We start from the raw sequence: 57,671 nt of genomic DNA on the forward strand, positions 1-57,671 counted from the left end.
CCTGCTGATCACCCAGGGCAGCCTGCGCTACCGCACCCAGTTCGCCGACGTCAAAGGCGTCGAAGTGGAATCGCCGCTGACTATCCGCTTTGATTTCAAGAACAACGAAAATCGTACCCTGCCCCTGGATATCGCGACCTTGCCGGTGTTTCCCGAACACTGGTGGAAGAGCCGCGATTTCGCCAGTGGCGGCGGCTATGAAGCGCCGCTGGGCAGCGGCCCCTATAAAGTCGGCAAGATCGACTCCGGACGCAGCATCACCTTCGAGCGCAATCCCGATTGGTGGGGCAAGGACCTGCCGGTCAGTCGTGGCCTGTACAACTTCGATCACTTCAGCATCGAATACTTCGGCGATACCGACGTAGCGCGCCAGGTGTTGCGCGGTGGCGCCTATGACTACAACCGGGAATTTTCCGCCACCGCTTACTCCATCGGCTACGACAGCCCGGCCCTGAGCGACGGTCGCCTGCAAAAGGCCCATCTCGCCACAGAGGCGCCGCAGCCGGCCCAGGGTTTTGTGTTCAATCTGCAAAAGCCCATGTTCCAGGACCGTCGCGTGCGCCAGGCGCTGGCGATGCTGTGGGACTTCGAGTGGACCAACCGGCAGATGATGCGCGACATGTACATCCGCCAGCAGAGCTTTTTCTCCAATACCGATCTTGCGGCCCGGCAACTGCCGGATGCGGGTGAGCTGGCGATTCTCGAACCGCTGCGTGGGCGGATTCCCGACGAAGTATTCACCAAGGTGTTCGAAGCGCCGAAGACCGATGGCAGCGGCGTGATCCGCGACAAGCAACTGCAAGCCCTGGACTTGCTCGAACAGGCCGGCTGGAAACCCGATGGCGATCAACTGGTCAATGCCGACGGCGAGCCGTTGAGCTTCACGTTCCTGATCAGTCAGAACGGCATGGACCGTCTGCTGCTGCCCTATAAACGCACGTTGAAACAGATCGGCATCGACCTGAACATCCGCCGCATCGACTCGTCCCAGTATGTCAATCGCCTGATGAGCCGCGACTACGACATGATCGTCACCGGCTATCCGGTCACCACCTCTCCGGGAAACGAACTGCTCAATTATTTTGGTTCGGCGGCGGCCACCGACCCGGGATCAAACAACTACATGGTGTTGAAGAACCCGGCAGTGGACACCCTGATCACCGGGCTGATCCGTGCCAACACCCAGGCTGACATGCTGCATTACGCTCACGCCCTGGACCGGGTGCTGCAATGGAATTACTACTGGATTCCCAACTATTACCCGCCGGGCACCTCGACGGTCTGGTGGAACCGCTTTGGCATCCCGAACGTGCAGGCGAGCAACGACGAAGCCATCGAAAGCTGGTGGGAGATGAGCACCACGCCATTGACCAACCAACAGATGACGGCCGAGCGTATCCGCCGTGGCAAACCCGGAGGACCGCACTGATGTGGGCTTATATATTACGGCGCCTGCTGCTGATCATTCCGACGCTGGTGATCATTCTTCTGGTCAACTTTGTCATCGTCCAGGCCGCGCCGGGCGGGCCGGTCGAACAGGCCATCGCACACCTGCAAGGCATTGGCGGCGCAGCAGTTGGCGGCGGTTCCGGCGAAGCCATGAGCGGCAAGTCCCGGGCCAGTCGCGGGCTCGATCCGCAGTTGATCAAGGACATTGAAAAACAGTACGGCTTCGATAAACCGGCACACGAACGCCTCTGGCTGATGCTCACCAGCTACGCACGCCTGGACTTCGGCAAGAGCTTCTTCCGCGGCGCTACCGTCACCGACCTGATCCTCGAAAAAATGCCCGTGACCATTTCCCTCGGGCTCTGGGCGACGCTGATCACCTACCTGGTGTCGATTCCCCTGGGCATCCGCAAGGCCGTGCATCATGGCAGCCAGTTCGACATCTGGAGCAGTACCGCGATCATCATCGGCTATGCCATGCCGGCGTTCCTGTTTGCGATGTTCCTGATCGTGGTCTTTGCCGGTGGCACTTCACTGAACTGGTTCCCGGTTCGTGGACTGGTCTCGGACAACTTCGACTCGCTATCGACCCTGGGCAAAGTGGCTGACTACTTCTGGCATCTGGTGTTGCCGGTGACCGCGCTGGTGATCGGCGGCTTCGCCACGCTGACCATCCTCACCAAGAACTCGTTCCTCAATGAAATCACCCGCCAGTATGTGGTCACTGCCCGTGCCAAGGGCTTGAGTGAACGACGAGTGCTCTATGGACACGTGTTCCGCAACGCCATGCTGCTGGTGGTGTCGGGCATTCCCCAGGCGTTCATCAGTGTGTTTTTTGCCGGTTCCCTGCTGATCGAGGTGATCTTCTCCCTCGACGGCCTGGGCCGCATGAGTTACGAAGCAGCGGTATCCCGGGACTATCCGGTGGTGTTCGGCTCCCTGTTCATCTTCACCCTGTTCGGCCTTTTGATAAAACTGGTCGGCGACCTCTGCTACACCCTGGTCGACCCACGTATCGACTTCGCCGCGAGGAACGCCTGATGTTCAAGCTTTCACCGTTGGCACGCCGGCGCTTCGAGCGCTTCAAGAAAAACCGCCGGGGCTGGTGGTCACTCTGGCTGTTTGTCGGCCTGTTCCTGATGACCCTGGGCGGCGAACTGATCGCCAACGACAAACCGCTGATGGTCAGCTACCAAGGCCAGTGGTACTTTCCGGTCTTCAAGCGCCACACCGAACAGGAATTCGGCGGGCAGCTGCCATTCCAGGCCGACTACCGCAGCGACTACGTGCAGAAGCTGATCGAGAAGGACGGTGGCTGGTTGCTGTTTCCACCGATTCCGTTCAGTGACGACACACCCAACTATGACCTGAACATACCCGCCCCCAGTCCGCCCTCCAGCATCAATTGGCTGGGCACCGACGACCAGGCACGGGACGTTCTGGCCCGGGTGATCTTCGGTGCCCGGGTGTCGATCCTGTTTGCCTTGATGCTGACCTTTGTCAGTGCCCTGATCGGCATCGCGGCCGGGGCACTGCAAGGTTATTACGGCGGCTGGGTGGATTTGCTCGGCCAGCGCCTGCTGGAGGTGTGGTCCGGGTTGCCGGTGCTGTACCTGCTGATCATCCTGTCGGGTTTCGTCGAGCCGAATTTCTGGTGGCTGCTGGGGATCATGGCGCTGTTTTCATGGCTGGCCCTGGTGGACGTGGTGCGTGCCGAGTTCCTGCGCGGGCGCAACCTGGAATACGTCAAGGCCGCGCGCGCGCTGGGCCTGACCGACCGCAAAGTCATCGTACGGCACATTCTGCCCAACGCCATGAACGCGACCTTGAGCTACTTGCCGTTCATTCTCACCGGAGCGATTTCCACCCTGACGGCGCTGGACTTCCTCGGCTTCGGCATGCCTGCCGGCAGCGCTTCCCTGGGCGAGCTGATCGGCCAGGGCAAGCAAAACCTGCAAGCACCGTGGCTGGGCCTGACGGCGTTCTTCACTTTGGCGCTGATTCTTTCTTTACTGGTGTTCATTGGCGAAGCACTGCGCGACGCTTTTGATCCGCGATCTTGATCCGCGATCTTGATGCATGCTCTTGAATACGGAATGTTGATATGACCAACCTGATCGAAATCCGTGACCTCAGCGTGGCCTTCAGCGGCCAGACCGTGGTGCGCAATCTGTGCCTGGACATCCGTCCCGGCGAATGCCTGGCGCTGGTGGGTGAATCGGGTTCGGGCAAGTCGGTGACGGCCCACTCGATCCTGCAATTGCTGCCGCAAACCGATACCGAGACAACGGGCAGCATTCGCTATCGCGGCCAGGAACTGGTGGGCACCGATGCCGGCAAGTTGCGACAACTGCGCGGCAATCGCATCGCGATGATCTTCCAGGAGCCGATGACCTCTCTCAACCCGCTGCACAGCATTGAAAAGCAGATCGGCGAAACGCTGCTGGTGCACAAAGGCCTGGCGGGCAAGGCGGCGCAAGAGCGGATTCTCGAATTGCTGCACCTGGTGGGCATCCAGAAACCCGAGGAACGCCTCAAGGCCTATCCCCATCAATTGTCCGGCGGGCAGCGCCAGCGGGTGATGATCGCCATGGCCCTGGCGTGCGAACCGGAACTGCTGATCGCCGACGAACCGACTACTGCGCTGGATGTGACGGTGCAGCGCAAGATCCTGCTGCTGCTCAAATCCCTGCAACAACGGCTGGGCATGTCGCTGTTGCTGATCAGCCATGACCTTAACCTGGTGCGCAGTATCGCCCAGCGCGTGTGCGTGATGAAGGCCGGGGAAATCGTCGAGCAGGCGCCTTGCGAAATCCTGTTCACCGAACCGAAGCACCCTTACAGCTGTGTATTGCTGCACGCCGAACCCGAGGGCGAAGCCTTGCCCCGGGACGAGCGCGAAAACGTACTGGAGGTGGACAACCTGCAGGTGCGGTTTCCCGTCGGTGGCGGCCTGTTTCAACGCAAGACCTGGCTGCGCGCCGTCGATGGCATCAGCCTGAATATTCAGCACGGCAAAACCCTGGGCATCGTCGGTGAGTCCGGTTCCGGCAAGTCCACCCTGGGTCAGGCGATTCTGCGTTTGCTCGACTCCGAAGGCGGTATCCGCTTTCAAGGCCAGGCACTGGACGGTCTAACGCAAAAACAGCTGCGACCGTGGCGCAAGAAGATGCAGGTGGTGTTCCAGGACCCCTTCGGCAGCCTCAGCCCAAGGATGTCCGTGGCACAAATCATCAGCGAAGGCCTGGAAGTGCACAGCCAGTTGAGCCCTGAAGAGTGCAATGCCGAAGTGATCCGGGCATTGAGCGAAGTCGGCCTCGACCCGCAAAGTCGCCATCGCTATCCCCACGAGTTCTCCGGGGGGCAGCGCCAGCGTATCGCCATCGCCCGGGCGCTGGTGCTGAAGCCGGCGCTGATCCTGCTCGACGAACCGACCTCGGCGCTCGACCGCACGGTGCAGAAACAAGTGGTCGCCCTGCTCCGCCAGCTTCAGGAAAAACACGGTTTGACCTACCTGTTCATCAGCCATGACCTGGCGGTGGTGCGCGCCCTGGCCCACGACATGATCGTGATCAAGGACGGCAAAGTGGTGGAACGCGGCGCCAGCCATGAGGTGTTTGATTCGCCGCAGCATCCGTACACCAAGGAGCTGTTGGCGGCTGCGTTGTTGGGGCAGGCATAATCCTCAGACCACGTCGCCCCAATCGCGAGCAAGCTCGCTCCCACAGGGTTTTGTGAACGACACAAATTCAATGTGGGAGCGAGCTTGCTCGCGATGAGGCCTGCACAGGCAATAAATCATCAGGATCAAGCCCATGAACACCACCGAAAGCCTCAAGGACTACCAGCGCGTTCGCTTGCTGGCGATCCGCTCGTTGTTCGAGATCATCGAGCAGTCGAGCGAGGGCACGGTGATTGTCGACCGCGATGCCAACATCGTCTGGATGAATGAGCGTTATGCCCGGCGCTTCGGCCTGCAATCGGCGCAAGGCGCAATCGGCAAGCCCTGCGAAAGCGTGATCCCCGGCAGCCTGTTGCGTGAAGTGGTGCGCAGCGGCCGGCCGATTTTGCTGGATATGCAAGACACTCCCAAAGAGCCGCTGGTGGTCATGCGCCTGCCGATTCACGATGACGCCGGCGTAGTGATCGGTGCCATCGGTTTTGCCCTGTTCGACGAATTGCGCAGCCTGTCGCCGATGCTCAAGCGCTACATGAGCATGCAGGAAGAACTGGCTTCCACCCGCTCGCTGCTGCGGGCGCGGCAGACCAAATACAACTTTGCCCATTTCATCGGCACCAGCGCCGCCAGCCTGGAAGTCAAACGCCGCGCCCGGCGCAGTGCGAGTACCGAATCGCCGGTGCTGTTGCTTGGTGAAACCGGTACCGGCAAGGAGTTGCTGGCCCAGGCGATCCACAATGCCTCGCCCCGTGCGCACAAGGCGTTTGTCAGTGTCAACAGCGCGGCGATTCCCGAATCGCTGCTGGAGGCCGAATTCTTCGGCACCGCCCCCGGCGCGTTCACCGGTGCCGACCGCAAGGGCCGCGCCGGCAAATTGCAGATCGCCCAGGGCGGCACACTGTTCCTCGACGAAATCGGCGACATGCCGCTGCCCCTGCAAAGCAAACTGCTGCGAGTGTTGCAGGAAAAGGAATTCGAGCCGGTGGGCTCCAACGAAGTGATCCAGAGCGATGTGCGGGTGATCGCCGCAACCTCTACGGACCTGGAAGCGGCGATCAAACGCGGCGAATTCCGCGCCGATTTGTACTACCGCCTCAATGTGCTGCCGATCCAGGTTCCCCCCCTGCGCGACCGCCTGGATGACGTGCCGGCGCTCAGTGAAGCAATTCTTGAGGAACTGCGCAGCCAGCATGAACTGCACCACGAAGCCCTGGAACTGTTGGGGCAACACGCCTGGCCGGGGAACATCCGGGAACTGCGCAATGTGCTGGAGCGGGCCGCGCTGCTCAGTGATGACTTGCGCCTGACGGCGGCGGACATCCGCGCGGCGATTGGTACGTTCACCCAGGTGGAGCGCGTGGCGCCCTTGACCGTCGAGCCGCTTGCCCATGAGACGTTCAGTGCCGCGCGGGAGCGATTTGACCGGCAATTGATTGAAACCACCCTTGCGCAATGCGGGGGCAAGGTAATTGATGCAGCGGCACGGCTGGGGCTTGGCCGGTCGACGTTGTACAAGAAGATGGTGGCGTTGGGGATCGTCGAGTCTCCACAAAGAGACATGCATCTCCATTATTAGACAGATCTTCGCGAGCAGGCTCGCTCCCACAGGGAGACAGAGTAGTTCGGGAGAACACGGTCTACTGTGGGAGCGAGCTTGCTCGCGATGAGGCCAGCACAATCGCCAAAAGTCTCCAATCAGAGACAAAGCACTCGAATCCAGCCCACAAAAATCAAATATATCCTTATATTTCAACAACTTAAACATCTGGCACAAAACTCGCTACACGCCTCTCCTACCAGGCTTCACCCAACAAAAATAACAACCCAGGAGAGACACACCATGAGTGTGATCATTGCCTTGGCAGCCCTCGCGCTGCTGATGCTGGCTGCCTACCGTGGCTACAGCGTTATCCTCTTTGCCCCGATTGCCGCCCTCGGCGCTGTCCTGCTGACTGACCCGTCTGCCGTCGCCCCCGCTTTCACCGGGGTGTTCATGGAAAAAATGGTCGGTTTCATCAAACTGTATTTCCCGGTCTTCCTGCTCGGCGCGGTGTTCGGCAAGCTGATCGAACTGTCCGGTTTCTCGCGCTCCATCGTCGCCGCGGCGATTCGCCTGCTGGGCACCCGCCAGGCGATGCTGGTGATCGTGCTGGTCTGCGCCTTGCTGACCTACGGCGGCGTGTCGCTGTTTGTGGTGGTGTTCGCGGTCTATCCGTTTGCCGCCGAGATGTTCCGCCAAAGCAACATCCCCAAGCGCCTGATTCCGGCGACCATTGCCCTGGGTGCGTTCTCGTTCACCATGGACGCCCTGCCCGGCACGCCACAAATCCAGAACATCATCCCCAGCACGTTCTTCAACACCACCGCGTGGGCGGCGCCGTGGCTGGGGGTGATCGGCACGATCTTCGTGTTCTGTGCCGGCATGCTGTTTCTCCAGCGCCAGCGCAACAAGGCCCAGCGTGCCGGTGAAGGCTATGGTTCTGACCTGCGCAATGAACCGGAAACCGCCGCCGACCTCAAGCTGCCCAACCCGTGGCTGGCACTCTCGCCACTGCTGGCGGTGGGCATCATGAACCTGCTGTTCACCCATTGGATTCCGCAGGTGTATGGCAAGACCCATAGCCTCGCGCTGCCGGGCATGGCCGCGCCAGTGACCACGGAAATCGCCAAGCTCACGGCGATCTGGGCGGTACAGGCAGCCTTGCTGGTCGGCATCCTCATGGTGCTGGTGTTTGGCTACAAGGCGATCAGCCGCAAGCTGGCCGAAGGCAGTAAAAGTGCGGTGAGCGGTGCCTTGCTGGCGGCGATGAACACCGCCTCGGAATACGGTTTCGGCGCGGTGATCGCGTCCTTGCCGGGCTTTCTGGTGCTGGCCGACTGGCTCAAGAGCATTCCCAACCCACTGGTCAACGAAGCGATTACCGTGACCCTGCTGGCGGGCATCACCGGTTCCGCCTCGGGTGGCATGAGCATCGCGCTGGCGGCGATGTCCGAGCAGTTCATCAGCGCCGCCCATGCGGCGAACATTCCGCTGGAAGTGCTGCACCGGGTCGCCGCCATGGCCAGCGGTGGCATGGACACCCTGCCGCACAACGGCGCCGTCATTACCCTGCTGGCGGTCACCGGGCTGACCCACCGCGAAGCTTACAAAGACATTTTCTGTATTACGCTGATCAAGACCCTGGCGGTTTTCGTAGTGATCGGCACCTTCTACGCCACTGGCATTGTGTGAGGTATTCATGACGACTCTTTCGGGCAAGACCGCACTGGTCACCGGTTCCACCAGCGGCATCGGCCTGGGGATAGCCCTCAGCCTGGCCAAGGCCGGGGCCAACCTGATTCTCAACGGCTTTGGCGATGCATCCAGGGTGATTGCCGAAGTCGAACAGTTCGGCGGCAAGGTCGGCCATCACCCGGCCGATGTCAGCGATCCGGCACAAATTGCCGACATGATCGCCTACGCCGAGCGCGAATTCGGCGGTGTCGACATTCTGGTCAACAACGCTGGCATTCAACACGTGGCAGCGGTGGATGAGTTTCCGGTAGAGCGCTGGGATTCGATCATCGCCATCAACCTGTCCTCGGTGTTCCACAGCACCCGTTTGAGCCTGCCAGGCATGCGCGCCAAGGGCTGGGGCCGGGTGATCAACATTGCTTCGGTGCATGGCCTGGTCGGCTCGGTGGGCAAGTCAGCCTATGTCGCCGCCAAGCACGGGGTGATCGGCTTGACCAAAGTGGTCGCGCTGGAAACCGCGACCACCCAGGTCACCTGCAACGCGATCTGCCCAGGCTGGGTATTGACGCCGCTGGTGCAAAAGCAGATTGATGATCGTGCCGCCAGTGGGGTTGATCCGCAGCAGGCACAGCATGATTTACTTGCTGAGAAACAGCCATCGCTGGAGTTCGTGACACCGCCGCAACTGGGTGAACTGGTGCTGTTCTTGTGTAGCGAAGCCGGCAGCCAGGTGCGTGGCGCGGCGTGGAATGTCGATGGTGGGTGGTTGGCGCAGTGATCAGCCGCTGAACCGCGTTATAGTTCATCGCGAGCAAGCTCGCTCCCACAGGTTCTGTGGTGTCTGTGGGAGCGGGCTTGCCCGCGAATGGATCTAAAGACATAAGAAGAGGCAAATCATGTCCGACATCCTCTGGCAACCTGACGCCAAACGCATTGGCAAGACCCGCATGGAGGCCTTCCGGCGTTTCATCAATCAGCGGCATCACCTCAAGATTGACGACTACCCTGCCCTGCACCAATGGTCCATCGAGCAACGCCCGGACTTCTGGCAGGCCATCGTCGACTTCTTCGACATCCGCTTCCACGAGCAACCCGACGCGGTGCTGCTCGAAGGTCCGCAGATGCCCAGCGCCCAGTGGTTCCCCGGCGCAACGCTGAACTTTGCCGAACACCTGCTACAGCGTCGCGATGATGCGATCGCCGTGATAGCCGTTGGCGAAAACGGTCTGCGTGAACATTTGACCTGGGCCGAGCTCGCGGAACATGTCGCCGGCTTTCAAAACGGGCTGATCGCGGCCGGTGTCAGGGTTGGCGACCGGGTCGCCGCGTGCATGCCCAACACCTGGCAAACCCTGGTGGCCATGCTTGCCACCACCAGCCTTGGCGCAATCTGGTCCTGCTCTTCGCCCGACTTCGGCACCCAAGGGGTGGTTGACCGTTTCGGCCAGATCGAACCGAAAGTGCTGGTGACCTGCGCCGGTTATCGCTACGCCGGCAAGGAAATCGACCAGACCGCCAAGGTCAACGAGATCCTCGAGCGCTTGCCGTCGTTGCAGCAGTTGATCATCGTGCCCTATGCGCGGCCGCACACGCGGATCGAACACTTGCGCACCCCGGCCAATGTGACGCTGTGGAACGATTTCTATGAACCTGGCGGCGAGCCGGATTTCGTCCCAGTGCCCTTCGCCCATCCGCTGTACATCCTCTACTCCAGCGGCACCACCGGCGTGCCCAAATGCATCGTCCACAGCACCGGCGGCGTACTGCTGCAACACGTCAAGGAACACGGCCTGCACTGCGATCTCGGCCCCGGCGAGCGGCTGTTCTACTACACCACCTGCGGCTGGATGATGTGGAACTGGCTGGTGTCGGCATTGGCGGTCGGCAGTGCGGTGGTGCTGTACGACGGCTCGCCGTTCCACCCCGACCCGCAACGCTTGATCGACCTGATCGACGACGAGGGCATCAGTGTCTTCGGCACCAGCCCCAAATACCTCGCGACCCTGGAAAGCAGCGGTATCAAGCCCCGTGAAAGCCATGACCTGGGTAGCCTCAAGATGCTGCTATGCACCGGCTCGGCGCTGTCGCCGCACAGTTACGACTACGTCTATCGCGACTTCAAGGTTGACGTGTGTCTGGCCTCGATGTCCGGTGGCACCGACATCGTCTCGTGCTTCGTCAACGGCAACCCTGTGTCGCCGGTCAGGCGCGGCGAAATCATGGGCAAGAGCCTGGGCATGGCCGTCGAAGTGTGGAACGACGCCGGCCAACCGGTGATCGGCGAAAAAGGCGAACTGGTCTGCACCCGGCACTTCCCGGCGATACCCGTTGGCCTGTGGAACGATCCCGACGGCGAGAAACTGCGCAAATCCTATTTCAGCCTGTTCCCCGGCGTCTGGGCCCAAGGTGATTACGCAGAACAACTGCCCCATGGCGCAATGATGATCCACGGTCGCTCCGATGCCGTGCTCAACCCCGGGGGCGTGCGTATCGGCACGGCGGAAATCTATCGTCAGGTGGAGAAAGTCCCCCAGGTGCTCGACAGCGTGGCCATCGGTCAGCAGTGGCAGGATGACGTGCGGGTGGTGCTATTCGTACAGTTGCGCGACGGGGTCGAACTGGACGAGGCGCTGCAACAGCAGATCCGCCAGACGATTCGCGTCAACACCACGCCACGCCATGTGCCGGCGAAGATTGTCGCAGTCACCGACATTCCCCGGACCATCAGTGGCAAAGTCGTTGAGTTGGCGGTACGCCATGTGGTGCACGGGCAGAAGGTGAAAAACACCGATGCCCTGGCCAATCCCGAGGCGCTTGAGCAGTACCGAGACAGGCCCGAACTCCAGTCTTGAAACCCGGTTACCTGTGGGAGCGAGCTTGCTCGCGATAGCGGAGTGTCAGTTGACATCAATGCAAATTGACCCGACGCCATCGCGAGCAAGCTCGCTCCCACATTTACCGCTCAAGCCTTCGAATCAACCTGTGTCTGCCACCTGTGCAAGAATAGACGCCTGCTATAGCGAATTGGCGCAGGACTCCCGGATGAACGCAACACCAACCGCCAGCGATGCCCAGGCCTTGATCGCCCGAATCGACTGGGCAAGCAGCCCGCTGGGCGCGGCCAGCACCTGGCCACAAAGCCTGCGAACCGCCGTGGATATCGTGATTCACTCACCGATGCCGATGTTGCTGCTATGGGGCCCGCAACTGACGCAGATCTACAACGACGGCTTCGCCCTGCTCAGCGCAAGCAAACATCCACACGCTTTCGGCCAACCGACACACTTGATCTGGCCAGAGTTGAAAGACTTTACTGACCCGATATACAGCGCCGTTCTGCAAGGTCAGGTGCGGACCTACAGCGAGCAGCGCTTCACCCTGCAACGTGAGGGCCGGGAGACTGACCTCTGGCTCGACCTGACCTACAGCCCGATCCGTGACGAAAGTGCCAAGGTGGCCGGGATCCTGGTCACCGCCATCGAAACCAACGAACGCCGGCGTATCGCCCTCGAACTCGAACAGCGCTCGGCGGCCAGCCTCAAGGCCCAGCGTGAAACCGAGGAGCGCCTGCAACTGGCCCTCGCCGCCACCGATGCGGTCGGCACCTGGGACTGGGACATCAGCGAGGACCGTTTCATCGCCGATGCGAATTTTGCCCAACTGCACGGCATCGACCCGGCCATGGCCAGCCAGTTGCCGATCAGCGAGTACCTGCACGGCGTACACCCGCAAGACCGCGCCCTGATCGCCCGCAGCATCAAGCATTGCATCACCCACGGCACTGAGTACGCCGAGGAGTATCGCCTGCTGCAAACCGACGGCCAGATGCGCTGGGTGTTTGCCCGCGGTCGCTGCTACAAGGATCACCACGGCCGGCCGATGCGCTTCCTCGGCGCCGCCCTGGACCTGACCGAACGCAAACACACCGAACAGGCCCTGCGCCAGAGCCAGACCGAGCTGCAACTGATCATCAACGCCATGCCGGTCCTGATCAGCTACGTCGACCGCGAAGAACGCTTTCGCCTGAATAATGCGGCGTACCTCGACTGGTACGGCCTGACGCCGCAAGAGCTTTACGGGCTTACCATTCTTGAAGTGCTCGGCGAAGAAACCTATGCGCTATGCGCCCCGTACATCACCGAGGCACTGTCCGGCCGGCCCTGCAGTTTCAGCATCAGCACGCCACACCGCGACGGCAGCATCCGCCAGGCCTTGATGAATTACCTGCCACGCCACGGCGCAGACGGCGCGGTAAACGGTTTCTACCTCTTCGTGATCGATGAAACCGAAAGCAAAAAGACCGAAGAAGCCCTGCGCAACCTGAACGAAACCCTTGAGGAACGGGTTGCCGCCCGCACCCGCCAACTGGCCGAGGCTAACGAGCGCCTGCAGAATGAGATGTTCGAACGTGAGCGTGCCGAAGACACCTTGCGCCATGCCCAGAAAATGGATGCGGTCGGCCAGCTTACCGGCGGCATCGCCCATGACTTCAACAACATGCTCACTGGCATCATCGGCAGCCTCGACCTGATGCAGCGCTACATTGCCGACGGCCGTACCAGCGAGATCGGCCGATTCACCGAGGCGGCAGTGTCCTCGGCCAACCGTGCTGCCGCCCTCACCCATCGCTTGCTGGCGTTCTCCCGGCGGCAGTCGCTCAACCGCAAGCCGCTGAACCCCAACAAATTGATTCACTCGCTCGAAGACTTGTTCAGTCGAACCAAGGGCGACCACATCGAACTCAAACTGCAACTGGCCGAAGACATCTGGCGGATCAGCACGGATGTCAGTCAGTTGGAAAACGCCTTGCTCAACCTGGTGATCAACGCCCGGGACGCCATGCCCGATGGCGGCGTGCTGCAGATCGAAACCGCCAATGTGCACCTCGACGGCAGCGACATCACGACTCTGGAACCGGTCAAGGCCGGCGACTACGTGATGATCACCGTCAGCGACAACGGCGCCGGCATGACGCCCTTGGTGCTGGCCAAGGCATTCGACCCGTTCTTCACCACCAAGCCCATTGGCCAGGGCACCGGCTTGGGCTTGTCGATGATTTACGGTTTCGCCCAACAATCGGGGGGCCATGTCAGTCTGTTCAGCCTGCCCGAACGGGGCACCAGCGTGCGTTTGTATCTGCCGCGCCTGCATTCGGTCGAGCCGGAAAAAGTCCTGTCGCCCGTGGTCGGCGAGGCACCGGCGGCAATTGCCGGCGAAACCGTGATGCTGGTCGAGGACGATGCGGCGGTACGCATGCTGGTACTGGACCTGCTCAAGGAGCTCGGCTACCGCGCCCATGAAGCCGAAGATGCCAAGGGTGCCCTGCCGGTGCTGGAATCAGACCTGCGGGTGGACCTGCTGGTGACCGACGTCGGGTTGCCGGGCATGAACGGCCGGCAACTGGCAGAAATCGCCCGCCAGTACCGCCCCGAACTGAAAGTACTGTTCATGACCGGTTATGCGGAAATCGCCGCCGAGCGCCAGGGTTTCCTCGAAGATGGCATGGACATGGTGGCCAAACCGTTTTCCATCGACCTGCTGGCCAACAAGATTCGCACGATGATCGGTCAACCGCACTGACTTGAGGCATAATCGCGCCCCCCCCCCCGCTGGCACCCACATAGCCACCCACATAGCCACCATCGTTGCAAGGTAACCGCCACATGAAAGCTCAAGCCCGCCATATTCTGGTGAAAACCTCGGAAGAAGCCGAGCAGCTCAAACAACGCATCGCCAAGGGTGAAGCGTTCGATGTCCTGGCCAAGAAGTACTCGACCTGCCCCTCGGGCAAGCGCGGCGGTGACCTCGGTGAAGTGCGCCCGGGGCAGATGGTCGGCGTGATCGATGCGGTAATCTTCAAGAAACCGCTGCGGGTGGTGCATGGGCCGATCAAGAGCAAGTTCGGGTATCACCTGGTGCAGGTGTTTTACCGGGATTGATCGGTTGGCTTTAGTGCGCCATCGCGAGCAAGCTCGCTCCCACAGGGGATCTGCGCCGTGCACAAATCAAATGTGGGAGCGAGCTTGCTCGCGATCCGATGGCGCAGCCAGCGGCCATTCACCGCTTATTTCGGAATCAGCGCCCCCGGCACCTGAATCACCCGGCTCGCCAGCCGATGCCCGGCCTCGGCGGCGTCCACCGGACTGCCGCCCGTGAGCCGCGAAGCCATATACGCCGCACTGAACGAATCCCCCGCCGCCGTGGTGTCCACCACCCGCTCGACTTTCTGCGCCGGCACCTCGAATGACTCGCCATCACAACGAATCAGGCAGGCTTGGGCGCCACGCTTGAGCACCACTTCCGGCGTACCGATCTGCTCATACGCGGCAAACACTGCGTCACAATCGGCATAACCAAACAACGCCTGCTCGTCATCCACCGTCAGCAACGCCAGATCGACCTGCGGCAGCACGCGGCGATACGCCGCCCGAGCCTCCTCGACCGACGCCCACAGCCGTGGCCGGTAGTTGTTGTCGAACACAATCCGCGCATCGCGCTGGCGGGCTTCGATCAGGGTGTTCAGCAACTTTTCCCGGCCTTGCATGCCGAGTACCGCCAGGGTGATGCCGCTGAAGTACAGCACGTCGTAATCCGGCAGCGCCGCAAGGATCGGCGCGGCGGCCGGGGTGGTGAAGCAATCGCGTACCGCCGCTTCATTGCGCCAGTACAGAAAGCGTCGCTCGCCGGCCGCGTCGGTCTGGATGCAATACAAACCCGGCAGACGTCCGGGCAGGCGCTGAACCATGCCGAGCCCGATATTTTCCGCCGCCCAACTCTGGCACATCGCGTCGCTGAAACTGTCATCGCCCAGGGCGGTGACGTAATCCACGGTGCCGTCCTCGCCCAGTTCCCGGGACAGGTACACCGCCGTGTTCAAAGTGTCGCCACCGAAACTCTGTTGCAGGCTGCCGTCGGCGCGATGCTGCAACTCGATCATGCATTCGCCGATCAGGGCGATGCGTGGAGTGTTGGGACCCAGGGTGTTGATGGTGTTCATTGTTGTGGGGGTCTCTGGTATTGCGATGTTGTCTGGTCGGCCGCCATCGCGGGCAAGCCCGCTCCCACAAGGTTCTTCAGTGTTCACAAAACCTGTGGGAGCGAGCTTGCTCGCGATGGCCGCAACTCGGTCTCAAACCTTTAGAAACAAGTTTCCATGGTCTCGATGACGTTCAGTTGCTCATCCACCAGACACCCGACACGCCACTTGTCGAACGTCAGACACGGGTGCGATGTGCCGAACGAAATGATGTCGCCCACCCGCAGATCAACCCCTGGCGCTACGGTCATGAACGCATGCTGGTCCATCACCGCGGTCACCTTGCACGCACTCACATCATCGCCTTTGGCCGGCACCACACCCGCTTTGTACCGCAACAACGGCACCGGCAAGCCGGCGTCGTAGGCCACGTCGCGCTTGCCCAGGGCAATCACCGCAAACCCCGGCTCCGGCAACGACTGCACGTGCGCCCACACTTCCAGCGCCGGACGCAGGCCTTCGTGCAGATCGCTGCGACGGTCGAGTACGCAGCACTGCGCTTCCTTGTAGATGCCATGGTCGTGAGCCACGTAACTGCCGGGACGCAACACGCTGAGGAAACGTCCACCGGCGTTCTGCGCTTCGAAGGATTCGGCAATCAGGTCGTACCAGGCCGAGCCCGACGCGGTGATGATCGGCTTGGCAATGGCGAAGGCGCCGCTGTCCTGCAACTGCACCGCCAGGCGCACCAGTGACGCGGCGAAATCGCGGATGCCGGTCACGGCGTGATCACCATGGATCACGCCTTCGTAGCCTTCGATCCCGGTCAGGGCCAGGGCCGGTTGCGCGGCGATGGCCTTGGCCAGATCGAGCACTTGCTGCTCGCTGCGGCAACCGCAACGACCGCCGACCACGCCGTACTCGATCATCACGTTCAGGGGCACGCCACGGGAGGCGAAATAGGCGCCGAGGTCAGCGACGTTGTCCGGGTGATCGACCATGCAATAGAAATCGAACGTCGGGTCGGCCAGCAGGTCAGCGATCAGCGCCATGTTCGGCGTGCCGACCAACTGATTGGCCATCAGCACCCGACGCACGCCATGGGCGTAGGCGGCACGGGTTTGCGTGGCGCTGGCCAGGGTGATGCCCCAGGCACCGGCGTCCAGTTGGCGACGGAACAGCGCCGGAGTCATGCTGGTTTTGCCGTGGGGCGCCAGTTCCGCGCCGCTGTTGCTGACGAAGTCCTGCATCCAGCGAATGTTGTGCTCCAGCGCCTCGCGGTGCAGCACCAGCGCGGGCAGGCTGACATCACGTACCAGGCTGGCACCGATCGGGGCAGCGCCTTTGTCCACGTTGGCAGTATGGGGGGCAGAAGACATGGTCGAACTCCTCGTTCACGCGGCCGCAGGCAACCGCTGTTATTCGTTGATGCGACGGGCCAGGCTGTTGGCGCTGTCGATCAGCACCCGGCGGTAGTCATTGTAGTTTTTCTTGGCATCGGCGCGTGGAGCGACGATGCACAGGGTCGCGATGGCCACGCCACCAGGGTCTTTGACCGGTGCGGCGAAACAATGGGTAAAGGTGTCGGCGACGCTATCGAAAGAAAAAAATCCATCGATCCCGGCCTGACGGATTTCCTTGAGAAACCGTTCCAGCGGCAAGCGTTCGCCGTCGGGCAGGATGAAGTCGTCGTGGTCGATCAGGTCGACGATTTCCTGGTCGCTCAGGTGCGCCAGCAACAGCCGCCCGGAGGCGGTCCAGGGGATGGGCGCGTTTTCGCCAATGTCCGAGGAAATGCGGAAATGCCGTTCCCCCTCTTTCATCAGCGCCACGGTGTATTTGCGCCCGTTGAGCAGACACATCTGCGCCGTTTCATGGGTCTGGCTGACGATGTCCTGCAAGGCGTGATCGGCTTCACGGGCCAGGTCGAAATGGCGCAAGTGGGCCTGGCCGAGAAAGTACAATTGACGACCGAGGTAGACATGACCGTCCTTGCCTACCGGCTCCAGGATCCGTCGTTCCAGCAGCGAGGCTACCAGTTCGTAAACCGTGGATTTGGGGCTGCCGATGCCGTTGGCAATGTCGTTCGGGCGCAGGGGTTGGCCGATCTCCTTGAGGAAATCGAGGATATCGAACGCCCGGTCCAGACCGCGTGCCCGGCGCTTGATGGTGTCTTCGGTCATTTCAGTGATTCCCATTCAAAGTCGCCGGGAGTTTAACCAGTGTGCCGTGGTGATTGTTAGGCCGCCTTCGCGGGCAAGCCCGCTCCCACATGGATTGATGGTGTGTCCGCAATCTGTGGCAGCACACAAAACCTGTGGGAGCGTGGCTTGCCCGCGATGGGCGCGACTCGGTTCAAGCCTTTTTCTTGTACGCAATGCAGTCGATCTCGACCTTGCAGTCGACCATCATGTTCGCCTGCACGCAGGCCCGCGCCGGGGCGTGTTCCGGTTTGAAGTATTCGGAGAACACCTTGTTGAAGCTCGTGAAATCCCGCGGATCCTCCAGCCACACGCCAGCACGCACCACGTCTTCCAGGCCGAAACCTGCCTCTTCGAGAATCGCAATCAGGTTTTTCATGGTCTGGTGGGTCTGTTCGACAATGCCGCCAGTAATGATCTCGCCGTCCACCGCCGGCACCTGCCCGGAAACGTGCAGCCAGCCATCGGCTGCAACGGCACGGGCGAATGGGCGAGGCTGACCGCCAGCGGCGGTGCTTCCGGTGCCGTAACGAGTAATGCTCATGGGCGTTTCTCCTGCTTTGAAAATGACGTTAAAAGCGAGTGCTTTTGAGAAATTCCGCCAGTCGTGGCGATTGCGGGCGCTCGAACAGGTCCTTGGGCGGCCCCTGTTCTTCGATACGCCCCTGATTCATGAAAACGATCTTGTCCGAAACCTCGAAAGCGAAGCGCATTTCGTGGGTCACCAGCAGCATGGTCATGCCGTCTTCGGCCAGGCCCTTGATCACGCTCAGCACTTCGCCGACCAGTTCCGGGTCGAGGGCCGAGGTCACTTCGTCGAACAGCATCAGGCTCGGGTTCATCGCAATCGCCCGGGCAATCGCGACGCGCTGTTGCTGACCGCCAGACAACTGACCGGGAAAGTGATCGCGGCGTTCCAGCAGGCCGACGCGCTCCAGCCATTTCTCGGCCAGGGCCACGGCCTCGTCCTTGTGCAGCTTCTTGACCTTGAGCAGACCCAGGGTGACGTTCTGCAATGCAGTCAGGTGCGGAAACAGGTTGAACTGCTGGAACGCCATGCCGGTCATGGCTCGATGACGGGCAATGACTTTTTCCGGGTGGCGAATGCGTTTGCCGTTGACCTCGTCATAACCGATGGATTCGCCGTCGAGCAGGATCTGCCCGCCCTGGAACTCTTCGAGCATGTTCACGCAGCGCAGCAGCGTAGTCTTGCCCGAACCGCTGGAGCCGATCAACGTCACTACGTTGCCGCGCTGCATCGTCAGATCGACGCCCTTGAGCACTTCGAGCTGGTCGTAACGCTTGTGCAGGCCGCGAATATCCAGCAGCGGTTGGCCGTTTTGTGCATGGGATTGAGTCTGAGTCATGGCAAAGCCACCCGCTTTTCAATGTGCCGGCCGAGTAACTCGATGCCGTAGTTGATGACGAAGAACAGGAATCCGGCGAACAGGTAAAACTCCAGGGTCATGAAGGTCCGGGCGATGATCTGCTGGGTGCTGAGCAGCAACTCGGCAACGCCGATCACCGACAACAGGGTCGAGGCCTTGACGATCTCGGTCGACGAATTGACCCAGGTCGGCAGAATCTGCCGCAGCGCCTGGGGCAACAACACGTAACCGAGGGCCTGGTAGAACGTCAGGCCGATGGCCTTGCTCGCCTCCATCTGCCCAAGCGGCAAGGCCTGCAAGGCACCGCGCACGATTTCGGCAACATGGGAGCCGCAGAACAGCGTCAGCCCCAGCGCACCGGCCTGGAACGCACTGATCTGCCAGCCCAGCGCCGGCGACATGTAAAAGCACGCCAGCACCAGCACGAACACGGGCGTGCCGCGAATCACATCGACATAAAAACGAAACGGTGCACGCATCCAGAACTTGCCGTAGGTCAGCACCAGCCCGGCGACGACGCCAACCAGCGTGCCGAGCAAAATCGCCAGCACCGACACCTGGACGCTGGTCAGAAAGCCTTGCCACAGCACTTCCCGCGCCACCCACAACTCATGCAACCAACTGGGGGAATCGTACATGGAGCCTCCTATCGGCGAATCGCCAGACGCTGTTCCAGGTAACGCAGCATCATGGCAATGAGGTAACAGGCCGCCACATAAAGCGCCGTGGTCACCAGCCAGGTTTCAATCACCCGGTAGCTCTCGACATTGATCTTGCGCGCGTAGTAGGTCAGCTCCGGTACGGCAATCGCCGCCGCCAGCGAGGTGTCCTTGAACAGCGAAATGAAGTTGTTCGACAGGGCCGGCAACACATTGCGCAGCATCACCGGCACGGTGACGTAGGCCTTGACCTGCCACTCGCCAAGGCCGATGGCCAGCCCGGCTTCGCGCAGGCCCTTGGGAATGCTCAGCAAACCGCCGCGGAACACTTCGGTCAGGTAGGCCCCGGCATACAGCGACAGGGTGATGATGAACGAGGGAATCTTGTCCAGGCGAATCCCCAGGCTCGGCAACGCAAAGTAGATCAACAGTATCAACACCAGGATCGGCGTGTTACGAATCACCGTGACATACACCGACGCCAGCACCCGTAATGCGCGATGCCTGGACAGCAAGGCAAACGCCATCATCAGGCCGATCACGCAGCCGATGGCGATCGACACCAGCGCCAGTTCAAGGCCCATACCGAGCCCCGCCAGCAAGGTGTCGAAATCGCGCCAGACGGCGGCAAAGTTCAACTGATAGTTCATGGTCAGCAGTACCTTGAGCGGGGCGCTTAGCGGCGCCCCACTCTCACGGGATCATTTGAATTCGACGGGGAAGCCAATCGCCGGCGTTGACAGATCCACACCGAACCACTGTTTGAACGATGCCGCGTAAGTCGGGAACTCAACGCCGGTCATGGCTTCATGCAGGGTAGTGTTGACGAAATTCAGCCAGTCCTGATCGCCGCGCTTGACCGCGCACGCATAAGTCTGCGGGCTCCAGGCGTAGGCCGGGCTGCGATAACGGCCGGTGTTCTGCACCATCAGGTATTTCACCGAAGACTGATCGGTGGCCGCCGCGTCGGCGCGGCCGGAGTTCACGGCCTGGTACATCAAGTCCACGCTGTCGTACTGATCGACCTTGGCCTTGGGCAGCGCCTGGTGCACCAGTTCTTCTGCATAGACGTTTTGCAACACCGCCACGGTGAGACTGTCACCGGCGGCCTTCATGTCATCAATTTCCTTGTACTTGCTGTTCGCCGGCAGCAGCAGACCGACACCTTCTCGGTAGTACGGCAGGGTGAACGCCACTTGCTGGGCACGGCTGGCCGTCACGGTGATGAACTGGCAGCTCATGTCGACCTTGTCGGTGAGCAGGTTGGGGATACGCGCGTCGGACGACTGCACCACGAACTCGACCTTGCTCGGGTCGTTGAACAGCCCCTTGGCCACCATGCGCGCGATATCGATATCAAAGCCTTGCAACTTGCCGTCGGCGCCCTGGAAGTGCCACGGCGCGTTGGTGCTGCCGGTGCCTACAATCAGTTTGCCGCGGGCCAGGACGCTGTCGAGCTTGCTGTCCGCTGCCTGGGCCACGCCCATGGCAGCAGCAGAGGCCGCGAACAGAAAAACACATGCTGTGAACAAGGAAGGTCGGCGATGCATGGCAAGCACTCCTGGGTGATGTGTATTCCGCTATACCGGAACTTGGTATGTAACAACGGAATAGACAGCAGAAAGTGTGCCACACACCGGCGCAGAAAACCTGGTCGGATTGAAACTCGAATTGAATCAACGGCATGCGCTAAAACCGGCTGAGGGCGTTACTCATCACCCCGTCAAGCAAGTGCTACCGATGGCTACAGGCTGGACTGATAACGCTCATTCAGTGCGCACATGACCACAACATGTCACAGGTCCATCTGCGTCCAAGCCTGCTGTCACTACTGTCAACTTTGACAGTAGACCCCCGCAAGGCATGTAGAAATACTGGAGTCTCATCTGATTCATACACCGCGCCGATTAAGGGAGTTTGAGATGAAGACGCCAAAGGGATTACTTTTCTGTGCAGTACTGGGAGTTGGTTTAACAGGCTGTAACGTTCAACAGGACACGTCTGTGACCTCTGTGATCGAAGAGTGCAAAGATCTGGTCAACAAACAATTTATCGGCCAAAACGGTCCGGAAGTTTGCGTCACGACACCGCTGTCAAAAAGCGCGACATCGATTACGGGGACTATCGTCGGTACCGCAACATTGGGGCCGTTCATGGTGACTGCATTAACCAGTGATGGAACCATCCTTAAACAGGTCACCACCCTCGCCAATGGTGACTTCACGATGACCCCGCTAAACCTGCAGAACCTGCCTGGCAAGGGTATTTCATTCTCGGTTTTCGTGAACGATGTCAGTTCGCCCCCCACCAAACTGGTCGTTGGGCAAGAGCCCTCTGTGAAGTGCAGCGAAGACCTCCCTGGATTTTCAATGTGCGGTACTTACCCTGGCGCCATTTTCTTCCCGATAAAAACGTCTATCACCACGGTATTCTCGCTTCCCCCCGGAGACACTTTTGGGGGCGCAACGCTTCACCCGCCGTCAACGGGGTTGGGTGGCTTTATTAATTGGAAACCAGACAGAACCATTGCATATCAATTGTCCGTCGCTCTGTTACAACCTGGGGATGAACCCCGTGCTTATGCGGAGAACCGAAACAACGAGTCGTTTGCCTACTCCGTGTCACAAACAGTTCTTGCCAATAAAAAACAGGAATGAAAAGGCGAGGCAAGCGTACCCGGCAGTATCGGCAGGCGATGAGTAAGTGATTCAAATTTGAGGTTGGCTGGCACACCGTTTTCGCGGGCAAGCCCGCTCCCGCACGGGTTGTCGGGTGATCACAAAATTTGTGTTCAAATCGGATCAATTGTGGGAGCGAGCTTGCTCGCGATGAGGCCCGAGTAGATAAAATAAACTTCAGCCCGGAAGCAGCTCGTCAATATGCCGATACTCGGCCTGCAACTGCGCCGCCAGCACCCTGCTGCGACCAAGCCGAATCGGCCCGCGCTCGATGTCGATCAACAGCCCCGGACACTCCAGCGTCGGCAGCAGTGGCAAGTCCTTCAACCTTCCATCGGTCACCAGCAACAAGCGCTGCTGCTCTGCCGGAAAACGCTTGTGGCGTGCCGCCAGCCATTTCCCCGCTTCGCTCAAAGCCGCCAGCAACGGCGTGCCGCCACCTGCGCCAAGGCCATCGAGCCAATGGCGCAATCGCGTCGAAGCCTTCAATCCCTGCACCTGCCATTTGGGTACAGCACCGCTGGCCGTAAGCAACGCCAATCGCGCACGCTGGCGGTAGGCATCGTCGAACAGCTGCGCCAGCAAGCCCTTGGCATCGCTCAATGCCTGATGACGGCGAGTCGAAGCAGAGGCGTCAACGATCACCAGCCACAGTTCATGGGGCGAACGCGTACGCAGGTGAAACAACAGGTCGTCGCGCTGACGCGGTCGGCCATTGAGCAATGTGCCGGGCCAGTTGACCGAGCCGCTGCGTGCTGCATGACGCTTGCCCTGTTTGCCGTGGTCCAGCCGTCCGGCACGGGGTCTGGCATTCGCCCCCGCGTCTGAGCGAGGGCGAATGCCTAGGGCTTTTTTGGCCAGCTCGGCACTTCACGTCGTGCGCCGACCGCCAGCGCCTGAGCGGGCAACTCACCCCACTGGCCCTGCCCTTCGCTCGGGTCGGCGTGCTGCGGCGTCGATTGTTGCGCCGCCTGGAATGGCTGAGGCGCCGGTGCTGAGTGCTCGCGACGACGATGGCGCAAGGCAAACTCGGCAACGGCGTCGATGTCTTCCTCGGCGATGGCGTTCGCCCCGCGCCAGGCGGCGTGCGCCCGGGCGGCCCGCAGCCAGACCAGATCGGCGCGCAAGCCATCGACCCCGGCGGCAAAGCAGCGTTCGGTAATGTGCGCCAGTGCCAGGTCGTCAAGGGGAATGCCTGCCAGTGCGTTGCGTGCGTTCTGGCAACGTTCGCGCAGAGACGCCTGCGCGGATTCCCATTCGGCGCAGAAACCTTGCGGATCGCTGTCGAAATCCAGGCGCCGGCGGATGATCTGGCCGCGCTCGACGGGCGCGTTGTGGCCTGCGAGGGCGACGTTCAAGCCGAAACGATCCAGCAATTGCGGACGCAATTCACCCTCTTCCGGGTTCATGGTGCCAATCAGCACGAACTTCGCCGAGTGCCGATGGGAAATACCGTCACGCTCCACCAGATTGGTGCCGCTGGCAGCCACATCGAGCAGCAGGTCAACGAGGTGATCGGGCAACAGGTTGACCTCGTCGACGTAGAGTACGCCACCGTCAGCCTTGGCCAGTACGCCGGGGGAAAACTGTGCGCGCCCTTCGCCCAGCGCCGCATCGAGATCAAGGGTGCCGACCAGGCGCTCCTCGGTGGCGCCCAGCGGCAAGGTGACAAACTGACCGCTGGCCAGCAGGTCCGCCAGACCGCGGGCCAGGGTCGACTTGGCCATGCCCCGCGGACCTTCGATCAGCACGCCGCCGATCTTCGGGTCGATGGCGGTCAGGTACAGCGCCAGCTTCAAATCGTCGGCGCCGACCACGGCGGAGAGTGGAAAGTGCGGGGTGTCGGTCATTGTTCTATCTCGGTCATGGTCGGTGGCAGGCAAACTTCTTACCTTGTGGGAGCGAGCTTGCTCGCGATGGCGGCCTGACAATCGAAATCGATGTCGACTGTGTTGACGCCTTCGCGGGCAAGCCCGCTCCTACAGGGTTTGCGGTGATTAGCCATCTTCTTCTATGTCCAGCAACAAATTCTCCAGAGCCTCACGGTACTCGCCCGGCTCCTTCCACATCCCCCGCTGTTGCGCCTCGAGCATGCGCTCGGTCATGTCGCGCAAGGCATGGGGATTGTGTTCGCGAACGAAATCCCGGGTGTCCGGGTCGAGCAAATAGGCATCGGCCAGCAACGCGTACTGGTGATCGTCGATCAGCTGCGTGGTGGCGTCGAAGGCGAACAGGTTATCGACCGTCGCGGCCATTTCGAACGCACCTTTGTAGCCGTGACGTTTAACACCTTCGAGCCACTTTGGATTGGCCGCCCGGGAACGGATCACCCGGTTCAGCTCTTCCTTCAAGGTGCGAATCTTCGGTAGGTCCGGCTGGCTGTGGTCGCCATGATAACTGGCCGCGGCCTCGCCCTTCAGGCTTTCCACCGTTGCCAGCATGCCGCCCTGGAACTGGTAGTAATCGTTGGAGTCGAGCAGATCATGCTCGCGGTTATCCTGGTTCTGCAGCACCGCCTGTACCTGGCTCAGGCGCTGGGTGAACTGTTCACGAGCAGCGGTGCCCTCATCAGATCCACCGTAAGCGTAGCCGCCCCAGTTGAGGTAAACCTCGGCCAGGTCCTCGCGGGTTTGCCACAGCCGACCGTCGATGGCGCCCTGCACACCCGCGCCGTAGGCACCGGGTTTGGCCCCGAAAATCCTCCAGCCGGCCTGACGTCGCGCCGCGTCTTCATCGAGCCCCGTCTGCAGCAAGGCTGCACGCTCGGCGCGCACCTTGGCCGCCAGTGGATTGAGGTCGTCCGGTTCATCCAGGTCGGCCACCGCTTGCACCGCCGCGTCGAACAAGCGAATCAGATTGGCAAAGGCATCGCGGAAAAACCCGGACACACGCAAGGTCACGTCCACCCGCGGACGGTCAAGCAAACTCAGCGGCAGAATCTCGAAATCATCGACCCGCTGGCTGCCGGTGGCCCAGACCGGACGCACGCCCATCAACGCCATCGCCTGGGCGATGTCATCGCCGCCGGTACGCATGGTCGCGGTGCCCCACACCGACAGACCGAGCTGGCGCAAATGATCGCCGTGGTCTTGCAGGTGGCGCTCGAGAATCAGGTTGGCCGACTGGAACCCGATGCGCCACGCCGTGGTGGTCGGCAGGTTGCGCACGTCCACCGAATAAAAGTTGCGCCCGGTGGGCAGCACGTCCAGACGCCCACGGCTCGGCGCGCCGCTGGGACCGGCCGGGACGAAGCGACCGCTCAGGGCGTCGAGCAAGCCGCGCATTTCTGCGGGGCCGCAGGCGTCCAGACGCGGGGCGACCACCTCGCGCAAGTTTTCGATGATGGCGCTCACCTCTGCCCAACCTGCCCCCTGTAGGAGCGAGCCTGCTCGCGATGGTGTGTCAGCCACATTGATGTCAACTGATACACCATCGCGAGCAGGCTCGCTCCCACATGGGTTATTCAACACGTCCGAAATCAACTGCGCGGCAAACAACTCAAGGCGTTCGCGGGTATCCCCCGCCGTGCGCCAAGTCTCGTCGCTGATATGCAAAAGAGAGTCGGGACGCGGCCCGGCCCAGGGCTCGGCCAACGCGCAATCCAGTGGGTCGAAGCCCAACGCGAAGGCCTTGGCCAATGCACGCAGCAGGCTCGACTGCGCACCACGGCCATCGCCCCGTGGAATGCGCAACAACGCCAGCAAGGTATCGATACGCAAACGACCGGTGGGCGACTCGCCGAACACATGCAGGCCATCGCGGATCTGCGACTCTTTCAAGTCGCACAGATAAGTGTCGAGTCGCGGCAACCAGATCGCTGCATCGGCATCGCTGTCGAGCTGCTCGTCCAGCTGCAGTTCGCGGTCGATGTGCGAGTCGCGCACCAGTTGCAGGATGTCGCGCTGCAACTCGCGAGCGCGGCGCGGATCGAGCAACTGCGCTTCGTAATACTCGTCGGCCAACAGTTCGAGGTTGCGCAGCGGGCCATAGGTTTCGGCGCGGGTCAGCGGGGGCATCAAGTGATCGATGATCACCGCCTGGGTGCGCCGCTTGGCCTGGGCGCCCTCGCCCGGGTCATTGACGATGAACGGATAGATGTTCGGCAGCGGCCCGAGCAGTGCATCCGGCCAGCAGTTTTCCGAAAGCCCCACGCCTTTGCCCGGCAACCATTCGAGGTTGCCGTGCTTGCCGACGTGGATCACGCCGTGGGTGTCGTAGGTGTGGCGCAGCCAGAAGTAAAACGCCAGGTAACCGTGGGGCGGGACCAGGTCCGGGTCGTGATACACCGCGCTCGCGTCGACCTGGTAACCCCGCGCCGGTTGAATGCCGACGAAGGTCAGGCCAAATCGCAAGCCGGCGATCATCATCCGTCCGCTGCGGCACATGGGGTCGTTTTCCGCTGTGCCCCAACGTTCGAGCACCGCCGCGCGATTGGCTTCGGGCAGTGCATTGAACATCGCCAGATATTCATCCATTGCCAGACTCTGCTGGCACGGACGTTGGTCGATCATGTCCAGATCATTGCTGACGCCGCCGAGCAGTTGCTGGATCAGCGCGGTGCCACTGCCCGGCAACTCGGCCGGCAACGGATAACCTTCGGCATGCAGCGCCCGCAGGATATTCAGCGCCGCTGCCGGGGTATCGAGGCCAACGCCATTGCCGATGCGACCGTCACGAGTCGGGTAATTGGCGAGGATCAAGGCAATGCGTTTTTCAGCGTTTGGCACCCGCGCCAGATCGACCCAGCGCCGTGCCAGCTCGGCAACGAAATCCATACGCGCTGGTGCAGGCCGGTAGCAGACCACATCCGACTGACTGCGCTCACTGCGCCACGCCAGATCCTTGAAGCTGATCGGGCGGCTGATGATGCGCCCGTCCAGTTCCGGCAAGGCAATGTGCATCGCCAGGTCGCGAGGACCAAGCCCCTGTTCACTGGCACGCCAACCCGGTTCGTTGTCCTGGGCGCAAATCGCCTGGATCACCGGAATATTGCGACGGAACGGGCGCAGATGCGGCGCTTCGGGACTGGACTGGGCGAAACCGGTGGTGTTCAGGATCACCGAGACGCTGGCCTCGTCGAGCCAGTCCTCGACCATGGAAAGGCAAGCTGGCTCTTTCAGACTGGCCAGCGCAATCGGCAACGGATTCAACCCCGCCGCCTGCAAGCGCTGGCAAAAAACATCAATGAAAGTGGTGTTCGCCGCCTGCAAATGCGAGCGGTAAAACAGCACCGCCGCCACCGGTTGACCCGCGTGCCAGTCGCCCCGCCAATCGCTCAGTGCGGCAGAATGTTGGTGCGGATGGTAAATCGCCGTGCGCGGCAGGGTTTGCGGCTCGCCCCAGGTGTAATCACGGGCCAGCCAGCGGTTGGCCAGGCAGCGGAAGAAGTCCAGGGCGTTGCCCATGCCACCCTGACGCAAAAACTGCCAGAGCCGGTCACGATCCTCGGCGCCGACGGTGCTCAGGTCACTGAGCTCCGGATCCGGACGATCATCGCCCGGCACCAGAATCACCTGCACGCCGCGCTGCGACAGCTCTACCAGACGCTCGATGCCGTAACGCCAATAGGCGATGCCGCCGTGCAGCGAAATCAGGATCACCCTGGCGTGACGCAGGACTTCGTCGACGTACAAATCGACCGAAGCATGGTTCTGCACCTGCATCGGGTTGGCCAGGCGCACGCTCGGGTAATCGTCGGGCAATTGCTGCGCTGCTTCGGCGAGCAGCGCCAGGCTGGAATCGCCGCTGCACAGGATCACCAGCTCGGCGGGGGTTTGTCCAAGGTCGGCAATGTTGTCGTCCGACACGAAACCGCCGGGCTGGGTCCTGAGCAGGTGCATGGCTTACACGCTGAGCGCGGCGCGCAATTGCGCTTCGAGAACCGTGGCGTCCAGTTCCTGGCCGATCAACACCAAGCGGGTGATGCGTGCTTCTTCGGCGCCCCACTGGCGGTCGAAGTGTTTGTCGAAACGCGTACCCACGCCCTGGATCAGCAGGCGCATCGGTTTGTTCGGGATTGCCGCAAAACCCTTGACCCGCAGGATGCCGTGTTGGACCACCAACTGGGTCAGCGCATCCAGCAGCAGGCTTTCGTCGGCTTGCGGCAATTGGATGGAGATCGAATCGAAGGCGTCGTGATCGTGGTCATCGTGATCGTCGTCGCCATCGTGATGATGGTCATGGTGACTGTGACGGCTGTCGATGTGTTCTTCGGAGCCGGCACCCAGGCCGATCAGCACGTCCAGCGGCAGGCGGCCGCTGCTGGCTTCGACGATTTTCACCGCTGGCGGCAACTCTTCGGCGACTTCCAGGCGCACACGGGCCAGGTCAGCCGGATTGATCAGGTCGGTTTTGTTGAGGATCACCAGGTCGGCGCTGGCCAGTTGGTCGGCGAACAGCTCGTGCAGCGGCGACTCGTGGTCCAGATTCGGGTCGAGCTTGCGCTGGGCGTCGACCTGATCCGGGAAGGCGGCGAAGGTGCCGGCGGCCACGGCCGGGCTGTCGACCACGGTGATTACCGCATCCACCGTACAGGCGCTGCGGATTTCCGGCCACTGGAAGGCTTGCACCAGCGGCTTGGGCAGGGCCAGGCCGGACGTTTCAATGAGGATATGGTCGAGATCACCGCGACGGGCCACCAGTTCGCGCATCACCGGGAAGAATTCTTCCTGGACGGTGCAGCACAGGCAGCCGTTGGCCAGCTCATAGACACGGCCGTTGGCTTCTTCTTCGGTGCAACCGATGGAGCATTGCTTGAGGATTTCGCCATCAATACCCAATTCACCGAATTCGTTGACGATCACCGCGATGCGGCGACCCTGGGCGTTGTCGAGCATGTGCCGCAGCAGCGTGGTTTTGCCCGACCCGAGAAAGCCGGTGACGATGGTGACAGGGAGTTTGGCCAGTGTTTTCATCGGATGCCCTATGGCTAAGGTGGCGGGCATACGGGACGACGACCGGCAACACGGACGCGCGTGCCTGAAGAGTTCGCCACCGGATCACCCCGCCCGGTTGAAAGTGAGAATCTGTGACGAGGCAGGTCTCCTGGCTGACGATGTGCCGGCCTTGAGCCTGGCATTCGCTGCGCCTTCCCGCCGGCCTCATGGATTGAGTCAGCAGTGGCGTGGCAACGAACATCACCGTTCACAGTTGCGGGGGCAGCCGCGGCATCGACCGCGTTCCCTTCTTAGCTTCGACAAACGCCGAAGAACCTCGAAAGCGCAAGGCTACGCATGGTCTTGGGGCGGGTCAATGTCTTGTGGCAACCGCATCGGCCCCTTCGCGAGCAGGCTCGCTCCCGCAGTAGTCCGCGATCCAATGTGGGAACGAGCCTGCTCGCGAAGAAAGCGACTCGGTTTCGAGTTGAGAACCCTTGCCAATTGACGCCCAACCCCCGCCCATGCTCTCCTACGCACCTTGTTACGGGTGCCCTTCACAGGGTGAAACGGGAAACCGGTGAATCATGTGCTTTACTCTAAAGCCATGTCAGTCCGGTGCTGCCCCCGCAACGGTAAGCGAGCGAAGCGTCAGATCCACTGTGCTACTACGGCATGGGAAGGTGGCGCTTGCAGGATCAGGCAAACGCCTGCGCCCCTCGTGAGCCCGGAGACCGGCCCGTAACACAAAGTGACCAATACGGTCACCGAACCAACAAACCCGCGGTGGGCGGGCGCTGTTTGAACCTCTGCGCGCCTGGTCCCGCGGAGGTTTGCATGCGCTCTTATTCCCCGCTGACAGACCAGAGGGAAACGCCATGTCGATCATCAGCAGCACCGAACACACATCCGCGAGCACCACCTCAACCCTGACCCAACGTCTGACCGCCGCCGTCTGCGCGTCGATCCTGGGTGCGTGCCTTGTGTATTTCGCCGGTTTCTCGCACATCGAAGCGGTGCACAACGCCGCCCACGATACCCGTCACAGCTCTGCATTCCCGTGCCATTGAGCGCTGTCGACATGATCAAGCGTATTGCGCAAACCGCAGGTTTCACCGGGCTGCTGGCCGCCCTGCTGCTGACCCTGCTGCAAAGCTTCTGGGTCGCTCCGCTGATATTGCAGGCCGAGACTTACGAACAAGCCGAACCGGCCGCTGTTGAAATGCATGAGCACGCCGACGGTGCGATGGCTGCCCACACTCACGATGCGCAAGCCTGGGAGCCGGGAGACGGCTGGCAGCGCGTGCTGTCGACCACCGGCGGCAACCTGGTGGTAGCGGTCGGTTTCGCCCTGATGCTCGCCGGCCTGTATACCTTGCGTGCGCCGACCAAAACCTCCCAGGGCCTGCTCTGGGGCCTGGCCGGTTACGCGACCTTCGTGCTCGCGCCGACGCTCGGCCTGCCACCGGAATTGCCCGGCACTGCCGCAGCCGATCTGGCACAACGGCAACTGTGGTGGATCGGCACCGCCGCCTCCACCGCCGTCGGTATCGCGCTGATCATATTCAGCCGTCACTGGCTGATGAAAGTCCTCGGCGCGGCGATCCTCGCCGTTCCCCATGTGATTGGTGCACCGCAACCGGAAGTGCATTCGATGCTCGCTCCAGAGGCGCTGGAAACCCGGTTCAAAATCGCTTCGCAACTGACCAACGTAGCGTTCTGGCTGGCCCTGGGCCTGATCAGCGCCTGGTTGTTCCGTCGCAAAAGCGATGGTCAATACCACGCATGACGGATATCAGCACAGCGCCGACCCTGGTGGTCGGCCTGGGCTGCCAACGGGGCTGCCCCGTCAGCACGTTGCTGGCGCTGCTCGACCAGGCACTGGAAGCGCACCAGATTGCTCGCCATGAAATCAAGGCCCTGGCAAGCATCGATTCGAAGCGCGACGAGCCTGCGCTGATCGAACTGGCTCAGCAGCTTGGCCTGGAATTGATGTATTTCAGCAGTGAACAATTGGCCGCTTATGAACCGCAACTCAGTCATCAATCGCAAATAGCGTTTGAACGTACCGGTTGCTACGGCGTGGCGGAAAGCGCCGCCCTGGCCCTGGCGGAGCAACTGGCCCAGGCCCCGGCAAAACTGCTGATTCCACGACAAAAATATGCTCAGGCGACCCTGGCATTGGCCGGCGCGGCATAAAAAACCCGATAATCCCCACTGTTGATCATGAACACTCTTCATCTGAAGCCCTGTTCAGCCCCTTTTTCCCCCACAGGAACCGACGATGACCGTCTACTTCATTGGCGCAGGTCCCGGCGACCCCGAACTGATTACCGTCAAGGGCCAGCGGCTGATTCGCAGCTGTCCGGTGATCATTTATGCCGGCTCCCTGGTGCCTGCCGCCGTACTGGAAGGTCACCGTGCCGAACAGGTGGTCAACAGCGCCGAACTGCATCTGGAACAGATCATCGACCTGATCAGGACCGCCCACGCCAACGGTCAGGATGTGGCCCGGGTGCACTCCGGCGATCCGAGCCTTTATGGTGCAATTGGCGAGCAGATTCGCTATCTGCGTGAACTGAACATTGCGTTCGAAATCGTCCCTGGCGTAACCGCCACAGCCGCTTGCGCCGCGCTTTTGGGCGCGGAACTGACGCTGCCGGACGTTTCCCAGAGCGTGATCCTGACTCGCTACGCCGACAAGACCGCCATGCCTCCCGGAGAGGCGTTCTCCAGCCTGGCGCAGCACGGCGCGACCATGGCGATCCACTTGGGGGTCAATCACCTGGCGAAGATCGTTGAGGAACTGCTGCCCCATTACGGAGCCGATTGCCCGATTGCGGTGGTGCACCGCGCGAGCTGGCCGGATCAGGATTGGGTGGTGGGAACGCTCGAGGATATTGCCGGGAAGGTTGAAGCCAAGGGCTTTCGCCGTACGGCGTTGATTCTGGTGGGTCGGGTGCTGGGCAGTGACCACTTCAGCGAGTCATCGCTTTATCGCGCGGGGCATGCGCATCTCTACAGGCCCTGAAGCACCTGTGGCGAGGGAGCTTGCTCCCGCTGGACCGCGAAGCGGTCCCAACACCAACCAACGCATTCATCACGGGAAAATGCATTGACTGATTTTGTGATGGCTATGCCATCAAGCGGGAGCAAGCTCCCTCGCCACAGCGCCGTTTTTTGATTTCGCAGCGAACACCTTAGTAGTAGGCGTTTTCTTTCTGCGTGTGGTCGGTCACGTCGCGCACACCCTTGAGCTCGGGAATACGCTCGAGCAAGGTGCGCTCGATGCCTTCCTTCAGCGTCACGTCGGCCTGGCCGCAGCCCTGGCAACCACCGCCGAACTGCAGGACGGCGATGCCGTCTTCAACCACATCGATCAGGCTGACCTGGCCGCCATGGCTGGCCAGCCCCGGGTTGATCTCGGTTTGCAGGTAATAGTTGATGCGCTCGTTGATCGGGCTGTCGGCGTTGACCATCGGTACTTTGGCGTTTGGCGCCTTGATGGTCAGCTGACCGCCCATGCGGTCGGTGGCGTAGTCGACAACCGCATCGTCCAGGAAGGCTTCGCTGAAGTGGTCGATGTACGCGGTGAAGCTTTTCAGCCCCAGCGCGGTGTCTTCGGGTTTTTCTTCGCCCGGCTTGCAGTAGGCAATGCAGGTTTCGGCGTACTGGGTGCCAGGCTGGGTGATGAAGACGCGAATGCCGATGCCGGGGGTGTTCTGCTTGGACAGCAGATCAGCCAGATAATCGTGGGCGGCGTCAGTGATGGTAATAGCGGTCATGGAAACTCCTCGCAGGCTTGGGCGCAGTTTACGCCAATCAACGCGCCGGACAAAGTCCTAGTATTTTTGTCGGGAAAAGATTATCCACCACAACCTGTGGTGGTTCAGAGGTTCTCGTAGCGGTTCATGTCCAGCACACCCTCTTCCACCGGATCGGTTTCGTGGATGTAGCGGCTCAGGTCATGGAAATAAGCCCAGAATTGCGGATGACTGCGCCGTATCCCCCAACGTTCGACGATTTTCTCGAAGCTGTCGGTATCCTTGGCGCTTTCCATCGCATCCACAAACGCTGGCACTTGCCCGGCCGGGATGTTGAACATGAAGTTCGGATAGCTGCTGAGCACACCCGGGAAAATCGTCAGCGTGTCGAGCCCCGGCTGATAGCGTAGCGATTCGCCAAGCAGGAACGCGACGTTACTGTGGGCACGGTTGCGCAGCAGGCTGTAGACCTCACGCTTGCCGCTGCTGGTTTCGATGCGCAGCAGGGTCGCTTCCGGCAGTTGATCAATCACTTTCAACCCGGCCGCCGGACGCGAAGTCAGCCGGCTTAGCGTCTGTTCGGCACTTTGCAGGTCCGGATCGATGTTCGGCCGCGAGCAGTAGGCGCCGTCGCAGCGGTTGATCGGGTCGGGGCTGGCATTGAGATCGCCGTAACGGGCCAGTAATTGCCGGGCGAAATCCCGCTTGGGATCCTGCGAATCAAGACTCAGCGCCGTCGGCTTGTCATCGTCGATGGACTCATAGTCCAGCCACATCTTGAATTTGCCACTATTCTGATACCAGTCGTCGAGGTAGCCATCCCGGGAATCGGCGGGCATCAGGCGCAGGAAATTCTGCTCGGCACCGTTGCGGATCAGGTCGAAATACAGCCGCGTCTGGGCCTGGTGGGACACGTTGCCGAACACGTCGAAGTTCACTGCCAGTTGATAGTAGGTGCGCTCCAGCAGCGGATAGTCGAACAGCCAAAGGGTTTGCGGCACGTCGCCGATCAGGCCTTTGGTCACCGAGGCACTGTCGAAATGGCGGAAGATGCTCAGCAACGCATTGTCATTGCCCGCCCACAGGGTCGACCAGCTTGGCGCCGGCAGGTCGGCGTAGCTGTCCCGGCGCAAGGCTTCGTATTCATTACGTTTATCGCGGTAGTCGTGCCACAGGCTGAGGACACTGCCGACGTCGTCGTTCTGCCCCGGCATCGCCAGCAACGGCGTGGCCTGCCCGCGATAGTTCGGATCGGTGACATACAGATCATGCTCGGGCGCCTGGAACAGCGCCCAGAAATTATCGCGGATCACGTCGGTCGCGATCTGCCCGCGGCATACCGGGCCGCGGATAAACGTGCGTACAAAGTACTCGGCGTTATCGAGCATGAACTGATAGCGCGCCTGGGCCGGGATCGCTTCGAAGGTGGCAAACGGGTTGGCCCGGCTCTGCGGCCCGTAGCCCGGCAATGCATCGACCTGCCAGTTGCCGCTGTAGAACAGGCTCTTGACCCGCGCCAGCTTCGCCGCACTCAACGGATAGGTGATGTGGGTCTTGTGCACGATCACGCCCTGCACCGGCCACAAGCGATAGTAAAACTGCGTGCCCGGATCATCGTTCGGGCGACGGGTGTTGATCAGGTCAATCGGCTGGCCAGTCGGAGTGCGCGAACGCACCCACTGGAAGAAATGCCCAGGCTCGCCATCCTTGAAGTAGAGATGGGCAAGGAACCAATGCTCGAACAGCCAGCGCCCCACCAGGCTTTCCCGGGCACCCGGGGAATTGAGCAGGTTTTCCCACTGCACCACCTCCAAGGCTTCCTTGGCGCTGGGCGCCAGCGCCTGCTGATCAATCGGCGCCCCTGCCGCCAGCCAGCGTTGCAGCGTCTGGTACTGCTGGTCGGTCAGGCCGGTCACTGCCAGCGGCATGCCCTCCTTCGGATGCTTGGCGGCGTAGCCGTCGAACTCCGCGGGCATGGCACACATGTTTTCCCGATTCAGGCCCAGGACGATGTCTTCCGGCAGCCTGGCGTTGGGCTGCAATGGGGTTTTGTGGCCCAGTTCCAGCATCCGCGCCATCAATGCGGCCTGGCTGCCCTGGGCATCGAGCACCGAATAGAAGCCTTTTTGCTGCCAGGCCTGTTTGCCGGAGGCGTCATAGAATAGCCGGGTCGGCGCAACGGCCTGGCGGCGGTCTCCGTCGTAGACCGGGACTTTCGTCGCGCCACGTGCCGCACCCTCGCCGCTGCCCAGATTGAGCTGACAGGCGGCGTCGTTGCAGGCATGGCAGGCCACACACTTTTCAGTGAAGATCGGTTGAATATCACGGCTGTAGGAAATGGCAGGGGAAATCGCCGGACTTTGCGCCACAGCGCCCCAGCTTGAAAACAACAGCAATGTACCGATGACGAAGCGATACGACATGTCCCTGGTCCTGAATCCTGAAAAAACGCCGCGATTCTACCGGTCTCTGTCATCCTTACCAACATGAACGATATTCATGCAAAACCGAGTCATGCTCCAAAAGCACACAGGTTTGCTATCATCCCGGCCCTTCGTCATGGTCTTACCGAGTAGTCCAAATGTCCGATCGCAGCGTTCGCCTTCAAGCTCTCAAGCACGCCCTCAAAGAGCGCATCCTGATTCTCGATGGCGGTATGGGCACGATGATCCAGAGCTACAAGCTCGAGGAGCAGGATTACCGTGGCAAACGCTTCGCTGACTGGCCAAGCGATGTCAAAGGCAACAACGATCTGCTGGTACTGACTCGCCCGGACGTGATTGGCGGCATTGAAAAAGCCTACCTGGACGCCGGCGCCGACATTCTGGAAACCAACACTTTCAACGCCACCCAGATCTCCCTGGCTGACTATGGCATGCAAGGCCTGGCGTATGAGTTAAACGTAGAGGGCGCACGTCTGGCGCGCAAGGTCGCCGACGCCAAGACCCTGGAAACCCCGGACAAGCCACGCTTCGTCGCCGGCGTGCTCGGCCCTACAAGTCGCACCTGCTCGTTGTCCCCGGATGTGAACAACCCCGGCTACCGCAACGTGACCTTCGATGAACTGGTGGAAAACTACACCGAATCCACCAAGGGCCTCATCGAAGGCGGCGCCGACCTGATCCTGATCGAAACCATTTTCGACACTCTGAACGCCAAGGCTGCGATCTTCGCCGTACAAGGCGTGTTCGAAGAACTGGGCGTCGAGCTGCCGATCATGATTTCCGGCACCATCACCGACGCCTCGGGTCGCACCCTGTCCGGCCAGACCACCGAAGCGTTCTGGAACTCCGTGGCCCACGCCAAGCCGATTTCCGTTGGCCTGAACTGTGCCCTCGGCGCCCGCGAATTGCGCCCGTACCTCGAAGAGCTGTCGAACAAGGCCAACACCCACGTTTCCGCGCACCCGAACGCCGGCCTGCCGAACGAATTCGGCGAGTACGACGAACTGCCATCGGAAACCGCCAAGGTCATCGAAGAATTCGCCCAAAGCGGCTTCCTCAACATCGTCGGTGGTTGCTGCGGCACCACGCCGGGCCACATCGAAGCCATCGCCAAGGCCGTGGCCGGTTATGCGCCGCGTGAGATTCCGGACATTCCCAAGGCGTGCCGCCTTTCGGGCCTTGAGCCGTTCACCATCGATCGCAGTTCGCTGTTCGTCAACGTCGGCGAGCGCACCAACATCACCGGCTCCGCCAAGTTCGCACGCCTGATCCGCGAAGACAACTACACCGAAGCTCTGGAAGTCGCCCTGCAACAGGTCGAAGCCGGCGCCCAGGTGATCGACATCAACATGGACGAAGGCATGCTCGATTCGAAGAAGGCCATGGTGACCTTCCTCAATCTGATTGCCGGCGAACCGGACATCTCCCGCGTCCCGATCATGATCGACTCCTCCAAGTGGGAAGTGATCGAAGCCGGCCTCAAGTGCATCCAGGGCAAGGGCATCGTCAACTCGATCAGCATGAAGGAAGGCGTCGAGCAGTTCATTCACCACGCCAAGCTGTGCAAGCGCTACGGCGCCGCGGTGGTGGTAATGGCCTTCGACGAAGCCGGCCAGGCCGACACCGAAGCGCGCAAGAAGGAAATCTGCAAACGCTCCTACGACATTCTGGTCAACGAAGTGGGCTTCCCGCCGGAAGACATCATCTTCGACCCGAACATCTTCGCCGTGGCCACCGGTATCGAAGAACACAACAACTATGCTGTGGACTTCATCAACGCCTGTGCCTACATCCGCGACGAACTGCCGTACGCCCTGACCTCCGGCGGCGTGTCCAACGTGTCGTTCTCGTTCCGTGGCAACAACCCGGTGCGCGAGGCGATTCACTCGGTGTTCCTGCTGTATGCGATCCGTAACGGCCTGACCATGGGCATCGTCAACGCCGGCCAACTGGAAATCTACGACCAGATTCCGGTGGAGCTGCGCGACGCCGTCGAAGACGTGATCCTCAACCGCACCCCGGAAGGCACCGACGCCCTCCTCGCCATCGCCGACAAGTACAAGGGTGACGGCAGCGTCAAGGAAGCCGAGACCGAAGAGTGGCGCAACTGGGACGTCAACAAGCGCCTGGAGCATGCGCTGGTCAAAGGCATCACCACCCACATCGTCGAAGACACCGAAGAATCACGCCTGTCCTTCAGGCGCCCGATCGAAGTGATCGAAGGCCCGTTGATGGCCGGCATGAACATCGTCGGCGACCTGTTCGGCGCCGGCAAAATGTTCCTGCCGCAAGTGGTGAAATCCGCTCGGGTGATGAAGCAGGCCGTGGCCCATCTGATCCCGTTCATCGAACTGGAAAAAGGCGACAAGCCGGAAGCCAAGGGCAAGATCCTGATGGCCACCGTGAAAGGCGACGTGCACGACATCGGCAAGAACATCGTTGGTGTGGTGCTGGGCTGTAACGGTTATGACATCGTCGACCTCGGCGTGATGGTGCCGGCGGAAAAAATCCTGCAGGTGGCCAAGGAACAGAAATGCGACATCATCGGCCTGTCCGGCCTGATCACCCCGTCGCTGGATGAAATGGTCCACGTCGCCCGCGAAATGCAGCGTCAGGACTTCCACCTGCCGTTGATGATCGGTGGCGCGACCACCTCCAAGGCGCACACGGCGGTGAAGATCGAACCCAAGTACAGCAATGACGCGGTGATCTACGTCACCGACGCCTCCCGCGCCGTGGGCGTGGCGACGCAGTTGCTGTCCAAGGAACTCAAGGCCGGTTTCGTCGAGAAAACCCGCCAGGACTACGTCGAGGTTCGCGAGCGCACTGCCAACCGCAGTGCCCGCACCGAACGCCTGAGCTACGGCGCAGCCATCGCCAAGAAGCCGCAATTCGACTGGGCGAGCTACACGCCGGTCAAACCGACCTTCACCGGTACGCGGGTGCTGGACAACATCGACCTCAACGTTCTGGCCGAATACATCGACTGGACGCCGTTTTTCATATCCTGGGACCTGGCCGGCAAGTTCCCGCGCATCCTCCAGGACGAAGTGGTTGGTGAAGCCGCCACCTCGCTGTACAAAGATGCCAGGGAAATGCTCAGCAAACTGATCGACGAGAAACTGATCAGCGCCCGCGCGGTGTTTGGCTTCTGGCCGGCCAACCAGGTGCATGACGACGACATCGAGCTCTATGGCGATGACGGCAAGCCAATGGCCAAGCTGCACCACTTGCGTCAACAGATCATCAAGACCGACGGCAAGCCGAACTTCTCCCTGGCCGACTTCGTTGCGCCCAAAGACAGTGAAGTGACTGACTACGTGGGTGGTTTCATCACCACCGCCGGGATCGGCGCCGAAGAAGTGGCCAAGGCCTATCAGGATGCGGGCGACGATTACAACTCGATCATGGTCAAGGCCTTGGCGGACCGTCTCGCCGAGGCCTGTGCCGAGTGGCTGCACCAGCAGGTGCGTAAAGACTACTGGGGTTACGCCAAGGACGAGACGCTGGACAACGAGGCGCTGATCAAAGAGCAATACACCGGCATCCGCCCGGCTCCGGGCTACCCGGCCTGCCCGGATCACACAGAGAAAGCCCAACTGTTCGCCCTGCTCGATCCAGAAGCCCAGGAAATGCGCGCAGGCCGCAGCGGCGTGTTCCTCACCGAGCACTACGCCATGTTCCCGGCGGCAGCGGTCAGCGGCTGGTACTTCGCTCACCCGCAGGCGCAATATTTCGCCGTGGGCAAGATCGACAAGGATCAGGTGCAGAGTTACACCTCACGTAAAGGTCAGGAGTTGAGCGTGACCGAGCGTTGGTTGGCGCCGAACCTGGGTTACGACAACTAACCCCCACCCCCTGTGGGAGCGTGGCTTGCCCGCGATGAACGATGACGCGTTTTCCCTGTGAGACCGCGGCGCGTCCATCGCGGGCAAGCCACGCTCCCACAGGTTTCGGGTGTATTGTCTATGCTTACTTCTCACACACGCGTGACGAGGGATTTATGGACGATCCAGTCGACAACAACAAACCACCAACCTTCTGGCAGATGCTGCACAGCGTGCTGGCTGCCGCGTTCGGGGTACAGAGCGGGAAAAACCGGGCGCGCGACTTCACTCACGGTAAGCCGAGTCATTTCGTGATTCTGGGGATTCTGTTCACGGCAGTGTTCGCGTTGACACTGTTTGGCATCGTCAAACTGGTGGTGCACCTGGCGGGTATCTGAACCGACTCAGTGCATCAGGGCTTGCAGGCTGAACGGGTAGCGCCAGGACGTCGGCCGCCCCTTGGCCGAGAGTTTCTGGAAATCCACACCGTAATCCTGAGTGGTGCTCAACGCCAGCAATCGCTTGGCTTGTGCGTGATCGATCAGCTGCAACAACGGAATCTGCCGGTCGCGCCCACCGTACTGGCTGACATCCACCCCCTGGTCGTAGTCATGCAGCTGCACCAGCGCCCAACCACCCAGAGTGAAGTGCCCGCCCAACAGCACACTCAACCGCCCATCCAGCAGCGCCTGTAACGCGGCCGGTGAATTGTTGATGGCGCTGAACAGCACGTCCTTGCCGGGCTGGCCTCCGGTTTCGGCATAAGCCTGCATGGCGCCAAAGGCCATTTCATCGTTGGCCGACCAGACCAGCGACGTTTGCGGATAACGCTTGAACAATAACCGGGCCTGTTCATAGGCGCGCTCGCGGGTCCAGCTGCCATAGACCAACTGGCGCAACCGCACTTCAGGGTGTTCGGCCAATGCCCGCATCATGCCCTTCTCACGCTGTTGCGCAGCTGGCGTGATCTTCAGGCCGGAAAAGGCCACCAGGTCGATAACCTGACCGGGCGCGACCGGGCGATGCAGGCGAATCAGTTGCTTGAGCATCAAGTAGCCGCCCTCCTCATTGTTGGGCACCAGGCTGCCCAACCAGTCGGAGTACTTGTCCGGCTGAGCGTTGAGCAGGCGCATCTGGTCTGCGGTCAAGCCGTTGTTGACCAAAAACAGCTTCACACCGCTGCCTTGAGCCAGACGCAGGATTTCGGGCGCAACGTAAAGTTCGTTGACGAACACCAGATAGTCCGGTCGATTCGACCCTTGCAGGGCTTCGCGGGCCTGCTTGAGTGTGGTTTCAGCGTTTCGCTCGGAATACTGGATGCGCAAATCCATGCCCAGGTCCTTGGCCGCGGCCTGCATGAATTGCGAGTAACTGACCCAGAACGTCTCCTGGGTGGTCCCTGGATTGAGGAACAATACGGACGCCGCCAGGACACACTGCCCCCAGACCATACCCAGCGCCAGCACTGCACCACAGAAGAACTTCAACATTGATCGTCCGAGCCCCCGGAAATTCGCCGCGCATTATAGCCAGCGAACCTCCGTAAAACGGCGATTTTTCCGGTTTTTGTCAGACAGTCGTCGGAACCGGGCCCGGACGGGGCCGTTTACTGATGGCTGACCCAGAAAACAGCCGTCCCCACGACCAGAATGATCAGGAACAAAATGGCCCAGGCATCAACGGTGCTATCGCTTTTCCGTGCTTTGGTCGGGTTGCTCATTGCATCGCCTCTTGTCGGTTTTATCGGTGATTGCATAAAGACTCGAGCAGAGTAAAGACGACGATTGCCCGCACCACAAACAGGGGCTTTGCAACAACGATTCTCATTAGTCGATTTGGTTCTTTACATATGCTCAAACATCACTTTTACGCATAACTGCAAACTGTTATCTTGCCCCGGCTCCTAATGGAGTGCGCGGCCGTGCGCGCAGAATTGCCGAGGTTTCATCGGACGCCAGCAAGCCAAAATACGCCGCTGTTTCCGACCGGCCCAAGCCTGAGAACAGGACTTATATGTACGTATACGACGAATACGATCAGCGGATCATCGAGGACCGCGTCAAGCAGTTCCGTGATCAGACCCGACGCTATCTGGCAGGCGAGCTGAGCGAAGAAGAATTCCGCCCCCTGCGCCTGCAAAATGGCCTTTATATCCAGCGCTTCGCGCCGATGTTGCGAGTCGCCGTGCCTTACGGCCAACTGACTTCGCGCCAAGTGCGAATGATGGCCAAGATTGCCCGCGACTACGACAAGGGCTATGCCCACATCAGTACCCGGCAGAACGTGCAGTTCAACTGGCCAGCCGTGGAAGACATTCCGGACATCCTGGCTGAACTGGCCACCGTGCAGATGCACGCGATCCAGACCAGCGGCAACTGCCTGCGCAACGTCACCACCGACCAGTTTGCCGGTGTCGCCGCCGACGAACTGATCGATCCGCGCCCATGGTGCGAGATCGTGCGCCAGTGGACCACGTTCCACCCGGAATTCGCCTATCTGCCGCGCAAATTCAAGATTGCCGTCAACGGTTCGACTTCCGACCGTGCCGCCATCGAAGTCCATGACATCGGCCTTGAGCCGGTGCACAACGCCGCTGGCGAACTGGGTTTCCGCGTGCTGGTCGGCGGTGGCCTGGGCCGTACGCCGGTGGTGGGCGCGTTCATCAATGAATTCCTGCCGTGGCAAGACCTGTTGAGCTACCTCGACGCCATCCTGCGGGTCTACAACCGCTATGGCCGTCGCGACAACAAGTACAAGGCGCGGATCAAGATTCTGGTGAAAGCGCTGACACCTGAAGTCTTTGCGCAAAAAGTCGATGCGGAAATGGAACACCTGCGCGGTGGCCAGACCACGTTGACCGAAGCCGAAGTCCAGCGCGTCGCAAAACACTTCGTCGACCCGGACTACAAGGCACTGGACAACCAGACCGCCGCCCTGGCCGAACTCGACCAGCAGCACCCGGGCTTCGCCCGCTGGCGCGTGCGCAACACCCTGGCCCACAAGAAGCCGGGCTATGTAGCCGTGACCTTGTCCCTGAAGCCTACCGGCGTTGCGCCGGGCGACATCACCGACAAACAGCTCGACGCCGTGGCCGACCTGGCCGACCGTTACAGCTTCGGTCAGCTGCGTACCTCCCACGAGCAGAACATCATTTTGGCCGATGTCGAGCAGAGCCAGTTGTTCACCCTGTGGGGCGAATTGCGCGAGCAAGGTTTCGCCACGCCGAACATCGGTTTGCTGACCGACATCATCTGCTGCCCGGGCGGCGATTTCTGCTCCCTGGCCAACGCCAAGTCGATCCCGATCGCCGAATCGATCCAGCGCCGTTTCGACGACCTGGACTACCTGTTCGACATCGGCGAACTGGACCTGAACATCTCCGGTTGCATGAACGCCTGTGGTCACCACCACGTCGGCCACATCGGCATCCTGGGGGTGGACAAGAAAGGCGAAGAGTTCTATCAGGTTTCCCTCGGCGGCAGCGCCAGCCGTGACGCCAGCCTGGGCAAGATCCTCGGCCCGTCCTTTGCCCAGGAAGCCATGCCTGACGTGATCGAAAAGCTGATCGACGTGTACATCGAACAACGTACCGAAGACGAACGCTTCATCGACACCTATCAGCGTATTGGTATCGACCTCTTCAAGGAGCGTGTCTATGCAGCGAATCATTAAGAACAACGAGGTCGTCGACGAGACCTGGCACCTGCTGCCCAAGGACTTCAACATCGACGAAATCACCAACTGCGACGACTACATCGTTCCGTTGCAGCTGTGGCGCGAACACAGCCGCATGCTCCTGGCCCGCGACGGCGGTCTGGGCATCTGGCTGGACGCCGATGAAGAAGCCGAGGAAATCGGTGACGACGTGGCGCAGTTCCAGGTCATCGCCCTGAACTTCCCGGCCTTCACCGATGGCCGCAACTACTCCAACGCCCGCCTGCTGCGTGACCGTTACGGTTTCAAGGGCGAGTTGCGGGCCATTGGCGACGTACTGCGTGACCAGTTGTTCTACATGCATCGCTGTGGTTTCGACGCGTTTGCCATTCGCGCCGACAAAGACCCGCACGAAGCCCTTGAAGGTCTCAAGGACTTCTCGGTGACCTACCAGGCCGCTACCGACGAACCGTTGCCGCTGTTCCGTCGCCGTTGATGTGCAGGCCTTGAACCCTTTACGGGGTTCAAGGCCATCTTCTAGGCCTGTTCGGTGATCACCGGAAACGGCCGCCCCATCGTTACCCAATCGCGGTAAAGCCTGGCCCGATCTTCCAGCGCGGTGAAAATTCCCAGCGGATTTTCAGCATCGATCGCTGCGCCTTCGACAAACCGGTTCAGCCAGCCCCACAACTCGTCCGACGCCTGCGCCTCGCTCAACAATCGCCAGACTCTCGCTTGCAATACCAGATAATCGACCTGAAACTCCGCCGTCAGGCTGAGCCCGTCGATGACCCTCAGTAAACGATCGCCTGACGGTTGGACCGCCAATTGCTGCCAAATCGTTCGCCTGGCTTGCCGCAGTGCTTCGTCACCCTCCCGCAACCACGCATCCGGATTGCCATAGCCGGCTCCCGGCGTACTCAACCACAGGTTGATCCCGGTGCGCTGCCGATGATCGACCAAGCGCCGCAACGTGTCCTCGTCCGTCAGCGGGTTACCCCAGAGCCTCACCCGATCCCGTGCGACGGCCTGGCTCAGCACCGCTGGCGGAACCCGGGTGATTCGGTTATCGCTCAGGTCCAGCGTCATCAGGTAGGGCTCGTCCCGAATTCCGATCGGGCATGTGCCGATCCCTGTGCGCCTCAAGTTCACCTGACGCAGTTCGTTCATCCCTAGCAACACCGGCGCAACCCCCAAGGGGTTTCCACTTAAATCCAGTGATTGCAAGTTGACCAGGTCACACAGTTGCGACGCCGTGTTCTCCCTGAATTGCAGAAATGTGGCGTTCAGATTCAGCGTCGTGAGATGGCGCATTCGCGCAATCGCCGGCGGCAGAACACCGCCCTCCAGCTCCCCTGTTGCATCAGGCAGCCGCAGATCGACTCTTTCCAGATTCAAGACGCGCAGATTGGGGAACGATTCGAGGAAGCCGTTCAAACTCTCACGTTCGATCAGATGGAATCCGCGCATCGACAGTTCGACCACCTCGTTGAACCTGACGCTCATGACCGGCAAGCGGTGATAGTCCTCGAAGTTCAGATCCAGTTTGTATCCCGTTAACGTCTCCCCGGAATACAGACGATTGGCCTGCGGCGGGCACTTTCGCCAGATTGACACCAACTCGTCAGCCAGTTCCATCCGGGTCTCGCGCTCGTACTCCATCGTGTGCTGCAGCAGCGCGACGTTATGCTCCGCGATTTGCGCATGATTCATGCCCGCGGCGGCGTCGTCGTCAGCAGCCAGAAAGTCGATGTCCATGTCATCGAGATCCTGCAGGGCCTGGTCGATCCACCCCGTCAGATCCGTACTCAATTGTTCAAATTGTTGCTTCAATCCATCGAGCTGCGACTGAACGCTTTCTCCGGCCTGTTGCAGCCATTCATCGGCCTGCGCGTTGCCGAAGTCAGGATAGAGGTCCCTGACTTGCAGCCTCAGCATTTCGTGGGTCAGCGCTGCGGCCTGCGGGGTCGTCGGGAAGCCGCCGCCCCTCAAGCCTTGCATTTCGAAGGGTAGCCCGCCGTCCATTCTGCCCAGACCCAGGCCGAACTCGGCGCGTGATAGCGCACGGTCACGAAGATTGAGCCTCAGTTCGCTGGCCGGGTTCAGCGACAGCAACTGCAGCGCCGCACGCTCGTCCTCGGACAATGCACCGATGACAGCCCCGTAAAAATCTGTATGCAAGAGGGTTTGGGTGGGTATGTCGAAGTATTGATAATGGTTGCCGACTTTGATCAAGCGTCGACAATAAGCGGCGTCGAGGGAACCGCAACGATCCAGTACCCGGCCTTGCGGCGAGCCGTCGAGCACCTCGATTCGCAGGTTTTTCGGCCATCCAGGCAGGTTCCTCAGTGAGTGCAAAGCCAGCATGTCCGAATCGGAATGGGCCACCGACCGCAGATAAAGGCCTTCGTAAGCACGGGTGAGGCGCACATGCCGCTGGTACTGACGGGCTTTACTATCCAACTGCCTGAATACTTCCCTGGCCTGGAGCGCATCCGGCGTCGCCGTCAGTTCTACTCCATAGCGATCGAGCATCTGCTCTACCGCACTTTTCGGCAGGCCGGGATATTGCTGTTGAAACAATCGGACCCATTCATGATCCGTATTTTGCAGTGCCTGATAACGACTGTTGAACAACTCCACTCGCCTGGCTTCGACCGCAGATGCCGCATCAGCCTGGGTTTTATCGATGACTTGCACGACTTCCTGATCGATCCTGAACCGACTGATGGTGTCGGCCAACACGGGAGTAGGTCGACGACCGGCCTGGATCATCCGCAGCATGTCTTCATCGACGTCGCTGACCTTGCCGATCTGCAGCAGGACTTCATCGCTGAAAGCGTCCACCGGGGCGCCTATCCCTCGCAGCAGGCTCAGACGGCTCGGTATCCGCGTGAGCGGTTCCGGGGCAGCGATATGAGCGGACGGATCACCCGCCGGTCTGTCGCCGGGTTGCACATTGGGCTCGCCAGTCTCGTGCCCGGTCCTGGTCAGCGCGGCGACCTCGGCGCCTTCGCGTTCTAACGAAGCGACAGCCCCGACCAGCGGCAATGCATTGAGCAAGCCGAACACCGTTCGCGTCACGCCTTCGGAACGCTCACGGGCTGTTGGCCCCTCGACGGCCTCATCCAGACCGTAACCGGCATCAATAAGCCCGGCCAGCACCAACAATCCCTCACCTCCAGGCACAAACAACGCCAGTGGTCCGAACCGGTTGATCCATTGCACGATCGGTTCGACGAAAGCACTCAGATTGTCACGGTTGACCTGAGCATCGTCGCGGATGGTCTTGATGCTGTCCCGGGCAGCCTGCTTCATGGAACTCACCAACTGCGCAAAAGGGTCGGTTGCGCTGGGAGACCGATCAAACTCGATGTAGTCGCCCGGATCCCAATAGCCATCATTGTTGAAGAACCCGGCATTCTTCGTCAGCCTATGTACTTTTGGATAAATCGCCATGCCCTCCAGCGCGGTCAGTACACCCGCATGAAAGGTGCCGTCCTCGCGATCCTCTTCGGTGAAGTGAGCCGCCAACGCATGTTTCGTATCGGCGCTCCCGCCCTGAGTCACGATCCATTGGCGCAACTGCCGACTGTCGGTGAATTCGTGCAATGGCGAAGAATTGCCGGGGATGTACAGCAACACCCTGGAGCCTGACCGCTCTTGAAAGCACCAGATATCCGTCGCTGTATAACGGTACAGTTTCAACCGACTCGCCTCGACACCCGGGGGCAATTTTGTCGGCGCTTGCAATTGCTGGATCGTCAACGCTTCCCAGGTCTGCGTGGCGGACAACCCAGCGGCTTGCATGGCAAGTTCCAGCCCCTTTCGCGACAGGCACCGTTCTTGATATTGCAGGCGGGCCGCCATGACAAAAGCGGTCTTGACCGATGTCCTCAGGGCATAAGGACCGGGAGCCGTGATGACCGCGTTCGACGGCCAGGCCTGATCGAGATAAGCCCGGTATCGATCAGAAAGAAACAACCCCCAGACCCACTGCTTGAAATCGGCAGGCCGTAGATTGATTTGCGTGTGCGGACCATAGGATTGCGGAACCGTTGTGCGGTAAATGCCTTCATAGGTGTCGTGGTTGCCGCTGCCCACATAAGCGAACTCATCGACCTTCTCGACAATGCGCACCGACGGCCCGATGTCGGGCGGTGTGTACAGACCAAACACCGTTTCGCCGAAGCGCCCGTCGCCCACCGTCTGAAAATTGCCAAGCAGGGCCTGGATCAGGGTGCGGGAACTCCCCACCTGCCCCTGATGGATACCGTTCTCTGGAGGATGCCCATGGTAGTTATAGTCAAGTGTCACCAGCAGGGCTGTCTGCGGATCAATGTCGGCGCCCCACTTTTCCTTGATCAAGCGCTCGCCAAACTGAGCGGGAGTTTGCGGTAGTGCGGTCTCCACCGCGGCCTTCAGCTCGTTGCGCATCAGGACATTGGGTGTAGGGGCATCGCCATGGGCGTGATCATTCATGTGCATTCCATTGCAAACTATTGTGAATCACCAGAATAACCAGCGACGACTCAAGCGTAAGTCGGAAGGGTCGGCTGATCAGTTAGGACGTTTCGCGGCGGCCACGGGAAAATGACAAATCTGAAATTCCGGGCGAAAAAAAACCGCGGAAAGTCCGCGGTTTGATTTTTTTTGCAGACGCCCGCTAAAGACTTACCAGAAGCGTTGCTCGGTCAAGCGGCTCCACCAGCTCAGCAGCACGCGATCGACCGAGCCGCTCGCGGCCATGCCAATGCGCTCTGGCAGGCTTTTGCGTTCGGTGTAATGCAAGTGATAGAGCTCGGACTGCCTGGCGCGCTCGGCGAGGTATTCATCGCTGGTCTTGAGTTCGTCGACCAGGTGCTTTTCCAGCGCTGCGACGCCGAGCCAGATTTCGCCGGTGGCCACTTCATCGATTGCCAGCTGCGGGCGATAGCGCGACACGAAGTTCTTGAACAGTTGATGGGTGATGTCCAGATCCTGCAGGAACTTCTCCCGCCCCTTCTCGGTGTTTTCACCAAACACGGTCAGGGTGCGCTTGTATTCACCGGCGGTCAGCACTTCGAAATCGATGTCGTGCTTTTTCAGCAGGCGATTGACGTTGGGCAACTGCGCCACCACGCCAATCGAGCCGAGGATCGCGAAGGGTGCACTGATGATCTTCTGGCCGATGCACGCCATCATGTAGCCGCCACTGGCCGCGACCTTGTCGATGCACACGGTCAAGGGCACGCCGGCTTCGCGGATGCGCGCCAGTTGCGAAGAAGCCAGGCCGTAGCTGTGAACCATGCCGCCGCCGCTTTCCAGGCGCAGCACCACTTCGTCCTTCGGTGTGGCGAGGGTCAGCAAGGCCGTGATTTCGTGGCGCAGGCTTTCGGTGGCCGAAGCCTTGATATCGCCGTTGAAATCCAGCACGAACACCCGGGGTTTGGCTTCGGTTTTTTTCTTCTGTTTCTTGTCGTTTTTAGCCTGCGTCTTGCGCAGGGCCTTGAGCTGATCCTTGTCGAGCAAGGTTTGCTCCAGTCGCTCGCGCAGCCCTTTGTAGAAATCATTGAGCTTGCTGACCTGCAACTGGCCGGCGGATTTGCGTCGACCTTTGCTGCGCAAGGCCGCAAAACTGGCCAGGACCACCAGAATGGCGATCACCAGGGTCACGGTCTTGGCCAGGAAAACGGCGTACTCGGAAAAAAACTCCACAGGGACTCCTTAAACGTTGCGCGGCATGCAAGCGCGCGGGATACCACCAGCATACCCATGCGCCGCCCTTGCGACCAGCCGTGAAACCTCTGGCAACAGGCCTGTAACGGGCATTTCAAACAAGCGTATGTTTTTTCATTGACAGTGCACCGCCATCCTCATAACCTCGCCAAACCTTCAGCGCACCGGGATGACGCGGACGTGGGCAGCATCTATCTGATTCGACATGGCCAGGCCTCTTTTGGTGCGGACGACTACGACGTCCTGTCGCCGACCGGCATTCGACAGGCTGAAATCCTTGGCCGGCACCTGGCCGAACTCGGCATCGGCTTCGACCGTTGCCTGGCGGGCGACCTGCGCCGCCAGCAGCACACGGCCAACAGCGCGCTGGAACAGTTCGCCGCGGTAGGCCTGCCGGTGCCGCTCCTGGAAACCGATTCCGCCTTCAACGAGTTCGACGCCGATGCGGTGATCCGCGCGCTGTTGCCGGCCATGCTGCCGGACGAACCCGAAGCCCTGAACATCCTGCGCAACGCCGCGCAAAACCGTGGTGAGTTCCAGCGTATCTTCGCCCTGATCATCGAACGCTGGCTGGCCGGCACCTACGATACACCGGGCCTGGAAAGCTGGCTGGGCTTTGTCGAGCGGGTCCAGGCAGGCTTGCACCGCATCCTCGACCAGGCCGACAACACCCAGAAAATCGCCGTGTTCACGTCCGGCGGCACCATCACTGCCCTGCTCCATCTGATTACGCAAATGCCTGCCCGGCAGGCCTTTGAATTGAACTGGCAAATCGTCAACACCTCGCTCAACCAGCTTAAGTTTCGCGGTCGCGAGGTGGCCCTGGCTTCCTTCAACGCTCATGCGCACCTGCAACTGTTGAAGGCCCCGGAACTCATCACGTTTCGCTGAGTCCGGACTATTGTGACCCTGGCTGTAATCACCCAGCTCTTATTACCCAAGAAAGGATCGAACCATGACCTCCGTAGCTGATGCCGTACAAGCAATGAAAGCCAAGTTCAACCCAGCCGCTGCTGCCGGTCTGGACCTGGTCTTCGGTTTCCGCATCGACGACACCAAGAACTTCTCGCTGATCGTCAAGGACCAGACCTGCGAGCTGCAGGAAGGCGAGAACCCGGACGCCCAGGTGACCCTGGTGATGGACGGCGAAACCCTGAAAGGCATCGTCGACGGTTCGACTGACGGCATGCAAGCGTTCATGGGCGGCAAACTGCGCGCTGAAGGCGACATGATGCTGGCGATGAAACTGTCCGAGCTGTTCCCGTCGTAAGCACCTGGCTCCCGGGCTTCGGGAGCGTGCAAGGTCGCAAACGAATCCCGCCCTTAGTGGCGGGATTCGTCGTTTTTGCTGGCCATTAGATGAACTCTGTGGCGAGGGGGCTTGGCGGGTCGCCACAGGGTATGAGTGGTGCCAGTGAGGTACCTGCTCTTACAATGTCGGCACTTTCCACACCGGCCGCCCCATGGACATCGACCTCGCCCGCACCTTCCTCGAAATCGTTCGCCACGGCAGCCTGGCCGCAGCTGCCGAGAAGCTCCATGTCACCCAGACCGCGATCACCGCGCGGGTGCAGAAACTTGAAAGCCAACTGGGCAGTACCCTGTTCGTGCGCAACCGCGCCGGAGCCCGCCTGACGCCCAACGGTGAAGCCTTCGTGGTGTACGCCAATCAACTGGTGCAAACCTGGGAAGCCGCGCGGCGTGATCTGCCATTACCCGAGGGTTATCGCGATGTGCTGCACATCGGCGGCGAAGTGAGTCTGTGTAACCCGCTGATGCTCGGTTGGGCCGGCGAAATCCGTAAAAACATCCCCAGCCACGCCTTGCGCATGGAAATCCGTGACGGTGAAAACCTGCTGCATCAACTGGAGTTGGGCGTTCTGGATGCCGCGCTGGTGTATCAGCCCGAGTATTGGCCGCGTTTACAGGTCGAGCAGATTCTCGAAGAAAAGCTGATTCTCGTGCGCCTTGCCGGCAAGCCAGATCCTTATGTGTACATCGATTGGGGCGCTGACTTCCGGCGCCAGCACGACGCCGCCCTGCCGGAAAAAGCCAAGGCTGCGCTGAGTTTCAATCTTGGCCCGCTGGGCCTGCAGTACCTTCTCGAAAACGGCGGCAGCGGCTACTTCCGCACCCGCGTCGTGCAGAGTTATCTGGATAGTGGCGCCCTGGAACGGGTGCCCAAGGCGCCGGAATTCAACTACCCGACCTATCTGGTCTATTCGCGCGATCGTGACTCGCCGACACTGCAACGCGCCTTCGACCTGCTGCGCAAGGTTATCGATTCCGACGAAGACTGGTCGCAACGCTGGGACCCGCTGACTTGAGACCGGTTTGCACCGGATCATGGCCGTTGTGGCCTCAAGGTTCGGCCGTCAAATCACCGGGACCGGCTAATCTGAAAAGATCCAGCAATAACGACAGGTGATTGCAGTGAGGCAGACCACCGAAGGATTCCGCAGCCGTTACCGTGCCGACATTCATCCGCTCTACAATCCCTGGCTGCACGGCGCGTTTGTCCTGGTGTTCGGGGTACTGGCGATCAGCGTCTTCTGGAGCAACGTACATCAGGTGCGGCCAGCAGAATGGCTGGCGGTGCCCGTCACGCTGCTGTTGTTCAACCTCGGCGTGTACAGGGTGCATCGCCACCTGGGGCATCATAAAAAGACCTTCGCCCGGCTGTTTTATGCCCGTCACGCCGTCGACCACCACAGCTTTTTCACCCCCGGTCACATGACCTACGACAGCGCCCGCGACTGGCGGGTGATCCTGTTTCCGGCGTGGCTGATCGTGCTGCACACCTTCGCCGTCGCCCTGCCCCTCTGGTGGCTGCTCAAGCCCATCAATACCAACGTCGCCGGATTGGTCGGCGGCCTTCTTGTCCTCGGTTACCTGGCTTATGAAGTGTTTCATGCCTGCGAGCACCTGCCGTCGCGCAACCCGGTCACACGACTGCCGTGGATCCGCCAGATGCGCCGGCTGCACGAACTGCATCACCGCCGCGAACTGATGCAGGAGCGTAATTTCAACATCGTTTTCCCGCTGATGGACTACCTGTTCGGCACCCTCTATTGGGAGCCGGAACCTGCGCCGTTAAACACGACGAGAACGCCCATGACCCGCATGCAGCATCAGATTGTCATTGCCGGAAACCCGATCGATGTACTGGCCTACGCCAGCACCGTGACCCTTTGGCCGCAATGGCATCCGTCGTCGCTGCATATCGATGGGCCGAAAGGCCCGTTGCATGCCGGCGCACGTTTCGAAGAGGACATCCGCGCTGGTGGCCGTGACGGGCACTTGCGCTGGGAGGTGGCGGAGTACCTGCCCGGACGGCGCTGGAGTGCGTGCGCACAGGGGGATCATGGCCTGTCGCTGGTGGTGACCTATGAATGCGATGCCGAGGGCAACGACACACGTTTCGTCCGCACCCTGGAGTATCAATTCAGCGGTCTGGCGATGCGGATTGCCAACCGGTTGTTGCTCAAGCGGCGCATCGATCGGGAATCGGCGGCGTCGATGCGGGCATTGCGCGACATGGCGCCGAAATACCTGACGGCGACAGGGGTCAGCGCGTGAGCAGAGCCTTCAAATGCCTGTTACTGATCATCTTCGTCATCGGCGCCTTCCTGCTGCTGATGCCGACCAAGGTGCGACCGGTGGCCTGGGCTCCACAACTTGCGCCATCCCTCTCCAGCGGAATCTACGCGGACAATCAGCGGCTCAAGGGGGTGGAACGCGTCGGTGCCGCCGACATCGACGGGCCGGAAGCCTTGTTGCTGGAAAACGACACACTCATTACCGGTCTGCACGACGGTCGTCTGATCCTCACGAGCCTGGACGGCAAGACCACCAAAGTCCTGGCCGATACCGGAGGCCGGCCATTGGGTCTGGCCCGTCATCCCAATGGTCTGCTGGTGATCGCCGATGCCGTCAAAGGCTTGTTGGCCCTCGACGCCCAGGGGCGCCTGGTGGCCTTGAGCACAGAGGCCGACGGCGTTCCCTTCGGCTTTACCGACGATGTGACCATCGACAAACCCGGTCACTACGCCTATTTCAGCGATGCTTCGAGCCGCTTTGGCTATGGCCACGACGGTGAGGCCGTAATCGAACATGGTGGTGGCGGTCGCCTGCTGCGTTACGACTTCCAGACCGGCAAAACGTCGGTTGTGCTGGATAAGCTGGAGTTTGCCAACGGCGTGACCCTGGGGCCGGACGATGCTTATGTACTGGTCAATGAAACCGGCGCCTACCGCATCAGCCGTTACTGGCTCAGCGGCCCCAAGGCCGGCACCCATGACCTGTTCATCGACAACCTGCCGGGGCTGCCGGACAACCTGTCGTTCAATGGCCGCGACCGGTTCTGGGTGGCGCTGTATGCCCCCCGAAACGCTTTGCTCGATGGCACGGCGGCCCATCCGTTCGTGCGCAAGATGATCGTGCGAGCCATGACCGTATTGCCCAGGCCCGTGGAAAAACGCGGGTTTGCCCTGGGCCTGGACCTTGAAGGCAAGGTGATCGCCAACCTGCAGGACGGCAGCAGCGACAACTACTCGCCCATCACCACGGTACGCGAGTATGGAGACTGGCTGTATTTCGGTTCGCTGAAAGCGCAGAACATGGTGCGGTTGCCTTTGAGCAAGGCATTGCAATAAGCAGCCTCTTTTTCTGAATTCACTGAAGAACTACTGTGGGAGCGAGCCTGCTCGCGAAGACGTCAGCACATTCAACATCGACATTGACTGTCAGGCCCTCTTCGCGAGCAGGCTCGCTCCTACAGGGGACGGTGTTCATTCTGAATCGACGTCGACACCTTCATCTCCCGGTCACTCATCAATACCAGGCTCTTCCTCGGGATTGACCGTGGTGTGTTCGGGGCTCAGCGGTTCGGGATGTGTGGGTATATAGGGTCGTAGCCACCCGGTTGTTCTCCGGGGTATTCGGGCTGGGTCATGAGGCACCTCGTCGAGAGCCATGACATTGGTCTGCGAGCATTCGAGGTGCCGGTTCTGGTTGCCGTTCCAACCGTTCAGCCACCGGTCATTGGTAGCAGGCTGGTGGGTCAGGACGACGAGCCAAGTTGCCTGACGATCTTGTCCTTGACCTTCAAACGCGCCTCCTTGAGTTTCCTTACGGTGTCATCGTTGGACTTGGCCTCCTCTGCTTTCACCACTTCGGCATCCGCCTGGGAATACTTGTTAAGCAGTGAATCCAGTAACGGATCCTTGGTGCGTTTCTGCTGGATTTCTTCCTTTGAGCGTTTCAGATCCTGATAAAGGTCATGGGGCACCGGCATGGAACACCTCCGTTTGTTGATCGGCAGCGAGACGCGATCTATTGCGTTCACCAACTATCAGAATGGCCTCCGTTAGCCTGTTCTGTCGACCACCTGTCAGACCAGCGGTGTCCGTTCGTCGTCCTGTCGCATAGGCGATAAACCCTTAGCCTGCGCCCGCGCCTTCACCGGTTTCAGCCGTTAAGCACCGTGCGCACCATCTGCCTGAGTGCTTCGGGATTGTAGGGTTTGCTCAGCAGGTGGGTGTCGGGGCTGAGCTGGTGATTGCGCGAGATGATGTCGCGGGTATGCCCCGAGGTGAACAGCACGGCCACCGGTGGTTCCTGCACTTTCGCCCAGGCCGCCAGGTCTGAACTCTTGATCAGGCCGGGCATGACCACGTCGGTGAATATCAGGTCCACCGCCAACCCTTCCAGCAACATTTGCATGGCGACGTCACCATTGGTGGCCGTGAGGATCTGATAGCCCTCTTCGCGCAACAGCTCCACCACCGACACCCGCACAGACTCATTGTCTTCGACCACCAGGATGCGTTCGTGCCCGCCCCGTTGCGGTACATCAGGGCCCGGCGTTTCACTGGGTGGCGCGCGCAAGGTGCGCGGGAAGTACAACTGCACTCGAGTCCCTTGCCCCGGGGTGCTGGCGATCTCGATATGCCCGCCACTCTGTTTGACGAAACCAAACACCATGCTCAAGCCCAATCCGGTGCCCTGACCGTCGGCCTTGGTGGTGAAGAACGGCTCGAACACCTGGGCCAGCACCTGCGGCGGCATGCCGACTCCGGTATCCGCTACGGACACTCGCACATAGTCCCCGGCGGCAATGCCTTTTCCCGCGCAAAATTCGCGATCAAGGACGATGTTTTCCGCGCAAATGTCAATTCTGCCCTCGCCTTCAAGGGCGTCACGGGCATTGATCGCCAGATTGAGAATGGCGTTTTCCAGTTGATTGCGATCGACAAACACATTCCACGAATCTTCGGGGGCCGTCATGTGCACCTGAAGGGTTTCACCCAGGGCACGCAGCAACAACTCCGCCAGGCCATCGAAAATCTGCCGCAGTGTGAAGACCGCAGGCGACAACGGTTGGCGACGGGCGAATGCAAGCAGTTGCGAGGACAGCTTGGCACCGCGCTCGACGGCGGCAATCGACGCCGCGACCCGGCGCTGTACATTGGTGTTACCCGGCTCATGCCGCGCGAGCAGGTGCAGGTTGCCGGCGATCACTTGCAACAGGTTGTTGAAGTCGTGGGCCACACCGCCGGTGAGGCCACCGATGGCTTCGAGTTTCTGTGACTGGCGCAGTTGCTCCTCTGCCGCCAGACGCGCCTCGACCTCATCAGCCACCCGCTGTTCCAGGTTGCGGGTGAACTTGAGCAGGGACTCTTCGGCGATCTTGCGTTCGTGAATATCGATCAGCACACCAGGGAAACGAAACGCCTCGCCCTGCTCATCGAATTCGCAACAACCGCTGGCGAGCACCCAGAAGTAACTGCCGTCGGGACGCTGGACCCGGTATTCGACGTTGTAGGGTTCGCCCGTCTCGACCGACAGCATGACCCGTTCCCGGACCCAACTGCGGTCGTCCGGATGGATCCGCCCATTGGCGATTTCCTGTGACAGGTTGCTCAGGTCATGCCCGGGTGGATAAGAGAGCGTGCGAGCGAATCGATCATCACCCGACAACACGTTGGTCTTGATGTCCCAGACAAAGGAACCGAGCAAAGCACCGGCATTCAATGCCAGGCGCACCCGCTCGTTATCCGCACGATAAGCGTCTTCAGCCACTTGTCGCCGACGCTCGGATATCACCCGCTCCGTGGTTTCCACCACCATGGACATGACCCCGGCCGGGCGTCCGTCATCGTCAGCCACCGGGCTGTAGTAGAGGTCCATCCAGACATCTTCCGGAACCCCGTCACGCAGCAGCACCATTTCTTTGTTGCGATAGGACAAGGTGCCGCCCGCCAGGCAGATGTCGACCACGTGGCGATTGAAATCGGCGACTTCGGGCCAGCCCAGCTCCACCGTGGACCCCAGCAGATAGGGATGACGCCCACCGGCGAATTTCGAGTAGGCGTCATTGTAAATCATGTACCCGGACTGCCCCCAGAGCATCACCATCGGCAGCGGCGACGCAAGCATCAACTGCACCGCACTGCTCAGGCTCTTGGACCATGAGTCGAGTGGGCCAAGTTCGGTCTGGCTCCAGTCGAACGCACGAATGCGCCCGGCCATTTCGCCGTTCCACCCGGCACACCCGTGGCTATCCGCTAGAAACTGCATCGGCTGGCTCTATCCCGGTAAATTGCACCCGTTTGCTTCGAGCATTCTGGACGCTATTCGTTTCATAGAGGTATAGCTGATTCTTGCGAGCCACTGCAGATCCCTTGTGGGAGCGAGCCTGCTCGCGAAAGCGGTGGCACAGTCAACATCAATGTCTTCTGACACACCGCCTTCGCGAGCAAGCCGGCTCCTACAGGGGGATGGGTAACGGCTGGCGTCAGTGAAAATCCCGGCTGCGCACAGTGATGCCATCGAGCAACGCACTCAGATCACTCAAGCGCCCGGCAATCAGATGCCGCACCTCGCCCTCCTTCTCCCAGCGCCCATCGACCTTGAGCAGCTGCGAGCCGACCAACACCTGGCGCTGTCGCTCGGCCAGGTCGCGCCACACCACCACGTTGACGTTGCCGAACTCGTCCTCAAGGGTGACGAAGGTCACGCCGCTGGCGGTGGCCGGGCGTTGTCGGCCCGTGACCAGCCCGGCAACGCTGACCGGCCGCCCGTGCTCGACGTCCAGCAATTGCTTCGAACTGCGGCAGCGCCGCGCCTTCAACTCACCGCGCAACAGGGCCAACGGATGCGGCCCGAGGGTGGTGCCGACACTGGCGTAATCGGCTTGCAGGTCCTCGCCCACGGTGGGCTTGGGCAACGCCACCGCGTCCTCCTCCTGGCTCTGCAGGCCGGCAAACAAACCCAGCTGCTTTTGTACCCCGGCCACTTCCCAGCGCGCCCGATGGCGATCACCGGCCAGCCCGCGCAGCGCACCGGCATCGGCCAGTTGCTCCTGGGCGCGGGCATCGAGTCGCGCCCGCTCGCCCAGGTCGGCGATGTCGGCAAACGCGCCTTGGGAGCGTGCCGCCTCGATGCGTCGGGCATCGTCCTCGCGAAAGCCCTTGATCATGCGCAGGCCCAGGCGAATCGCCGGTTGCGCACCGGCGATCGGCTCCAGGCTGCAATCCCAGTCACTGGCGCGCACGTCCACCGGGCGAACCTGCAAATGATGACGCCGGACGTCCTGCAGAATCTGGTCCGGGCTGTAGAACCCCATCGGCCAGCTGTTGATCAGCGCACAGGCGAAGGCCGCCGGCTCGTGGCATTTCAACCAGCAACTGGCGTAGGTCAGCAAAGCAAAACTGGCCGCGTGGGACTCGGGAAAACCGTAGCTGCCAAAGCCCTTGATCTGCTCGAAGATCTGCGCGGCGAACTCGGCGGTGTAGCCGTTTTTCTTCATCCCGGCGGCCAGCCGTTCCTTGTGCGGTTCGAGCCCGCCGTGGCGTTTCCACGCGGCCATGGAGCGGCGTAGCTGGTCGGCCTCCCCGGGGCTGTAGTCGGCGGCGACGATGGCGATCTGCATCACCTGTTCCTGAAACAGCGGCACGCCGAGGGTGCGCTTGAGCACCACTTCCAGTTCCGGCGACGGATAGGCCTCCGGTTCTTCCTTGTTCCGTCGCCGCAGGTACGGGTGCACCATGCCGCCCTGGATCGGCCCCGGCCGAACGATGGCGACCTCGATCACCAGGTCGTAGAACGTCTTCGGCCTGAG

At 60.9% G+C, this 57,671-nt stretch carries 44 protein-coding genes and 2 riboswitches (2 of these 46 cut by a window edge); of the genes, 24 read left to right on the forward strand and 20 right to left on the reverse strand.

Going from position 1 to position 57,671, the window contains the following annotated elements:
* The 10 genes from ACM6IK_RS02035 to ACM6IK_RS02080 all read left to right on the forward strand — a co-directional run.
* Positions 1-1,429 carry the 3' portion of an extracellular solute-binding protein gene (locus ACM6IK_RS02035; protein WP_414872923.1) on the forward strand. 440 nt of this gene lie to the left of the window's left edge, so the window shows 1,429 of its 1,869 coding nt (coding positions 441-1,869); its start codon lies off the left edge, out of view; the stop codon is at positions 1,427-1,429.
* Positions 1,429-2,490 (forward strand): microcin C ABC transporter permease YejB, encoded by a 1,062-nt coding sequence (locus ACM6IK_RS02040; RefSeq protein ID WP_115947860.1) that lies wholly within the window; start codon positions 1,429-1,431, stop codon positions 2,488-2,490. The genes ACM6IK_RS02035 and ACM6IK_RS02040 overlap by 1 nt, the downstream gene beginning before the upstream one ends.
* Positions 2,490-3,512, forward strand: a complete 1,023-nt coding sequence (locus ACM6IK_RS02045; RefSeq protein ID WP_414872924.1) for an ABC transporter permease — start codon at positions 2,490-2,492, stop codon at positions 3,510-3,512. Before ACM6IK_RS02040 ends, ACM6IK_RS02045 begins: the two co-directional genes overlap by 1 nt.
* A 41-nt stretch (positions 3,513-3,553) precedes the next feature.
* Positions 3,554-5,131, forward strand: a complete 1,578-nt coding sequence (locus ACM6IK_RS02050) for an ABC transporter ATP-binding protein (RefSeq protein WP_414872925.1) — start codon at positions 3,554-3,556, stop codon at positions 5,129-5,131.
* A 133-nt stretch (positions 5,132-5,264) separates the two neighbouring features.
* On the forward strand, positions 5,265-6,704 hold the full coding sequence (locus ACM6IK_RS02055; RefSeq protein WP_414872926.1) for a sigma-54 interaction domain-containing protein: 1,440 nt from the start codon (positions 5,265-5,267) through the stop codon (positions 6,702-6,704).
* Between the two features lie 264 nt (positions 6,705-6,968).
* Positions 6,969-8,360, forward strand: coding sequence for a GntP family permease (locus ACM6IK_RS02060; RefSeq protein ID WP_102702089.1), 1,392 nt, complete (start codon positions 6,969-6,971; stop codon positions 8,358-8,360).
* 7 nt (positions 8,361-8,367) lie between these two features.
* Positions 8,368-9,141: a 3-hydroxybutyrate dehydrogenase gene (locus tag ACM6IK_RS02065; protein WP_108217301.1), complete on the forward strand. Its 774-nt coding sequence runs from the start codon at positions 8,368-8,370 to the stop codon at positions 9,139-9,141.
* Between the two features lie 118 nt (positions 9,142-9,259).
* Positions 9,260-11,215: an acetoacetate--CoA ligase gene (locus ACM6IK_RS02070; protein WP_414872927.1), complete on the forward strand. Its 1,956-nt coding sequence runs from the start codon at positions 9,260-9,262 to the stop codon at positions 11,213-11,215.
* Between the two features lie 190 nt (positions 11,216-11,405).
* On the forward strand, positions 11,406-13,943 hold the full coding sequence (locus tag ACM6IK_RS02075) for a PAS domain-containing protein (RefSeq protein WP_414872928.1): 2,538 nt from the start codon (positions 11,406-11,408) through the stop codon (positions 13,941-13,943).
* Between the two features lie 83 nt (positions 13,944-14,026).
* The gene (locus tag ACM6IK_RS02080) at positions 14,027-14,302 is read left to right on the forward strand and encodes a peptidylprolyl isomerase (RefSeq protein ID WP_007898282.1); all 276 of its coding nucleotides are present in this window, start codon (positions 14,027-14,029) and stop codon (positions 14,300-14,302) included.
* A 125-nt stretch (positions 14,303-14,427) separates the two neighbouring features.
* Here ACM6IK_RS02080 and ACM6IK_RS02085 read toward each other — a convergent pair whose 3' ends face one another.
* The 8 genes from ACM6IK_RS02085 to ACM6IK_RS02120 all read right to left on the reverse strand — a co-directional run bounded on the left by ACM6IK_RS02085 (position 14,428) and on the right by ACM6IK_RS02120 (position 21,137).
* Positions 14,428-15,360, reverse strand: coding sequence for a sugar kinase (locus ACM6IK_RS02085; protein ID WP_414872929.1), 933 nt, complete (start codon positions 15,358-15,360; stop codon positions 14,428-14,430).
* Positions 15,361-15,500: 140 nt separating this feature from the next.
* The gene (locus ACM6IK_RS02090; protein ID WP_414872930.1) at positions 15,501-16,718 is read right to left on the reverse strand and encodes an amino acid deaminase; all 1,218 of its coding nucleotides are present in this window, start codon (positions 16,716-16,718) and stop codon (positions 15,501-15,503) included.
* A 39-nt stretch (positions 16,719-16,757) separates the two neighbouring features.
* Positions 16,758-17,522: an IclR family transcriptional regulator gene (locus ACM6IK_RS02095; RefSeq protein ID WP_414873010.1), complete on the reverse strand. Its 765-nt coding sequence runs from the start codon at positions 17,520-17,522 to the stop codon at positions 16,758-16,760.
* A 172-nt stretch (positions 17,523-17,694) separates the two neighbouring features.
* Positions 17,695-18,084 carry a RidA family protein gene (locus tag ACM6IK_RS02100; RefSeq protein ID WP_414872931.1) on the reverse strand — a complete coding sequence of 130 codons (390 nt, stop codon included), beginning with the start codon at positions 18,082-18,084 and terminating at the stop codon, positions 17,695-17,697.
* 28 nt (positions 18,085-18,112) lie between these two features.
* A complete protein-coding gene (locus tag ACM6IK_RS02105) occupies positions 18,113-18,907 on the reverse strand; it encodes an amino acid ABC transporter ATP-binding protein (protein ID WP_414872932.1) in 795 nt (264 codons plus the stop codon).
* The gene (locus tag ACM6IK_RS02110; RefSeq protein ID WP_414872933.1) at positions 18,904-19,566 is read right to left on the reverse strand and encodes an amino acid ABC transporter permease; all 663 of its coding nucleotides are present in this window, start codon (positions 19,564-19,566) and stop codon (positions 18,904-18,906) included. The genes ACM6IK_RS02105 and ACM6IK_RS02110 overlap by 4 nt, the downstream gene beginning before the upstream one ends.
* Positions 19,567-19,574: 8 nt before the next feature.
* Positions 19,575-20,237, reverse strand: a complete 663-nt coding sequence (locus ACM6IK_RS02115) for an amino acid ABC transporter permease (RefSeq protein ID WP_108217292.1) — start codon at positions 20,235-20,237, stop codon at positions 19,575-19,577.
* A 51-nt stretch (positions 20,238-20,288) separates the two neighbouring features.
* On the reverse strand, positions 20,289-21,137 hold the full coding sequence (locus tag ACM6IK_RS02120) for a transporter substrate-binding domain-containing protein (protein WP_414872934.1): 849 nt from the start codon (positions 21,135-21,137) through the stop codon (positions 20,289-20,291).
* A 372-nt stretch (positions 21,138-21,509) separates the two neighbouring features.
* Here ACM6IK_RS02120 and ACM6IK_RS02125 point away from each other — a divergent pair, with 372 nt between their 5' ends.
* Positions 21,510-22,244 carry a hypothetical protein gene (locus ACM6IK_RS02125; protein ID WP_414872935.1) on the forward strand — a complete coding sequence of 245 codons (735 nt, stop codon included), beginning with the start codon at positions 21,510-21,512 and terminating at the stop codon, positions 22,242-22,244.
* Positions 22,245-22,442: 198 nt separating this feature from the next.
* On the opposite strand, the gene ACM6IK_RS02130 is transcribed toward ACM6IK_RS02125, so the two are convergent.
* From ACM6IK_RS02130 to cobW, 4 genes are all read right to left on the reverse strand, one after another.
* Positions 22,443-22,988, reverse strand: a complete 546-nt coding sequence (locus ACM6IK_RS02130) for a vWA domain-containing protein (protein WP_414872936.1) — start codon at positions 22,986-22,988, stop codon at positions 22,443-22,445.
* Between the two features lie 119 nt (positions 22,989-23,107).
* Positions 23,108-24,115 carry an ATP-binding protein gene (locus ACM6IK_RS02135; protein WP_414872937.1) on the reverse strand — a complete coding sequence of 336 codons (1,008 nt, stop codon included), beginning with the start codon at positions 24,113-24,115 and terminating at the stop codon, positions 23,108-23,110.
* Positions 24,116-24,262: 147 nt separating this feature from the next.
* The gene (gene cobN, locus ACM6IK_RS02140; RefSeq protein ID WP_414872938.1) at positions 24,263-28,105 is read right to left on the reverse strand and encodes a cobaltochelatase subunit CobN; all 3,843 of its coding nucleotides are present in this window, start codon (positions 28,103-28,105) and stop codon (positions 24,263-24,265) included.
* Between the two features lie 3 nt (positions 28,106-28,108).
* On the reverse strand, positions 28,109-29,179 hold the full coding sequence (gene cobW / locus ACM6IK_RS02145) for a cobalamin biosynthesis protein CobW (protein ID WP_414872939.1): 1,071 nt from the start codon (positions 29,177-29,179) through the stop codon (positions 28,109-28,111).
* Positions 29,180-29,281: 102 nt separating this feature from the next.
* A riboswitch (cobalamin riboswitch) is annotated at positions 29,282-29,495 on the reverse strand.
* Positions 29,496-29,671: 176 nt separating this feature from the next.
* A riboswitch (cobalamin riboswitch) is annotated at positions 29,672-29,898 on the forward strand.
* Between the two features lie 120 nt (positions 29,899-30,018).
* Here cobW and ACM6IK_RS02150 point away from each other — a divergent pair.
* The 4 genes from ACM6IK_RS02150 (at position 30,019) to cobM (ending at position 32,171) form a co-directional block, all read left to right on the forward strand.
* Positions 30,019-30,210 carry a CbtB domain-containing protein gene (locus ACM6IK_RS02150; RefSeq protein WP_414872940.1) on the forward strand — a complete coding sequence of 64 codons (192 nt, stop codon included), beginning with the start codon at positions 30,019-30,021 and terminating at the stop codon, positions 30,208-30,210.
* 11 nt (positions 30,211-30,221) lie between these two features.
* Complete coding sequence (locus tag ACM6IK_RS02155) at positions 30,222-30,929, forward strand: CbtA family protein (RefSeq protein WP_414872941.1); 708 nt, start codon at positions 30,222-30,224, stop codon at positions 30,927-30,929.
* The gene (locus ACM6IK_RS02160; protein WP_223460948.1) at positions 30,926-31,339 is read left to right on the forward strand and encodes a cobalamin biosynthesis protein; all 414 of its coding nucleotides are present in this window, start codon (positions 30,926-30,928) and stop codon (positions 31,337-31,339) included. The genes ACM6IK_RS02155 and ACM6IK_RS02160 overlap by 4 nt, the downstream gene beginning before the upstream one ends.
* Positions 31,340-31,424: 85 nt before the next feature.
* On the forward strand, positions 31,425-32,171 hold the full coding sequence (cobM, locus tag ACM6IK_RS02165) for a precorrin-4 C(11)-methyltransferase (protein WP_414872942.1): 747 nt from the start codon (positions 31,425-31,427) through the stop codon (positions 32,169-32,171).
* 169 nt (positions 32,172-32,340) lie between these two features.
* Here cobM and nfuA read toward each other — a convergent pair whose 3' ends face one another.
* Complete coding sequence (gene nfuA, locus ACM6IK_RS02170) at positions 32,341-32,925, reverse strand: Fe-S biogenesis protein NfuA (protein WP_008059275.1); 585 nt, start codon at positions 32,923-32,925, stop codon at positions 32,341-32,343.
* A gap of 104 nt (positions 32,926-33,029) precedes the next feature.
* Complete coding sequence (locus tag ACM6IK_RS02175) at positions 33,030-35,327, reverse strand: fatty acid cis/trans isomerase (protein ID WP_414872943.1); 2,298 nt, start codon at positions 35,325-35,327, stop codon at positions 33,030-33,032.
* A 158-nt stretch (positions 35,328-35,485) separates the two neighbouring features.
* On the opposite strand from ACM6IK_RS02175, the gene metH reads away from it, so the two are divergent.
* Entirely contained in the window at positions 35,486-39,196 is a 3,711-nt protein-coding gene (gene metH / locus ACM6IK_RS02180) for a methionine synthase (RefSeq protein ID WP_414872944.1), read from the forward strand.
* 155 nt (positions 39,197-39,351) lie between these two features.
* On the forward strand, positions 39,352-39,573 hold the full coding sequence (locus ACM6IK_RS02185) for a DUF2970 domain-containing protein (protein ID WP_095053486.1): 222 nt from the start codon (positions 39,352-39,354) through the stop codon (positions 39,571-39,573).
* Positions 39,574-39,579: 6 nt separating this feature from the next.
* Here the strand turns inward: ACM6IK_RS02185 and ACM6IK_RS02190 are convergent, their stop codons facing one another.
* The gene (locus ACM6IK_RS02190) at positions 39,580-40,665 is read right to left on the reverse strand and encodes an ABC transporter substrate-binding protein (protein WP_414872945.1); all 1,086 of its coding nucleotides are present in this window, start codon (positions 40,663-40,665) and stop codon (positions 39,580-39,582) included.
* Positions 40,666-41,188: 523 nt separating this feature from the next.
* Between ACM6IK_RS02190 and ACM6IK_RS02195 the strand changes: the two genes are divergently transcribed.
* Complete coding sequence (locus ACM6IK_RS02195; RefSeq protein WP_414872946.1) at positions 41,189-42,847, forward strand: nitrite/sulfite reductase; 1,659 nt, start codon at positions 41,189-41,191, stop codon at positions 42,845-42,847.
* Complete coding sequence (locus ACM6IK_RS02200; RefSeq protein WP_414872947.1) at positions 42,831-43,325, forward strand: DUF934 domain-containing protein; 495 nt, start codon at positions 42,831-42,833, stop codon at positions 43,323-43,325. Before ACM6IK_RS02195 ends, ACM6IK_RS02200 begins: the two co-directional genes overlap by 17 nt.
* Before the next feature lie 41 nt (positions 43,326-43,366).
* Here the strand turns inward: ACM6IK_RS02200 and ACM6IK_RS02205 are convergent, their stop codons facing one another.
* Both ACM6IK_RS02205 and sohB read right to left on the reverse strand, forming a co-directional pair.
* A complete protein-coding gene (locus ACM6IK_RS02205; RefSeq protein ID WP_414872948.1) occupies positions 43,367-47,311 on the reverse strand; it encodes a dermonecrotic toxin domain-containing protein in 3,945 nt (1,314 codons plus the stop codon).
* Positions 47,312-47,503: 192 nt separating this feature from the next.
* Complete coding sequence (gene sohB / locus ACM6IK_RS02210) at positions 47,504-48,526, reverse strand: protease SohB (protein ID WP_414872949.1); 1,023 nt, start codon at positions 48,524-48,526, stop codon at positions 47,504-47,506.
* Between the two features lie 201 nt (positions 48,527-48,727).
* Between sohB and ACM6IK_RS02215 the strand changes: the two genes are divergently transcribed.
* The 5 genes from ACM6IK_RS02215 (at position 48,728) to ACM6IK_RS02235 (ending at position 53,202) form a co-directional block, all read left to right on the forward strand.
* Positions 48,728-49,438, forward strand: coding sequence for a histidine phosphatase family protein (locus ACM6IK_RS02215; protein ID WP_414872950.1), 711 nt, complete (start codon positions 48,728-48,730; stop codon positions 49,436-49,438).
* Between the two features lie 64 nt (positions 49,439-49,502).
* A complete protein-coding gene (locus ACM6IK_RS02220) occupies positions 49,503-49,817 on the forward strand; it encodes an SCP2 sterol-binding domain-containing protein (RefSeq protein WP_414872951.1) in 315 nt (104 codons plus the stop codon).
* 193 nt (positions 49,818-50,010) lie between these two features.
* Positions 50,011-50,874: a LysR family transcriptional regulator gene (locus tag ACM6IK_RS02225; RefSeq protein ID WP_414872952.1), complete on the forward strand. Its 864-nt coding sequence runs from the start codon at positions 50,011-50,013 to the stop codon at positions 50,872-50,874.
* Positions 50,875-50,980: 106 nt separating this feature from the next.
* A complete protein-coding gene (locus ACM6IK_RS02230) occupies positions 50,981-52,126 on the forward strand; it encodes a sterol desaturase/SRPBCC family protein (RefSeq protein ID WP_414872953.1) in 1,146 nt (381 codons plus the stop codon).
* On the forward strand, positions 52,123-53,202 hold the full coding sequence (locus ACM6IK_RS02235; RefSeq protein ID WP_115947840.1) for an SMP-30/gluconolactonase/LRE family protein: 1,080 nt from the start codon (positions 52,123-52,125) through the stop codon (positions 53,200-53,202). The genes ACM6IK_RS02230 and ACM6IK_RS02235 overlap by 4 nt, the downstream gene beginning before the upstream one ends.
* 407 nt (positions 53,203-53,609) lie before the next feature.
* On the opposite strand, the gene ACM6IK_RS02240 is transcribed toward ACM6IK_RS02235, so the two are convergent.
* From ACM6IK_RS02240 to ACM6IK_RS02250, 3 genes are all read right to left on the reverse strand, one after another.
* On the reverse strand, positions 53,610-53,843 hold the full coding sequence (locus ACM6IK_RS02240) for a DUF465 domain-containing protein (RefSeq protein WP_414872954.1): 234 nt from the start codon (positions 53,841-53,843) through the stop codon (positions 53,610-53,612).
* Positions 53,844-54,016: 173 nt separating this feature from the next.
* Positions 54,017-56,128 (reverse strand): ATP-binding protein, encoded by a 2,112-nt coding sequence (locus tag ACM6IK_RS02245; RefSeq protein WP_414872955.1) that lies wholly within the window; start codon positions 56,126-56,128, stop codon positions 54,017-54,019.
* 217 nt (positions 56,129-56,345) lie between these two features.
* A protein-coding gene (locus tag ACM6IK_RS02250) for an error-prone DNA polymerase (protein WP_414872956.1) crosses the window boundary here: on the reverse strand, positions 56,346-57,671 show its end. Its footprint extends 1,773 nt past the window's final position; only the last 1,326 of its 3,099 coding nucleotides appear in the window; its start codon lies off the right edge, out of view; the stop codon is at positions 56,346-56,348.

This window comes from Pseudomonas sp. IT-196MI5 (assembly GCF_949767415.1).
Taxonomy (GTDB): Bacteria; Pseudomonadota; Gammaproteobacteria; order Pseudomonadales; family Pseudomonadaceae; genus Aquipseudomonas.

What these genes read in the sequence shown, in the direction of transcription:
- ACM6IK_RS02040 (WP_115947860.1), top strand. Translation starts at nt 1,429, where the DNA reads ATGTGGGCTTATATATTACGGCGCCTGCTGCTGATCATTCCGACGCTG.
- ACM6IK_RS02045 (WP_414872924.1), top strand. Translation starts at nt 2,490, where the DNA reads ATGTTCAAGCTTTCACCGTTGGCACGCCGGCGCTTCGAGCGCTTCAAG.
- ACM6IK_RS02050 (WP_414872925.1), top strand. Translation starts at nt 3,554, where the DNA reads ATGACCAACCTGATCGAAATCCGTGACCTCAGCGTGGCCTTCAGCGGC.
- ACM6IK_RS02055 (WP_414872926.1), top strand. Translation starts at nt 5,265, where the DNA reads ATGAACACCACCGAAAGCCTCAAGGACTACCAGCGCGTTCGCTTGCTG.
- ACM6IK_RS02060 (WP_102702089.1), top strand. Translation starts at nt 6,969, where the DNA reads ATGAGTGTGATCATTGCCTTGGCAGCCCTCGCGCTGCTGATGCTGGCT.
- ACM6IK_RS02065 (WP_108217301.1), top strand. Translation starts at nt 8,368, where the DNA reads ATGACGACTCTTTCGGGCAAGACCGCACTGGTCACCGGTTCCACCAGC.
- ACM6IK_RS02070 (WP_414872927.1), top strand. Translation starts at nt 9,260, where the DNA reads ATGTCCGACATCCTCTGGCAACCTGACGCCAAACGCATTGGCAAGACC.
- ACM6IK_RS02075 (WP_414872928.1), top strand. Translation starts at nt 11,406, where the DNA reads ATGAACGCAACACCAACCGCCAGCGATGCCCAGGCCTTGATCGCCCGA.
- ACM6IK_RS02080 (WP_007898282.1), top strand. Translation starts at nt 14,027, where the DNA reads ATGAAAGCTCAAGCCCGCCATATTCTGGTGAAAACCTCGGAAGAAGCC.
- ACM6IK_RS02085 (WP_414872929.1), bottom strand. Translation starts at nt 15,360, where the DNA reads ATGAACACCATCAACACCCTGGGTCCCAACACTCCACGCATCGCCCTG.
- ACM6IK_RS02090 (WP_414872930.1), bottom strand. Translation starts at nt 16,718, where the DNA reads ATGTCTTCTGCCCCCCATACTGCCAACGTGGACAAAGGCGCTGCCCCG.
- ACM6IK_RS02095 (WP_414873010.1), bottom strand. Translation starts at nt 17,522, where the DNA reads ATGACCGAAGACACCATCAAGCGCCGGGCACGCGGTCTGGACCGGGCG.
- ACM6IK_RS02100 (WP_414872931.1), bottom strand. Translation starts at nt 18,084, where the DNA reads ATGAGCATTACTCGTTACGGCACCGGAAGCACCGCCGCTGGCGGTCAG.
- ACM6IK_RS02105 (WP_414872932.1), bottom strand. Translation starts at nt 18,907, where the DNA reads ATGACTCAGACTCAATCCCATGCACAAAACGGCCAACCGCTGCTGGAT.
- ACM6IK_RS02110 (WP_414872933.1), bottom strand. Translation starts at nt 19,566, where the DNA reads ATGTACGATTCCCCCAGTTGGTTGCATGAGTTGTGGGTGGCGCGGGAA.
- ACM6IK_RS02115 (WP_108217292.1), bottom strand. Translation starts at nt 20,237, where the DNA reads ATGAACTATCAGTTGAACTTTGCCGCCGTCTGGCGCGATTTCGACACC.
- ACM6IK_RS02120 (WP_414872934.1), bottom strand. Translation starts at nt 21,137, where the DNA reads ATGCATCGCCGACCTTCCTTGTTCACAGCATGTGTTTTTCTGTTCGCG.
- ACM6IK_RS02125 (WP_414872935.1), top strand. Translation starts at nt 21,510, where the DNA reads ATGAAGACGCCAAAGGGATTACTTTTCTGTGCAGTACTGGGAGTTGGT.
- ACM6IK_RS02135 (WP_414872937.1), bottom strand. Translation starts at nt 24,115, where the DNA reads ATGACCGACACCCCGCACTTTCCACTCTCCGCCGTGGTCGGCGCCGAC.
- cobN (WP_414872938.1), bottom strand. Translation starts at nt 28,105, where the DNA reads ATGCACCTGCTCAGGACCCAGCCCGGCGGTTTCGTGTCGGACGACAAC.
- cobW (WP_414872939.1), bottom strand. Translation starts at nt 29,179, where the DNA reads ATGAAAACACTGGCCAAACTCCCTGTCACCATCGTCACCGGCTTTCTC.
- ACM6IK_RS02150 (WP_414872940.1), top strand. Translation starts at nt 30,019, where the DNA reads ATGTCGATCATCAGCAGCACCGAACACACATCCGCGAGCACCACCTCA.
- ACM6IK_RS02155 (WP_414872941.1), top strand. Translation starts at nt 30,222, where the DNA reads ATGATCAAGCGTATTGCGCAAACCGCAGGTTTCACCGGGCTGCTGGCC.
- ACM6IK_RS02160 (WP_223460948.1), top strand. Translation starts at nt 30,926, where the DNA reads ATGACGGATATCAGCACAGCGCCGACCCTGGTGGTCGGCCTGGGCTGC.
- cobM (WP_414872942.1), top strand. Translation starts at nt 31,425, where the DNA reads ATGACCGTCTACTTCATTGGCGCAGGTCCCGGCGACCCCGAACTGATT.
- nfuA (WP_008059275.1), bottom strand. Translation starts at nt 32,925, where the DNA reads ATGACCGCTATTACCATCACTGACGCCGCCCACGATTATCTGGCTGAT.
- ACM6IK_RS02175 (WP_414872943.1), bottom strand. Translation starts at nt 35,327, where the DNA reads ATGTCGTATCGCTTCGTCATCGGTACATTGCTGTTGTTTTCAAGCTGG.
- metH (WP_414872944.1), top strand. Translation starts at nt 35,486, where the DNA reads ATGTCCGATCGCAGCGTTCGCCTTCAAGCTCTCAAGCACGCCCTCAAA.
- ACM6IK_RS02185 (WP_095053486.1), top strand. Translation starts at nt 39,352, where the DNA reads ATGGACGATCCAGTCGACAACAACAAACCACCAACCTTCTGGCAGATG.
- ACM6IK_RS02190 (WP_414872945.1), bottom strand. Translation starts at nt 40,665, where the DNA reads ATGTTGAAGTTCTTCTGTGGTGCAGTGCTGGCGCTGGGTATGGTCTGG.
- ACM6IK_RS02195 (WP_414872946.1), top strand. Translation starts at nt 41,189, where the DNA reads ATGTACGTATACGACGAATACGATCAGCGGATCATCGAGGACCGCGTC.
- ACM6IK_RS02200 (WP_414872947.1), top strand. Translation starts at nt 42,831, where the DNA reads ATGCAGCGAATCATTAAGAACAACGAGGTCGTCGACGAGACCTGGCAC.
- ACM6IK_RS02205 (WP_414872948.1), bottom strand. Translation starts at nt 47,311, where the DNA reads ATGAATGATCACGCCCATGGCGATGCCCCTACACCCAATGTCCTGATG.
- ACM6IK_RS02220 (WP_414872951.1), top strand. Translation starts at nt 49,503, where the DNA reads ATGACCTCCGTAGCTGATGCCGTACAAGCAATGAAAGCCAAGTTCAAC.
- ACM6IK_RS02225 (WP_414872952.1), top strand. Translation starts at nt 50,011, where the DNA reads ATGGACATCGACCTCGCCCGCACCTTCCTCGAAATCGTTCGCCACGGC.
- ACM6IK_RS02240 (WP_414872954.1), bottom strand. Translation starts at nt 53,843, where the DNA reads ATGCCGGTGCCCCATGACCTTTATCAGGATCTGAAACGCTCAAAGGAA.
- ACM6IK_RS02245 (WP_414872955.1), bottom strand. Translation starts at nt 56,128, where the DNA reads ATGCAGTTTCTAGCGGATAGCCACGGGTGTGCCGGGTGGAACGGCGAA.